The following is a 55357-nucleotide window of genomic DNA, read 5'->3' as shown; positions in this document are numbered from 1 at the left end:
GCAGTGGAGGCCTACCTCCTGCGTGCCGACCTCGTCCTTCCCGGTCCGGGCATCATCGACCCCCAGTACGACGACGCGGCAGGCCCCGCTCCGTCCGCCCGTGAACTCGCTGAGGCACGGGACTGGTACGAGCGTGCGGTCGTGGTCGGCGAACAGGCCCTGCACTTCTTCCGTGGCGCGCTGCTGTGGCGCGAGAAGAACAACCGGCCCTTCCTGAACGCCCTGTACGGACTGGCCCAGGTCCACTTCTTGCGGGGCAGCTGGAACACCAGCGAGCAGATCCTGTTCAACCTGCTCGCCCTCAACCCGCACGACGAGCCGCTGGCAGGCACCCTGCTGGCCAGGGTCCGCAGGGCAGCCGGCCTGCCCGCGCCTGATGGCGGGTGAGCGGATCGCCGCCCCTGTTCGCCTGCCCGTACTGTGCAAGGAGACCCCGCTCGTGATCGCCCTTGACGCCCACGCCCGCCCCGTCGTCATGGTCATCGGTGCCGACCGCCCGCTCGCGGCGCGGGTGTGCCAGGAGTTGGCCGGTGTCCACCACTGCAGGGTCATCGCGACGGCCGCCGACGCGCGGAAAATTCCGAGCGTCGACGCACGGAAGATTCCCCAGCAGCTCAAGGGCCACGGGGTGCAGCGCGGCTCTTCCTCCCTGTCGCCGGATGGTTCACCACGGCGGGGCTGACCGGCAGTCGCGCGTGCGGCGCCGGTGGCATCGGGGAAGAGAGGAAGAGGATCGGCGACCTCCAGCCAGGAGCTGCCGTTGCTCGCGATCCGGCCCCAGGTCGCGCCCCCTGGCCAGTACTACGCCGATGAAGCGCCCCACCGGGACCACCATCTGTCCCTGCCCTCCCTGCGACAGGCGCGGCCGGAGACCGGCACCGGGTGACCCTGGGGACTCGGTGCCACGGAGTGGGGCGGTGCCGCCGGGCGCAGCGAGTGCGCCTCGGCTCAGACTGCCTTGACGTCGTCGAAGCCCGCTGCGGCCTGCTTCCTCCACGCCTGGAGAAATGCCTCCCGCGTCGCTGCGCAGTCGCCGTCACAGGGCAGGGTGAAATACCCGCCAAAAGCGGTCACAAAGACCTGGAGATCGGGGCTGCTTCGCCACGCGTGGAGCTGCTCGTTGAACACCAGCTGGTCCGACACCGGGTCGAAGCCGTAGACCTCGGCCAGCACGGCCTCGATCGTGTCGCGGGCCTCATGGCGTGAGCAGCCGTCGACGAAGATGAACTGTGTAGCGGTCCGGGGATCGACATCCGGGTCACCGGGCGCCGGCGGCTCGGCACTGGGATCCAGGGGAACGACGCCCGGGTGCCAGTGGACCGCCGGAACACTGTCTGCCGCGCTCTCGGCCATGAACTCCTCGTCGGCGGCGCGACCGAGGGGACTGTCCGGAGGTACGGTCAGGCCCAACACTCGCAGCGCGTCGTGCAGGGTGCGAGGAAACTCGGGAGTACCAGTCACGAGCAGCACCCTAGCGACGCCCACAGTCCCAGAGACCCGATACCGGCCACACCGAAGGCCCAGCCCGGGGCCACGGAACTCCGGCGGGGCCGGGTGGGTCGCCCCTCGAGTAGGCGCACCGCGCCCGAACACACGGAGGCCCGGTCATAGGTGGTGACCGGGCCCTCCGTGCGTGAACTTGCCGGGCGGGATACGGCAGTTACCGCGGCCGGCGCGGGCCGGTCACACAGAGCGCAGTCCGGCTCGCGGAGCTCCCAGGCTCACCCGCCACCGGGTCGGCTCGTTCGCTGGTTCCCAGCGCGGCCCGCCGCTGGCCTTCACCGGCTGGGCGCGCTCGGGTCGCTCGCCGGGCATGTCCCATCGGCTGATCACGACGTCCGGGTCGGCGACCGCCTCGACGACGGGCCACACCTGGAACGGAACAGTCTTCCCGAACTCGGCGAGCAGCTCCTCAGAGTCGTCGACGTCGCCCAGACCCGGGACAGTCTGCAGCAGGGTGCCCATGGCACCGTGCGCCAGTTCGCGGCTGGAAGCGAGGAGCGTTGGCCGGTCGAGCAGCACGGGGTGTGGCTCAAGGCCTTCCCAGGTTCCGTCCGTGTCCACCACGATCCGCAGCTCCGGCCGCCCGTTGTTCGCGTCGTGCTCCAGGTGGATGAACACACCCAGCGGCCACCGCAGCGGGCCCGCCTTCGTAGGCCGGTCCGCCTGGGGGAGAGCCACGTACACGCAGTGCTGCGGCAGGGTGTCGAGGAACCGTTCGGCGCCGAGTGTCGGGTCAACGGGCACGTTCGGGGCCTGCCACAGCCGGGAGACGTGGGCGTTCTGGGCGTCCGGCTCGAGCCAGTACACGCCCTTGGTCAGGCGCCATGCCGCCAGCGCTCCGAGTCGGCCCATGTCGGCCGTACGGGAGTCGGTGGCGGTGAGCTGGTTGGAGCCTCCCCCAGAGACCACCGCGTACGACGCGCCCAGCGGGAGCCAGCACCAGTCCGGCCAGTCCGGCATTCCGGGGGCGCCCTTCTGCCGCACCATGCGGTTGAGTTGGGTGAATCCCTCCGGGTACCGCTTGCGCACCTCGGACAGGTACTGCGTGGTGCGCTTCGTGGCCAGGGCGAGCACCGTCTCGGCGTCGTCACCGGCCTGGGGAATCAGGCCGCGGCCTGGCTTACCCATTCCATTCCTCGTCTCTGTAGGTACTGGTGCGGGCGGAGCCGTGTCCCCCGGTTCCGCCCCGCTTACTGTTGCGCACCGCACTGACAACTGCGGCGCCTTCGGCTGGGTGCCGTCACCACGCCCCGTGTACTGCCGATCGTGCGCACCCCCGGGCGTCGGACATGGCGTCGTAGCAATCCGTCAGGGCGTATCCGCCGGGTGCGGTGCGCAGGCATCGTGGCGGAGTCCCTGGACGACCTCAGCAGTCTCGGCGTCCATGGCTCCGGCCGCCGTGGCGGCTTCCGGCTCCGCGCTGGCCTGCCCGGGCGGGTGTTTTTCCCTCGCGTACGCGGGCGTAGTTCTAGCAGAACGCATGCAACTTACCCCATTTAATGGCTAGTTGACACATTTCCGATATTCTGTCATGTTCTGTACGCGACTTCAGGGCGAACGGACGAGCGAGGGGTGGTCTCGCGACGAGGCGACCGGCTGACCACCGCCCGTACCAGAACCCAGCCCCGCCCCCACCGGAAGGACTGCCCGATGGGCCCATCCGCCCGCACCCCCGCAGACAAGCCAGTGGCTTCGTACGAGCGCTGGAGCGACGTCCCCGCCAACCTGGTCACGCAGACGCGGCTGGCCGACGCCGACCCGCCCCGGCGCCCCGGCGGGCCCGCCCGCGCCCGCGTCCGCGACTTCAACTGGCGGGGCAAGCTGGAGACCTTCGCCCTGTATGACGTGGCCGAGTCCGTCCCCACCGCGGCCACCGGCCGCCAGCTGGCCGCCGCGGCGCAGCGGCGGGCCACAGGGCGGGCGTGTGACGGGTGCGGGGTGCCTGGTCCGCAGCCGTTGCTGGAGCATGGGGAGCGGCGGGTGTGCGCGGCGTGCCGGCATGTGGCGCGGCTGGGTGAGATGCAGGAGCTGCTGCGGGTGCGCAGGGGCGAACTCGCGCGGTGGGCTTCGGGGTTGCTGGCGGGGCGGCTGGCGGTGGTGTGGGTGGAGCTCACCGAGGCGCCGCCGACGGAGTCGGGGCGGGCGCGGCCGCCGTTGGCCGGCCGCATCCGAGTCGTGGACGAGGCGGGCCGGGCTCTGGAGGACGTCTTGGTCCGCCTCGCCGGCCCGCGGACCCAGGGCACGCCCGTCGGCGCGGTGAAGGCCGACGTGGGAGCCGCGCGGATCGGGCGCGTGCTGGAGGGGCGTCGACGGCTGGTGTGGGGACCGCTGCGTGCGGTGACCGACCGGCTCGAGACGCTCGGGCACCCCGTGGACCTGGACCCCGCCCAGGCCGTGCCCTCCGGTCACGGCCCGGTCTGGCCCAACGACCCGGCCTCCCTCTACGCCCAGTGGCGCGGTGAACTCGACCCCGCAACGGGCCAGTTGCGCACCCCGTGGCCGCCCGGGAGCGCCGACCGGCTCTGGTACGTCCTCGGGCAGATGGCAGGTGCCGACACCCCGGCAGACGCCCGCGACGGTGATCAAGGCGAGTGCTGAGGACCGAAGATCCTGATGCACGCCCGGGCAAGCGAGCACCGGGCCCGCCCTGCTACCGGCGCGCGGCCTTCGACCGATCGGCCCTTCAGCCGTCCGGAGTTGCTGTGCCGGGCGAAAGAAGCAGACGACGGTCGCGGCGGATGGCGCGCAGCCTGTCCGTTCGGATCCGTGCGGTGATCTGGGCTCGCTGATAGCGGCTGGAGGGCGTCGGCCAGGACTCCGGGGCTTTTGTGCCGTCGTCGCTCTGGTCCGGGTAGAGGGTGGACCAGTCGGCGGTCCAGGTACCCGCCGTGGTGCCTGCCGGGATGCAGTACCGGGACAGTGCCTCCGCCACGATGTCCTCGTCCGTTCCAGGCGTGTGCCGGTGGCCGCGCAGGGTTGCGGCAAGGTAGCGGCGTGCCTCGGCCAGGAGGTGTTGGTGGCAAAAGCCGCCACGCATCATGCCGACGATCGCGGTGATCTCGACGGCCGCCAGGCCGACGTCGACCCGCGGCCGCACCGGCGTACACGTCATCTCAGCAGCGTCCTGGGCCGTTCGAAGCAGACTTTCGGATCCCAGGAGGCCGGCTGCCGACTGGCGCCAGTGGTGGCGCAGCACCGGCAAGGGGAGCGGGGTGTGCTCGTCGGGGCCGGTGTCCTCGGCTGCCCAGCGAGCCAGCGCGTGGCGGGCGTGCTCACCCGGGGGGTGTCCGTGCCTGGCCTCGTACCAGGCAAAGAGTCCCTGGGTGTAGTGGGCGATCTCCTGACGGCGGCTGGACTTCCATGCGATGAGCTCATGCGGGATGCCTGCGATCTCCCACACAGGGCGCGAGCCCGCGGTGACCTCCCGGGGTTCCCAGGTGACCTTGAGCCTCTCGGTGATCTCTTCCATGAGCAGCAGCGAGAAGAGCGTCCCGGCCGCGACCGCGTATCGGAACAGCTCCGCAGTATGAAAGTTTCCCCACTTCCCGTCGGGGCGCTGGACCTTGACGGACACCAGCGCGTGATCGGTGAGCAGCGGTGCGCCCCGGAGGTTGTCGAACCGCCGGAACACCGCCACCACCAGGCCATCCGCTGCGGACCGGTGCCGGCCGCCGTCCCCCCACCGCACCTGCGCCACCGCGTCCTCGATCCAGGCGATCGTCCGGTCACGGGCGAAGGTCTGGGCGTCCTCGACGATGGCACGGGTCTGCTCATCACCGAGGGCCCACAACAGATGGACACTCGGCGAGGCACGGAACTCCAGAGCGACGGCGAGGAGCGGCCGGGCGATATGCGCGACCGGCCGTCCCAGCACCGTCGCCTGCCGGACCGTCTCCGTGTCCTGCCCGGCTTCCGTGAGAGCGGCCTTGATCTCATCCGCGTTCGGATGCATACCCTTGCCCAAGAGCAGCTCCGCCTGCCGCTCAGTCACGGCACTGCCAGGGTGAAGGCCCATGGCGGCGAGCCCCCTGCCCGTCCACAGGCCAGGCGGCACCAGTCCTTCTTCGCGCTCTGCACGATCGAAATACAGGCGCCAGGAGTCCGGCCCTGCCCTCTTGATGTACAGCATGGCGCCCACAAGACACCACCTCACCCGAGGCCCAAGGAGCAGACGCCCGGACATCCCGCGGGACGGGACCGTATCGCCAGATACTTGCCATGCCTCCCGCCAGACGGGCAGGCCCGCTGCGGACTTCGGCGCGGATCCGCCGCCTGCCAGGTGAGGTGCACGGCGGCTGCCGGCAAGGCTGGCCCCATTCCCCGAACCTGGACGGCAGGCTACGGCGACGCCGCCAACGAGCTCAGCTGCGCCGCGCCGTGACCGTCCCGCGCCGCTGTCCGCCGAGCTGCGCGCCTCTCTGGACGACCTGGGCGATGATGCCCGGCATTGACACGACGCCTTCGCCTGACCACTGGGGCGTCGTCACGCCCTCGGGGTTTCGGGGGCCGCCTCGGCTGGCGCTTACGCGGAGTCTCCGTCGGTTGGGCTGCGTGACTCGGCACGCTGCCCGAGGAGGAACGCTGCGGTGTCGTGGTCCATCGTCGAGAGGGCGGCAACCGTGTCAACCGGCTCCCAGCCCGCTTGGCCGGCGAGGGCCAGGGCGCTGTCCACAGCGCCGAGCTGGTCGTTCACGGTCTCTCGGACATACTCCACGGCCCACGGCTCGTCCTGCGTCCAGGCGGCCCGTACGGCGTCGCTGAAGGCCCGCTCGATCACCTCTTCGCTGCCCGTCTCGTGCTCGGCTTGCAGGCGTTCAAGCAGTCCCGCCACGTGCCGGGCCGTGGGCAGGGACAGGTTGCGGCAGCGGGCCTGGATTCGCGTCTTCAGATCATCTGTCATACCTGGGCAACGAGGCGGAGCCGGTCGAGGAGTGTGATTCCCCCGGCGCGCAGGTTACGGGGACGGCTCGTGCCCGTTCCGGGCTCGGCGGATGCTGGCCTCCAGGGCCGCCATCAGGTCCACCGGCGGCACCGGCTCGGGAGGCTCCTCCCAGCCCGCGCCCGCGAGTTTGGCTTCCACGACCTGTTCCAGGGCCGCGCCGTACTCGTCATGCAGGGCACTGATGTCCACGCCGGTCAGGTGGTCGATCAGCGTCTCGGCGAGCTCCAGCTCCCGCGCGGTGGCCGGCACCGCCGCGGCGATGGGCTCGGGCGGGCGGACCTCCTCCGGCCACCGCAGGGCCTGGACCACGAGGACGCCCTGGTGTGGCCGCAGCACCGCCAGGCGCTCCCGGGTGCGCGCGGCGAACTTGGCCACGCCGAGGACCTCTTTGCGGGTCATCGCCTCCACCAGCAGGGCGTACGGGCGCAGAGCCGCCTGTCCGTCGGCAGGTCCGGCGTAGTAGAACCGCTCGTACAGCAGCGGGTCGACGTCCTGCTCGTCGACGAAGCCGACGATCTCCACGGCCTTGCGGGTGGCCAGCGGAAGATGGTCCAGGTCCTCGTCCCGCAACACGACCACCCGGCCGTCCGGGGCCTGCCAGCCCCGGCCGATCTCGGACTCGCCGACCTCGCGGGCCTCGGCCTCGCACACCTGCCGGTGCCGGATGCGGGCTGTGTCCGCGGCGTGCACGCGGTGAAGGTGCGGCCGCGCTTCCTCGATTCCCGTGTAGAGCCGCACCGGCACGCTCACCAGTGCGCAGGTGATATGGCCGGACCACAGCACGCTCATGAGCCCACCCTGTACGACGGGCCCAGGGGTCGCACCGCCACCACGCCGCAGGGAGGCGTGCGGAGAGAAGCAGGAGCCGGTCGGGCGTCGGCCGCGGCGGCGGACCTCCTCCGGCTCGCTACCAGTCGGCCACCGGCCTGAGGGCCAGGGCGTCGGAGGTACGGGCGTACTCCCATGAGTAGAGGTGGTACGCCTCCTTGGGCTCATGGAGCTGGTGGTGCGACCGCAGGGCGCAGACGAGCAGTTCGCTCTCCGCGACCCGCCCCGGCCACTCGTCCGGAGGATGCTGGCCGTCCTCGCCCCGGTGCGGGTTTCTCACCACAAGGCCTGTGACCCACTCTGTAGGCGCGCCGCCGGAATCCGCTTCCTCCAGGTCCAGGTCACTGTGCGAGACGACGTAACCGACGACCTCCAGCGGAACCCGCTGCTCAAGGTGGTGCCGGACGACTGCCGGGCTGCTCAGCGGACGGAAATAGCTGAACTCCCCCGCGTCGAACTGCTCGAACAGATGCCGGATCGGCTGGAAGTCGACGGGCACGCCGGGCAGTTGGAACGACAGGCGGCAGTCGTAGACCACCCGAAAGCGGTGGTTGGCGATGCCCGCGGTGAGGGTGTAGAAGCCTCCGCCCTGGCACGTGTCGAAGTAGGTGACCAGCTCGGTGTGGTGCGCGTCCTCCAGGGTGTCTTCGCGCTTCTTCCAGGCCCGCAGCGCCTCGACGAACTCCCGGGCGCCGACGCCGTGCCAGTTCGCGCCCGACTGCTGGATGTTCCACTGCGGTGCGGCACTGGTCCAGCCCATCGAGTCCAGCCCGTACAGCAACTCCACGATGCCGTCCTCGTTGTACGGCCTGACCGGCACGTCGAGAGAGACGCCGCTGCCGCTGCCGAACGCCCAGTCCACGTCGGGCAGCTCCGGCACGAAGATGAACTCCCCGAACCCGCCCCCGGACGTGACGTAGGGCAGCGGCTGCAGGTCGAGGCCGAGCAGTCGCGCCTCACCGCCCGGCAGGCCGGTGGCCGGCTGGCGCCGACGCCGGGGCTTGGGGACCGCGGCGAGGTGCACGCGGCCGTGGGTGATCAATTCCTCCCGCTTCACCTGCAGGAGGTTGACCAGCGACCTCGGTGTGCTCAGGACCTGCGTCAGCTCGTCTTCACCGAACAGCAGGATCGGCCCCCGGTCCCGGCGCACCCGCAGGTCCTCCACCGCCGAAGCCGTGAAGCCGTTCACGCTGATGATGACGCCGATGACAGCGGACGAGGCGGCCCGCTCCATCCTCGAGCGGACGGAATCGAAGACGTTGATGTCGGCCGGCTCGTTGTGCCACTTGGCCTCGATCAGATACCAGGTCTCCCCGTAGCGGGCCACCAGGTCCGTCTGCCGCGGTTTCGCGACGGACGCGTTGCGGTCGACCCGAAAGTGCGCCCGCCTGAACAACCGCTCCAGCAGCACCTCCAGCTGGTAGCCCCGCTTGTGCGCGGACGGCAGCGCCCCGAGCTGCTTGAAGTCCGCCAGCAGCGAAGACCCTCCCGCCCTGACACGTTTCCCCTCACCGGCAACCATCGGCTCCCTCCCTGTCCCGGTCCTCGATGATGGACTCTCTCAGCTCCACCGCGGGGTCCGGAGCCGCTCCCGACCGGAGAGCAGTGACCCTGTACGGATCAGGGCCCGGAAGCACCTGCTCCGGGCCCTGATGACGTCCGAGGGGTCAGGCAGGCGTGATGTTCTCCGCCTGCGGGCCCTTTTGCCCCTGGGTGATGTCGAAGGTGACCGCCTGGCCTTCCTGCAGCTCACGGAAGCCGGAGGCGTTGATGTTGGAGTAGTGCGCGAAGACGTCCGGCCCGCCGCCATCCTGCTGGATGAAGCCGAAGCCCTTTTCGGCGTTGAACCACTTGACGGTTCCGCTGGCCATGCTGGTGCCTCTCACTAGCTGTCAGGAGCCGCACCGCACGGCCCTGGAGGTGATCGCCCTGGTCCGGCACTGCACAGCAAAGCGCCCGCGCCACAGCGCGGGCAGGTACTGCGAACCACGACATCTGGCAGCGACGCTACACGGCGAAGCTATCCCTCACCAGAGAGCAACAGCCGCGGCCCTCAGCGAGCCGCCGGCACTCGCCGTGTACGCCGGTTCGGAGACCGGTCGGTCGCCCCGTTCTGGGCCTCCGCGCCGGCTTCGTGGCGCAGATGCCGGGGATGTCCTCATACAGGGCGTCCCGGACGACGCTGGTGCCGGAGGCTGATCGGCAGAGTTCGTTGTTCTCCATGCGTTGCGGCGACGCGGGCCCGCCAGGAGGAGGGCGGGATCCTTGTATCGCGGCGCACTGGCAACCGGCCGGGGGCGTCGGGATTCGGCGGGCGGCCAGGGCCTGGGCCGTCCCGTCCAGCACTGTCGTCGGCGTCGGTACTCGGGTGTTCGGTGTCAGTCGCGGGAGATCTTTGTTCCGCCTCTCCTCGCCTGGCGAGGCGTGCCGGAGCGGCGGAGTTGCACCCTGCCCTCCCTGCGCCAGGCGCACCCCGATGCCAGCGGCGCGTGATCCCGGCACACACCGTCACGCGGATGCGTCGCCTTGTGCATACTCGGCGCGCAGGTCGGCCACCAGTTGGGCGCGTTCCTCGGTCAGCGGCACCCGGCGGGCGATGAACGACCCGTGGGTGCTGAGTGACCAGTCGTCGCCGTCGGCTCCGTTGTAGCGAAGAAACCAGGCAGCCTGGGCTTGTTCGTCCACGTGCAGTTCGTCATCGGGCCAGTGCTGGTGCAGCGAGCGCCGTGCGCCGAAGTTGACCTGCACCGTGCCGGACAAGTCGGGCGTGGCGGGGATCTCGCCGTCGTCGCAGAGCTCGAACAGCCTGCGCCGCCGCGCGGCCAGCTGGGCCTGGCGCTGCTGCTTCGCCTCCTCGGCCAGGATGTCGGCGGCCTCCTCGGCGGTGGCCGGGCGCACCAGGATGCGGAAGTACCAGCCGTCCTCGCCGATCAGGTCGGCCGGCTGGTTGCCGTGCTCATCGCGGCAGTATTCCGGGCGGCGTTCGCGGACTGTGGTGACGATCGCGGAGACCTCGCCGTCGCGCACGCGATGGAAACCCGGGGCGTCGGCGGGGAAGGGGTGGCCGTGGTCGTAGAGGGTGCTGCGCAGCACCGTGCCCGCGGGCGTCCAGCGGTCGGGGCGCCTTCGGTAGGGTCCCGGCTCGCCGCGGGTGATCTCCCACAGTTCCTCCTTCGGCAGGCACTTGCCCTCCGGGTGGCGTACCTCCCAGCCGGCGCCCTGGCGGACCAGGAGGCCTGCGCCCGCTGCCACGAGGTGGCCGCACAGCATGCAGTCCTGCTCGCGGCCGTTGACGCGGGGCGGGGCTGCCTTGCGCTCGGCCGGTGGCGGGCAGTCCTGCTGATGCCGTGCCTTGAGCACCGCCTTCCCGTACGGGCCGGGCGCCGCCGGGGCGGCCTCGTAGAGGACCCCTTCGCCCTTCTCCAGCCAGCCGCCGCAGCGGCCGCACTCCTGGGCGAAGTCGTTCTTGAGCGGCGGCGGAGGCGGGCACTGGCCCGGCTGGTGCCGGGCCTCGGTGTAGCCGCGGTGATTGCGCACGAGGATGCCCTCGCGGGCGGCGACCGGCTGGCGGCACAACCCGCAGGTGTCCGCGCGTTCGTTGACGCGCGGCGGGGCGGCGGTGAGCTGCCGCAGGGATCCGGGCCGGGGCGGGTGCTTGTCCACCAGACGCCGCATCGTGCCGCGCACGGAGGTGCCGAAGGCAGTGCGGGCGCCGAGCGTGGAGTCGCGCTCCTCCTTGATCGTGCCGTCCCTCTTCACCCGCCAGATCCGCACCCTCTTCTTGTCTCCGCCGGACAGCGGGTCGCACAGCACGATCAGTGCTCCTGCCGGGAGTTCGTAGGAGGCGCCGGCCTCGAGCCAGTCCCCCAGGCAGCCGAGCGCCCCGTGCTGGGACTCGTCCAGTCCGTGCAGCAGCTTCCGCCAGGGCTTGACTGCCCCCTCGTCCGCTGCGGGGACCGCGACGGCGAACTCCGTGTCCGGCATCTCTGCCACTCCCTCTCCACGACCCTTCGCCGACAGGATGCCCGGCCGCACTGACAACGCCGTCTGGCCAGTGGCGACGCCTGCTCGCGGAGTGCCGGCCGAGGCGCCCTCCCCTGTGGCGGAACGCGGGCCGAGCTTGGCGCCTACCGGCCCGGCACACCGGCCCCCGGCTGGCGGACGAGGACGTCCAGACGCGCTACACCGGAGATCAACTCCCCTGCCGAGTCATGCCATGCGGTGCGCGTCCCAGGGGGCTGACGACAGGAGGCTTCGAGTGATGACGGTCAAGGGAATCCCGGCGTACCTGCAAGTTGCTGGCGCGATCGGCGACAGGATCGCCGCCGGCGAGTTCACGCCGGGTTCACGGCTGCCGACCCGGGTGAGTTTCGCCCGCCACTATGACGTGTCCGAGACGGTGGTGCAGTCCGCGGTGAGCTCCCTTGTGCGGCAGGGGCAGGTGCGGCGCGATCCGCACAGCACGGCCCTTTATGCGTCCGAAGAGGGGTCGGAAGTCGCCGAGGTCGATCTCGCGCAGGCCCTTCGGCGGCTGGATGTCGTCGAGGAACAGCTGGCGCAGATCCTCAGCGAGGCTTCCTCGACCGGTCCGGCGGTCCAGGGGCGGGGTTTCGGTGGCGGGGCGTGGCCGGGGCGTTCCGTGCTGCGCGGTGTGTCCGTGCTGCGTGAGGCGGGCAGCGTCCTGGCGCGGCTGCGTGCGCGCAGCGGCAGGGCCCACGGTCGTACCGCATAGCCGACGGGAGGTGCGGGCCGTGGAGAAGGCGACAGCTGCGGCGGATGCGGTCGGTGAAGCGCCAGGGGCGATCGAACGAGTCCGGCCGGAGGGGAGCGCTCTCGCTCGTAAGCCGCTCGTGTTCGTCTGGGACGAGGCGTGGTCGCTGTGTCGGCACCCCGGCCGTCCTGTTCCCGGCTTGGTGCGCCTGATGCAGCAGGGACGAGGCCTGATGACCCGCTACGCCGCCTTGTAAACGCAGGCTCTCAGGAAGCCGAGGGGCCAAGGCCGCTGTTCACGGGCTCGGCCGTCACGCTGTGGCCTACGATCGACGGGCCTCATGCAGGGGGGAAGCAGCATGGACCACACGGCGCGCATACCGGTGGCCGTCGGCGGCGGGCCGGCCACGCAGCCGTGGCGCCAAAGGATCCGGCGGATTGCGGCGGTGCCCGTCCTGGCTGCGGCTGTACTCGTGGCGGTGGCCGCGACCGCCGACTGGGCGGTGAGCGAGAGCGCCGCCTTCCGGGGGTGGCTGTTCACTCCGTGGGCCGGTCTGGTGGCCGTCGGCGTCGTCCTGCGTGGACACCGCCTTGTCCGGCGCGCGTGCACCGCTGTCAGCGCGCCGCTGCCCGGCCTGTTGCGGCACGGCGCCTGCCCCGAAGCCCTCGCCGCGGCACGGGCTGGGGAAGAGCAGGGCCTGGAAGAGCTGCGCGCCGCTCTGCGCGTCCGCATGTTCGCCATGATCGATCTCTATCCGCGCGAGGCCGCCGACGAGCTCGTCGCCGCGCTGCGCCACGCCCTCAACAGCCCCGAGCCGCTGCCCGACGAGCTGCGCGCCGCTCTGGACGACCTGGACGACGGTGCCCGGCACTGGCACGACACCCTCGCCTGACAGAGGTCTCCAGCGGTTGCGGTACAGGAGCAACCTCACGCCGGGTGTTGCCGGGGCTGTGTCTCGTCCTCGCCTCGGATTTCGACCGACTCCCCACGTCACAGGACGTGTCGGGAGATGATGACTCGATGAACGCACTGCCCGCCCGCTGTTCGTCCGCCCGTGCCCGAGCAGTCGAAGAACTGGCGGACGCCGCAGCGAAGTGGGGCTGTGACGTGCCCGACGACCCAGGGCTCACCGAACTCGCCGACCAACTGGCCCACGTGGCCGGTCATCTCCCGGAAGACTTCACCGCCCGCGCCGAGGCGGCGACCCGCCTGGAGGCGGCCGTCGAGCACCTACGGGCTGCGGCGCGGTTGGGCGGCCTGCTGCCCCTGGTCATCCTCCACCACCTCCGTCTCGCTCTTCAGTGCGAACGCAGCGCGCGTCAGGACCTGGACCGGACCGGTGTTCTGGAAAACTGACGAGAACCCGATGTCCATGCGTATCGGAGCAGGCCAGGGCATCGGCTGGCCCGCGCGGCGCCACCGGCTGCCAGGCTGATCCCCATGGACTTCGTCGATGCCGCCCTGGACAGCGTCTGGCCCGCCGAGCTGCGCACCGACCGGCTGCTCCTGCGACCGGTCATCCCCGAAGACGCGGACCTTGTCCGCGAGTTGCTGACCGACGTGCGGGTCCGGGCCTACTTGGGCGGTCCCGCCTCGCACGAACGCGTCGCCTCCCGGCAGGCTGCGTATCCGGCGACGGCCGGTGCCTGGGCCGTCGTACGCGTCGCCGACGACCAGGCGGTCGGTCTGGCGAGCATCGGCCCCGACCACCGGTGCGAGGGGCGCGCCGAAGTCTCCTTCCAACTGCTTCCCTCCGCCTGGGGCCACGGCCTGGGCCGGGAGGCGGTCAGCGCGATCGTCAGCTGGTGGACGGCGGTTGTGCCCGGCGGCGGCCCGGTGGTCGCTGTCACCCAGGCGGCAAACGTCCGCTCGCGCCGCCTGCTGGAGTCGGTCGGCATGGTGCTCGTCGACGAGCTCGACGAGCACGGCGCCCGGCAGTGCCTGTACACCCGTGGCGGCGACGAGGACGACTCCGACCTGCGCTGGGTCCGCCTGATCGCCTCACGCCGGGACGAGGTGGAGCGACGCCGCGGCGCACAGGCGCGCGCCACCGCGGCGGGTCGGCGCCTCCCGGGGGACCTGACGGTTCTCACCGCCGACGAACTGGCCCAGCTATGCCCTGCCCGCCACGGGGGCTACGGTCGCATCTGCGCCCGCGCGGCAGGCCACACGCCGGACCTCCACCTGGGCCGGGCCCCCGACGGCGCGTGGATCGCGTGGCTGACGAGCCGCGCGCCATGACGCTCCCCCCTGTCCGGCGCGGATGCGCTGAGGGCCTGAGCAAGGGGCAGGTCCCTGCCGCCTTGTGCGCTCTGCCCACCGCAAGTGGTGGAGTGCTCCGGCGGGCATTGTCAGTCGTCGCGGCTGGGCGGCTCGGCGCGGACGGTGGGCGCCTCGGCTGTGTCTGCATGGCCGTGGCGGCGGCCGGTCCGCGGGGGGGCTTTGGCGGCGGAGCTGCTGGTGGCGACGCCGGTCGCGCCACCAGGCCAGCCGGTGTGCGGACTCCTGGGGGAAGACCGACTGGATGACGACGACGATCAGGCTGAGGGCGAGGCAGCCGAAGGTCGCGGCGGTCAGCCACCACGGTGCGCCGCCGAGCGCCAGTGCCGTTCCGCCGAGGCCGGCGGCGATGGACGAGATCAGTGGTCGTCCGGTGTGCATGCGGCATTCCCCTCCGGGTGAGCGCACCCCGGGGGTGCGGTGATTTCAGGGACCGGGCGTACTTTTCGCTCGGCCCTGAGACCAGTTCAGAGCACGGAGGTTCGGCATGTGTATCGGTGGGTGTCACATACGGCGGCCGTACTGGTCGAACGCCCGGTCCCATGCGTCCTGCATCGAGTACTCGAGGGTCAGGGTGGTGTTCCGGCGGGCCCAGGTGGCGAGCCACTGCACGAGGTCGGGGCGGTGGCCGGAGAGGAGCGTGTCGACCACTGATCCGCCCGGCCACTGCCATGTGGCCCGGGTGATGAGGAACTTCGAGCCGATGCGCTTGTCGAACTGCCGGGCGAGGCTGCCGAACTCGCGGGCGTTGCCGCGGGCTTGGCGCAGGAGTTCAAGCCGGTCTTCGTCGCTCTCGTCGTCCTGCCTGAAGGCCTTGATGACGGCCTCCATGGTCCGCTTGGTGAGCGCGCGGGCCTCGGCCATGGTTTCGTGCTGTTCTTCGGCGGTGAGGAAGCCGAACTCGTGGGCCTTGCCGACGGGCAGTTCCAGTGCGATCCGCACGGCGGGTTCGTCCCCGGGCTCGAACTCGTGGGACCAGTCGAGGAGTACGGCTTCGATGAAGCCGCTGATCTGCTCGGGACGCAGGCCTGCGGCGGCTGCGACCACCGGTTCGATGCCGGACACCGGCCTCCAACCGGGGGCCTGTGGCTGCCGTGTGAGCGGCCAGAACGCCTGCCGGTTACGGAAGGGGAAGCGCAGCAGCTTTCCGTCGTCTGCCCACTGTGCGTAGGGCTCCTGCAGGAGGCCGGCGGGGGTGTGGGCCGGGGCGGCGGCGTGCCACGCCCCGGGCAGGCGCAGCATCCATCCGGGCGGGTTCATCTGGCGTTCGGTGACTTCGGTGACGTCATCGGCCGGGCGGAAGACGAGCCAGTCCTCGAAGTCCTGCAGGTCGACCTTGCGACGAGCCCGCCATACGGCGGCTCCGCCGCGCCCGCTGAAATCGTAACTCGTGGTGTCCTGCAGCAGGCGCGTCTTGCGCTCACCGGCGGCATGGAGAGTGTCCTGGTACAGCTCGTGCCAATCCGCTCCCTGCTCGTAGAGCAGGCGTTCGCCGGTCTCGGCGCCGGGGCCGGCCAGCAGGGACCGGGCGAGGTTCGCCGCCACCTTGAACCGCTCGGGAGAGTGCCAGGCCACGTCGTCTTCCAGAGCCTCGGCGACCAGTTGCACGTGCCGGATCCGCGCGGGGTCTGCCTCGCCGGAGTCTTCGGCATCGGCATCGGCATCGGCATCGGCGTCAGGGGCCCATCCGGTGTGCGCCCGTGCTCGCCCTGCCTCGACCAGGACCGCTTTCTCCGGTCCGGTGCTGGTCGCGGCTGTCGCCAGCTGCCACAGGCTGAGCGCGGCGCGGTGCCGCAGCAGGGGGACCAGGCCGTCCAGGAAGTCGTCGGTGAAGGGCTCGGTCACCGCGATTGCGGTCATCACCGCATCGGTGAGGGTGCGGGCCTGGTAGTCGCGGTGGCTGCGCGCGTACTGCCCGGGCAACCGCAGTGAGACGGCGCGGGCCCGCTCCAGCAGACCGTCGGGGACGCGCAGCCGCAGCGGTCGGCCGGCTCGAGGAGTGCGTCGTCCCAGAGGCAGCGGCGGGTAGCGCAGCACCGTCGAGATGTGGGTCAGCCGGTCCTCCGGCTCACGGTCTTCCTGAGCCTGAACGTGCTCCGTCAGCAGCCTGCGGACAGCTTCGTCCCGGGAGGTCCCCCAGCGGGCTGTGACAGTGGCCAAGGCCGTGAGAGCACAAGGCAGAAGACGGACGTTGGTCTCCTGGTAGGCGGGCACCGGGCCAGTATCAGGGCAACGCAGTGTCCGTCGCGGCAATCCGGGGATCGTCGGCTCGCCCGGTGTCCGGCGTCCGGCGCTCATGTCCTGCGCCGCACGGCGGTTTGGGGTCTCCGTACCGGCTCGGGGGATCTCGGCACGGAGACCCGGACCACTATTCTCTGCCCGGGGCCGGATTCTGGATGCTTCCCCACGCCGCGGGCTTGTGTCCCGGCCGCCCGAGGCGTCAGGTTGTCTTCTCGGCCCGCCTCCCGAGGTTGCCGTCAAGGGCTTCATCGTGGCGTTGGCCTCGAGTCACCTCCACACGCGTGGGCCGGACGGCATGAGTGTCATCTACGGGATGTGGGGCGAGCCACCGCACGTGCAAGCCGGCCGATTCGGCTTGGATTTCTTCGTCAGGTCGACCGAGTCCCCGTGTCCCCGTGGGCCGGACCAGAGCCGGTGTCTGCTGTGGGCATGATCAGTGGAGTCACCCGCTACGCAGGCGGCTGGCAGACTGAGGCCATGCCACGCACCCGACTGCCCCTCCCGCCGCATCACCTGTGGACCCTGCGTGCTCTCGCGGTGTTCGCCGTCTGCATGGTGCTGGTCGGCGTGTGGATCGGAGGATGGCTGGGCGTCGCCGTTGCAGCATCGGCCATCGGTGGGGCCCTCGTGGGCGCGTTCACGGTGCTCCCCCTCTCCAACGTCATCTATGTGAGGACGTTGGCCCGCGCCTTGGAAAGGGGCAGCACGCGCCGCACCCGGCGCCGCCGCTGAACTTCACGCGACGTACACCGGCGCCTGTCCAGAGGCATCGGCCGGCGTGGCAAGGGGGTGGGGAACGGGGGCGGCAGGGGCGCTGACGTGCTGGGCCCACCAGAGGCGGAGCCGGTACGGGGGGTGGGTGGATGCCGAGTTCAGGCTGAGCCGCAGGCGCGCGGGCCTCGGGAGTGTGCGCAGCAGGTCGGTGTGGCGTCTCCACAGGGCGATCACGGGGGCGCGGCCGCAGGCGCGGGCCGCGCGGGTGTCGCAGGCGAGTTCGCTGTGCCAGGCCCACCCGATGTACAGCAGCCGTAGTGCCGCTGCCGTCAGGACGGCGACGGGCCAGGGTGCCCACGCGGCCGCCAGGACCGTCAGGAGCACTCCGACGGCCTGGAGGACGGTCGAGCGCTGGTTGTCGCGGCGCAGTATGTGACCGAGCTCGTGCTCGAGAACGACGGGCAGATGAACGGCGTCGTCCGGCCCGAACCAGTTGCTGCCCAGCCACACGTGGGCGCGGCGCCCATCGCGCACCGACGCAGCCTCGTTGCCGTGGCCGTCGTGGTCCCAGCCGTCGACGAACGCGACGGTCAGCCGTTCGAGCCGGTGCTTGCGGGCTACGGCGTGCAGGTGCCTCTCGGTGCTCCGCACCCGCTGCACGAAGGTGCTGTAGAGCGGACTTGGGTCGTGCGGGCGCCTGGATCTCAGGAGGCTGTTCCAGGTGTGGTGCTGAGCCTGGAAGCCTTCGGCGACCTGGGCCCGAAGGTCGCTGGCAGAGTGCAGTGCCCAGGCCCAGCTGGCGATCACGGCCATGGGAAGGGCGTCGAGCCCCAGGTTCGGGCCGCTTCCCGACCGCGTGAGGACCGCGGTCAACACCATCCAGCCGACGAAGATGTGGCTCCAGTAGCGCTTGGGTATCCACCACAGCATCGGCGTCACTGCCCTGCGCGGGCGGGCGGCGCCGTCATGGTCATCGGCGCGTTCATCAAGATCAGCACAGTGTGCGTCATCGGTTCCCTACTTGCTGGTGCCGTCGGCCGGCTCCCGCCGAAGGAGTCGGGGAGCGCGGCGGGGCGTTGGCCGGGAGCGTCCTGCTCGGAACTGGCAGTCTTCGCGTCCGGCCCGCCGGAAAGCGCCGCTCGGACGCGGCGTTCCGCCGTGCGGTCCGGCGCGGGCAAAGCGGGTGCGGAACCGTCCCGCGAGGCGGGACGAGGGGCGTTGTCCCAGATGGCCGGGACAGGGTGTGCCGCAGGCTGCGGGGGCGAGGGGGTTCCTCGTCATCCAGGCTCTTTGGCCATGTGCCCGCAGGAGGTCCACCCGGTGAGCCGCACGATCCCTCTTCTGCTCTCGCTCTTCGCGACGTTGACGCTGCTGGTCGCCACCGCCAGTACGGCACGCGCGTTCCTGCTCGCGCAGTCGTCTTCGTACGAGGCGCGCGAGGCCCGGCAGCGGGCGGTGTCGCACTGGGCGGGCGCGGTGCTCGTCACGGGGGTCGTCCTGGTCGTACGGGCACGGCTGAACGCCACTGGGGCGGGTGCGTCGGGTCATGGCTCGGTGTCGATACCGTGGGCCGCTGTGGGGCTCGTGGCGGCCTGCCTGGCCGCTGCCGCGGTGGTGTTGGGCGTTGTCGCGGTGGGCGTACGGGCGGGTCTGCGCCAGCGCGACCGTGACCGCGCGGCGCAGCGCGTCAGGAGCGCGGTGCGCGAGCGCATCGCGTCGGGTGTGGCTCGCCACGATGCGGTGTTCGAGGAGTACGGGGCGCACCTGGTGGACTTCCTGGCGGCGCTGGAGCGCCCCTCACTGAACGATCCGTCCGTCGCCGAGACTGAGCGGTTCGACCGGGCCCGGATCGCCGCCGACGATGCCCGCCTTGCGGTACGGCTCAGCCCGGAGGAGGCGCAGGTCGCCGCGTACCTTGCGGCGGTGGCCGAGTTGGAGGTCTCCTGGCGGATCGCCCGGGACCACGCCGAGCGGGTCGGCACGTCCTACCTTGAGCCCGCCGTGTCCCGGCGCCTGGCGAAGGCGGCGGATCTGGTGCCTCTGGTGACGGGAGGCGCGAGCGACCACGAGAGGGTGCTGGCCTACTTGCGGGTGCGGCAGCTCGTCGGCCGGTCGGTGCGTGTGTCGCAGCAGGCCGAGCGGGCGATCGAGCGCCTGGCCCGTCCCGCCTTGGACAAGGCGATGGGCGGCCTGCAGCGGCCGATCGACTTCGACCAGTTGGCGCGCGCGGGCCGAGCACTCGGGCCGGTGGTCACGCCCGGGCCCGGTGCCCGGTTCGAACCCCACAGCGTGGAAGACGTCGAATAGTCCGGCGGGCCGAGGCGCGCGGCCGGCTGCGGCCCGCCTGCGCCCGTATTCTGCACGGCCACGCCGTTGCGGAAGCCACTGGGCGTGGCGCCGGCCCCGGGCGACCGCCTCCGGACACTTCGCGCGATCCCGCCCGCGGGTGAACGGTGCTGCGTACGCTGGGTGTTGCCGTCCCGGTGGTCCCCCCGTGCCGCCGGGACGCTGCATTTCAGCGGTCGCGAATCTGGTAGCCCCCCTCGACCAGGTCGGAGCCGGTACGGATCTGCTCGCGCTGCTGCTCGGGCCACCGGGTGGACTCGTCCCAGCGCAGGCCGCCGAGGTAGAGGTGAGTGAGGTCTGCGGAGCTCAGGTCGGCGCCCCGTACGTCGTGGCACGCGCGCTCGAGGAGCTCGTTGGCCTGCGCGAGATCGTCGGCCAGGCGGGTGAGCGTACGGCGGGCCGTGCGGGGTGTGGCGGTGGCCAGTTGCCCGGCGCTACGGCGGGTTTCGTGCACGGCGTCGGCGAGTTGCTGCGCGCCGGAGGGCATGTGGTCGGCGTGGAGCTGGGGTGCGAGGGTGAGGTCGAGGACGTCCGGCAGGCGGGTGTGGGCCTCCTGCGGCTGGTCGAGGGCGGCCTGGGCCGTTGTGCGGGCCTCGCTGATCTGCTGGGCGAGCCACAGCAGGTGCGCGCGGACGGGCAGGCGGACGGCGGCGTCCCAGGAGGCGATCGTGCGGGCGGCCGCTGCGACCGGCCGCCGGCGCCGCCACGGCATCCACCGGTCCCACGGGGCCGCATCCACCCTGTCCCCCTTGTTCGCCGTGCGCGTCTTGGGCTGCACTCTATGCATGCCCGCGCTGGAGGCGGGCGCCCGTTCCGCACGGGCGGGCGCAACGGCGGGAAGGGCCGGGGAACTTCTAGGTGCGGCCGGGGCCCTGGGGACGGTGCTGCTGATGCGCGGCAGCCTGCTCCTGGTCGTGTGTATGTCGCCGTGCGGTGTCGTGTGGAGCCGGTGAGGCCTCGGGGGTGGTGTGTGCCGGTGCGGCTGTCGGGGGTAGGCCGACCCGTCGGCGGCGCGCGGCGGCGGTTGCTGCCTGCTTGCGTGCCAGGCTTTGGGCCTCCATGCGTTCTGCCTGCTCCTGCACTCTCTGGAGAAGGCCAGGGTCGGGGTCTTCGATCGCGGCGATGAGCTCCTCGATCTCCTCGGCGGAGACGACGCCGGCTTCCGCGCTGCCGGTGTGCCACGTTGCCGGTGAGTTGAGCCTGCGGATGAGTTGCTGTTTGCGGGCCTTCAGCTGCTGCAAGTCGTCTTCGTCGCGCTCGGCGGGCGTCTGCGTGCGCATCTCGTAGAAGACCATGCCGTCTTCCGGGGCGGGTGACGCCGTGGGGCTTCCGGGTGTCGGCGGGCGCTGCTGCAGGCTCTCACGGTCGTGGGCTGGCGGCTGGGTGTCTGCCGACGGGTGGAAGGTGTCCGCGACGGGCTCGTAGGGGGTGCTGGTGGCATCCGGCTGCTCGTGGCGGGACGGTTGTGTCTCTGTGGTCTGGGGCGCTGGGAGTTCCGCGTAGAACCGCTGGAGGCGCTGGACGGTTTCCCTGCTTATCCGGTTCTGTCGTGGCGGGGCTTCGTCGGTGAAGGTCTGGGCCCACTCCTCCCAGTCGGCGGCTCGCTCGTAGCGGCGGGGGCTCGGCGGGATCCACGTGAGAGGCACCGCTTCGGCCTGGGCCCTCCAGCGGGCGGCCGCAGCAGCTACCGGACCGGGGCCGCCCGCGGAATCCGGGAGCAGCGGGGCCTGCACGGCGTGGTCGTCCCGGGACGGCCTGGCGCTCGGGGGACCTGGTTCGTACCGGGCCGGGGCGGTGGGGGCGGCCTGTGCCTGAGCGGTGGTCATCGGGTCGGCGATGAGTTGGTGAGCCTGTTCGGTGTGCACGTCGAGGAGTTCGGTGCCGTCGGGGCGCCGTGCGACGAGCAGGTGCCCGGTGTGGCTCGCCTCGCGGGCTGCAGCGAGCAGCGGTTCTTCCACGGTTGGGTCGAGGAGGGCATCGGCGTGGATGGCCAGTACGCCGTGCGGGGTGAAGCCGGTCGGCCAGTGGGCGGCCTCTGCGGGGGAAAGGAAGACGTGATGTGCAACGCCGAGCTGGTCGAGGAGCGTGGTGGTGTCGTCTCGAAGGGTGTCAGCGTCAACGACAGTCAGCGGCAGGTCTGTTGTGACGGCGAGCTGTGCGCCTGCCGCGAGGAGTGCCTCGCGGCCCGCGAGGCCGTGGTCGTACAGGAGCAGTCCGCCTCGGCTGTCGACGAGTGCGTCGACGCACGCCTGGACGGCGCTCTGCTCGAGTTCGGCTGGATTCAGCACAACTGGCCCTCCTGCCACCGGCCTTGGCCGCTTTCCCGGCGGCATGCCGGGACTGCACAGATCGTAGGTGGCCGGACGGGGGGCGAGCCGCGGAGAGTGCGCTCGGTCGCGGCATGCGGGAAGCGTCCAGCGCCGGGAGACCGTCTCGCGGGACGGCGGGCTCTTTGCCGGGCGAGGTCCCCGTCCCGCACGGAACCGGCAGATGCCGGGCGGGGCCGGGCCCCGGTGTGCTGGCCGACGACGGGGCGGCCGGGCCCTCGCGTGGGACAGGGGTCAGCTCGGCTGCCCGGCGGACAGGGGCCGCAGATCGCCGCCGGAGCTCTGCGACGGCTCGGCCCGTCGGTCGGAGCGTGCGGTGAGTACGGTCAGGAGCTTGTCGGCGGCCAGGGCGTAGCCGCGGTCTCCGGGGTGGAATCCGTCGTCGGCCAGCAGAGTGGGGTCGGCGGCGACGGCAGGGCTGACCTCGCGGTGCAGGGCGACGACGCTGCCGCCTGCGCGCTGGACCTGTTCGTGCTGGAGGCGGGCCAGGCGGAGGCCGGCTGCGTGCAGGAGGGTGCGGGCCGGGCGGGGCAGCGCGGTGACCGCTCCGATCGCGGGGCAGGTGGCGACGACGACGTGGGCACCCCGGCGCGTCAGGACGGCTACGGCCTCACCCAGCGTCCGGGCCGCAGCGTTGAGGCGGAAGGGCAGCGGCATGATGTCGTTGGCTCCGGTGGCCACCACAACCAGGTCCGGTGTGGCGCCTGTTGGTTCCAGGACCTTCATCGCCCTCTGGTACTGGCTTCCCAGGTCGCGCGCGCCGCTGCCGACTTGGGAGACGTTGACGACCCAGACCGGGTGGCCGGGGGCGTCGGCGAGGGCCTGCCCCAGCAGGGCTGAGGGGGCGGCTGCGGCGCCGGTGGCGCCGAGGCCGGCGGCGAGGGAGTCGCCCATGATGACCAGGACGCGCGGTTCGAGTTCACCGTCGGGCTGCCTGGCGGGCTGGTAGCGGCCGCTGCGGGCGATGATGCCGCGCCCGCGGCCGCGGTTGATACGCACGATGCGGCGCCCGGCCGCCCAGATCTGGACCGCCACCGTGGTGATGAGCACGGCAGCTGCCACCGCCACGACGGCCGCAGCCAAGAGCAGGGTCAGCATGAGGCCGCCTTCCGGCGGGCGTTGGCCCGCTCGATGACCTCCTGCTCGACGGCGGCGGCCCCTTCGAGCATGGTCAGGTACCCGGCGAGCAGCTCGCGCTCGACCTCGGCGGCCGCGTCCAGGCCGGTGCGCTCGAACACCCGCCAGTGGCTCACCAGCGGCTTGATCACGCGCAGGTGATGGACGTGGAGGTTGTAGATCTGGGCCCTGGCGATGAGTGCGGCGCGGCGCCGGTAGGCGGGCACGGTGTGCTCGCCCGGCATCGAGAAGGTGCGGATCTCGCGGCTGATCGCGGTGACGGCGGCGGACGGGTCGATCTGAAGGGCCGCGTCGACCAGGCCCCGGTAGAACAGCATGTGCCGGTTCTCGTCCTGGGCGATCCGCTTGAGCAGCCGCAGCGCCATCTTGTCGGTGTCGCCGGCGGCGCGCCCGGTGCGGGCGTGGGACTCGCGCGTGGCCAGCTCCTGGATCGTGACGTACACGCACACGTCCAGGACGCTCTTGTGGTTGTCGCGGAAGCCGGCCTGGATGGTGGCCATGGTGTCGGACTGCATCACGGCCGGGTCGGCGCCCCGGGTCGCGCAGAGGAACGCCCACAGGCTGCGGCTGTGCCGGTCCTCCTCCGCGGTCCACCGGCGCACCCACTCGCCCCAGGGGCCGTCCTGCCCGAAGTGGGCGTCGATGCTGGAGCGGTAGGCGGGCAGGTCGTCTTCGGTGGCCAGCGCCATGTGGAGTGCGGCGCGTACCTCGGGGCTGAACGACGACTGGTACGGCTCCCAGGGCTTCTCGATGAAGTCGGCGCCTTCGTCCCAGGGCACGTATTCGGCCGGATTCCAGTCGATGCCAGCGAGGCGGTAGTGGCGGTTGAGGGCGTCGGCGACGACGGGTTCGAGTTCTCGGGCGACATCCAGGTGCACGGGGTAACTCCCAGCAGGGGCATGAGGGGCGGACGATGGGGGGGGTCAGGGGCGGGTCAGCACGAGCAGCGCGTTGTGGCCGCCGAAGCCGAAGCTGGTGGAGAGCACCACGTCCGGATCCTGCTGTCGCGGCCGGCCGTGGACGAGGTCGAGGTCGATGCCGTCGCCGGGTTCGGTGAGGTTGCGGATGGCCGGGACGGTGCCGGTGGTCAGGGTCAGGGCGGCGAAGGCGGCCTCGAGCGCGCCTGCCGCGCCCAGCAGGTGTCCGGTGGAGGCTTTCGTCGCGGTGATGCTCGGCCGGTGCGGCAGCGCCTCGGCCAGCACTCCTGCCTCGACGCCGTCGCCGGCCGGGGTGCCGGTGGCATGCGCGTTGACGTGCTCGATGTCGGCAGGGGCGAGGTGGGCGTCGGCGAGCACCTGCTTGATCGCGCGTACCTGTCCCTCCCGTGCGGGGGTGGTGACGTGGTGGGCGTCGGAGGTGACCGCAGTCCCGGCCAGGACGGCGTAGCGGCGGGCGCGGCGGGCCAGGGCGTCCTCTTCGCGCTCCAGGACCAGCACGGCGGCCCCTTCGCTCATCACAAACCCGTCGCGGTGCCGGTCGAAGGGGCGGCAGGCCTCTTCGGGGACCTCGCCCTGGGACAGGGCGCCGATCCGGGCGAAACCGGCAAGGCTGACCGGGGCGATGCAGGCGTCCGTACCGCCGGCGACGACGACGTCGGCCCGGCGGGAGTTCAGCAGCAGAGAGGCCAGCCACAGCGCCTCGGCGCCCGAGGCGCAGGCACTGGTCGGGGCGTGTGCTCCGGCCCGCGCCTTGAGGTCGAGGCTGACCGCGGCGGCCGACCCGTTGGGCATCAGCCGCGGCACGGTGTAGGGCGAGACCCGGCTCGCCCCCTTGTGGGCCAGCAGGTCATGCTGGTCCACAAGGGTCTGGGCGCCGCCGACGCCGGAGCCGACCGCGACCGCGACCCGCTCGGGCGCCACACCCCCAGCGCCGAGCCCGGCGTCCGCCCACGCCTCGCGCGCGGCCAGCACGGCGAGTTGCTGGGAACGGTCGAGCCTGCGCGCGTGGACGCGGCCGATGGCCGCCTCGATATCGTGCTGGACCACTCCAGCGATCTGGACAGGGGCCCGCGGCGCCCACGGCGTATCGAGCTTGGTGATCCCTGACTCCCCGTCCATCAGGGCATTCCAGGTGGAAGACATGTCGGCCCCGAGCGGTGTCACCGCCCCCAGCCCGGTGACCACGATCCGCGACGGCTTCACAGCGCCCTCCCCGTCAGCGGTGCGGTGACTCTCACGACGCTCATGGGTATTGCCTCCTGAAGTGCGATGCGGCTGTCCGTCGGACAGGGGATGGCTCGGGTTGGGGGGATGTCGAGAAGGCCGAGGAAGCGGTGTTCGGCCCTGTCCAGCGACGTGGACACGTCTGCCAGTCGGCCGCTCTAGGCTCGCCCGACGCCATGGGGACCCTGCTGCTGGTGCGCGGCGGACTGCTCCTGGGAGTGCGCGTGCGGGGCCTGGCGCTGGCGGCCGGGTGCCGGATGCTCCTCGGCCCGCTGCCGCTGCTGGTCTCGCACCTGCTCGATGCGCCGTCCCAGCTCGTCGGGGTCGATGTCCTGCGACAGTCCGGCGACCTCGTCGCCGTCCTGTCGCATTGCAGTTGCCTCGGGCTTGAACTCGTCGATGAACCGCTGCTTGAGCTCCTGCGACGCCGTCCAGCGGGCGGCGATGAGATCACGAAGCCCCGCCGGAAGAACGTCGAGGCGTGGCCCTGGGTTGGGGCGGGGTGCGGGCGGTGGCATCAGGTCGCGGAGTCTGAGCGCGTGTACGGGGGCGGCGAGGTCATCGAGCGTGGCATCGCTGTAGTCATGGCGGGCCACGACGAGGTGGTCGGCGCTGCGCGCCATCGCCAGCAGCGGCTGGCGCACCCGCGGGTCGCGCAGGACGTCGGCGTGCACGGCCAGAACTCCGTCGATGCTGCCGGCCGGCTGCAGTGCCGCCTCGTCGGCGGACAGGACCGCGCTGCTGACCTCCGGCTGCAACTCACGGACCAGGGAGCGGATTTCGGAGTGGAGGACGCGGGATTCCACGATCGTCAGCTGGGCGTTGGTGGCAGCCGCCAGTTGCGCGCTCGCGGCGATGAGGACCTCCCGTCCGCCGCCGCCCGTGTCGTACTCGACGCGGCCTCCCCCCTCGGCCACGATCGCCGCGACAGTCTGCGCGATCAGGGGGTGTTTCAGTATTTTGGTCTCCACGTGAGCCTCCCGGCCGTCCGCGCCGCGATCAGTGGTCGTCGGAGGAGGCGCCGGACGCCATCAGGACCACCAGCGCGACGGCGGGTGCGGCGCCGCAGGTCATGCGCATGCGCGTCGGCTTCATCCGGGTCCTCCTGCGGTTGGCGGGGTGGCCCGGTTCTCGAGGTCGGGATGCCGGGCGGTTCCGAGGCAATCAGGTGGGCTCGGCTCCGAGCGCCTGGCGCCGGTCGTCTTCCCGTCGGCTGGGTCGGCGGTCTGCCCGGCGCTCCCGCGCTGTGGGATCTTCGTCCGGACCGGCCTCGGCGGCAGGGGGCGCGCCGGTGGTCTCCCGGGTCGTCCGCCGGGGGCTGATCTTGCCGACGGCGTCATACCCCGCGGGCTTGCGCCGGGTACTCGCGCCGGTTGTCTCCCGCCGGGCAGGGCCGGGCCGCTACCCTGGGAGTCAGCAGCGGCAGGTGCCGACGATCTTCGAGGCGGTTGTGATCATGGGTAGCGACGACGACTGGACCCCGGACTCCATCGCCCATGCCCTGCCCGACGCCGGCATGCGCATGGAGTTCCTGCGGCAGCTGAACACCACGCCGCTGTCCGGGCTCGCGGCGCTCGGCAAGAAATGGGTCAAGGTCATCACGGACCTGGAAGGCGCCGTCGAACGCGGTCGTGCGCTGCACGCCCACCAGCAGCAGCACGGCGGACAGCTGCCCCCGCAGTACACCGACGTCACCGAGCTGATCGTGGAGAACCGGGCCGCCTGAACCATGCCCATGTACCGGCTCTATATGGACTCCACCCTGCACGCCGTATACCGGGATCTTCCGGACAAGGCGCGCGCCCGGGTCGCCCAGTTCCTCCTCGACTCGGTCAACGATCCCCGGGCCGCCACCAGCCCGTACGGAGATGTCGACGACGGGCTGATGCGGCTGTGGGCCGCGGGCGACCTCGCCGTGGTGCTCCTGATCGGGGACCAGACCCGGACCATCACGGTCCTCAGCATCGCCTACGCCGGGCTGGACTAGTACCGGACTTCCCAGTCCCTGCGCCCTGTCGCGTGGTGCGCGGGATCTTCACGCCGCCGCGCGCGGGGAGCCGCACAACGGGCACCGGCAGGGGTCGCCCTCACAAGGCGCCGTCATCGCCAGACACCGTGCGCAGTCGCAGAGTTCGGGCTCGCCCGGGCGCCGCCGGTAGCCCGCGCCCAGCGGCGCGGCGGACGGCCAGGCGCCGGGCTTGTGACCTGCGGGCCCCGGGAACCTCTGCCACAGCGCCATGACCGCGGCGGGGGGCCTCACCGGGCGGACCCTCAGGCGCATGAACGCCGGCAGGTCGCCCTGCTCACGCATGGCAGCGATGTCGTCGGTCTCGAAGTCATCCACGGCGGTCCCCGCGCGCGCTCGCACCGTCTTCGCCGTCCGGGGGCACGGCCTGCCGGGGAGGTCTGCGCCGGGCGGAGCCACCGGGGAGCTCGGCCAGCGCCGCCGTCTTGCCGGCCGGCTCCGTGGTCCGCACATGCCGCACGATCGCCTGGGCCATGCTCCGGGCATCGACTCCCGAACTCCCGCCGGGCAGCTGGTCCTCGATGATCCGCTCGACGGCCGCCAGCGGCCGGTCCGGCCTCCGCTGTACTCGCTTCGTCACGCCGCGCCCCGTCTCGTTCTCTTCGGGGCATCCGGGGTGGCGGCACTCCCGTGCATGGACACACCGCCACCCCTCTCCCCGATCCGTCCCAGAACAGGAGGTCCCCTCACCCTGCCCTTTGCACAAAGGGGCTGGGGCCGACGCGGGCGCTCCCTCCCAACTCCTGGCACACCCATGTGCGAAGCCGTCCCGCCGGGCGGTTCCGTCGCGGGGCCACGGCCTACGCGCAGAACGGCCAGGATGCGAAGGGGAGTTGTGATGGCGCGGGAGGACGCGGACAGCGATGGCGCGCTGACCGTCGCCGCCGGTGATCCGCGCGCCGTGCTCGCGTCGGCCGCCGAGCCTGGGCGATCGGCCTGCAGGTGCCCGGCGTCGCGTGGGACCCGGTGCCTGCCCGCCGGGACCGGGCGCTGCTGTGGTGCACCGACGGCTCGTGAGCCCCCGTCGCCGTGGACGGCTGGAGCAAGCCGGACGCGGACGCGCAGTGCGGTCCGCGCCGGGTCTGGGACGAGGTGCGCGCGGCCTGGGGCTGGTGGGCCCGGGCCGGGCCGGGCCGGGCACCGGTTCGGCGTGAGCGCCGACCGCAGCGGCGCCTGCCGCCTCTGGCTCGACAGCCCCGCCACTCCCCTGCCCGACCGGGGCGCTGCGGGCCGGGCGGGCGCGGGGTGACGCACTCGGTGGCCGGGGTGACGGGCGGGTGACGCACTCGGTGACGCACTCCGAAAACGCCACGCACCCTCTGACCTGCGAATTCTGTCCGTCTGCGGGGGCGGGTGACGCGGGTGACGCACTTTCCGGGTATCTCTCTACGCCCCTTTCATCCCTTTTTTCTTCCACAGAGAGATAGGGGAAAAGTGCGTCACCCGCGTCACCCCTCCCGTATGGGAGAAGAAAAGCCCAGGTCAGAGCAAGTTTGCGAGGTGGCAAGTGCGTCACCGAGTGCGTCACCCGGTGCGTCACCGATCCCGAAGTGCGTCACCACCTGCGGCGAGGGTTCGTTCGCCCCGGTTTTCCCATGGCGTGCTTCACGGCGTGACGCCGGCGGCCTTCCACACCGCGAGCAGCTGCTCGCACGCGGCGTCGAAGCTGAAGCCCGGTGCGTGGTCCAGGGCGAAGGCGGTGGCGATGTCCCGGACGGCCGGGATGTCGAGGGTGAGGACCATCAGCGCCCGCTCGAGGTCGGCGGCGAAGGCGGCTGCAGTCCGGGAAGGCACAAAGCACTGCCCGAAGCCTTCGACCAGCTCCGCGATCTCAGCGGTGCCCTCCTCGCCGTCTCGTGTACGCCGCAGGACGTTCAGGACCTCCCACAGGGCGTCGAGCTCGAAGGCCTGCACGACGACCAGATGCACCGTGGGGCGCCCGCCCGCCAGGACCTCGTCCTTGATGCGGCCGAGTGTGTTCTCCGCGATGCGGTAGGTGAGGCCGGGCAGGAAGTACCGGTCCGCATCGCCGTTCGCCGTGGCGACCTCGGTGGCCCTGCCGAGCAGACCGAGCGCGTCTTCAAGGTAGGCGGCTTCCTGGATCCAGGAGGGGTCACCGGGCAGAACACACGCGCGGTCAGGCTGCTGTCGCTTCGTCACCTCCGCAGCATGCCCACCCGCAGCCGGAGATACCGGGCGCGCCGGCACCCGCCCTCCTCCGCGGGCTGTGACCGGTCGATCTTCGGGAGCACGGGGCAAACGGCCAAGGACTGCCTTCCTTTGGTCCGTCGTCTTCGGTGAGTGCCCCGATCTGCCGGGCCTGTCCGTCCGTCAGGGCCCCGCGCCGTGGTGCGCGGGACCCTGACGGACGGGGTCAGCCGTTCGCAGTGCCGGGCCCGGTGGAGATCCGCAGGGGGCGGCCGCTCTTGGTGCGCGGCAGCTTGCGGACGTCGACCCCACGGCGGCGCAGCGCGGGGGCTGCGCGTTGCAGACGTGCGGACAGGACGGCCGGGGTCCGGGGCCAGTCCTTCTCCTTGTCGGTGTTGGGCGGTACCTGAAGCTCGGCGAGGAGCTGGGCGGCCTGGCCCTCCCAGGTCCAAGGTGAGAGGCGGCTGGTGGCCCAGTGCAGGACGGAGGTGGCCACCGGGTCGCCTTCGATGACGTCGTCGACGAGGTCTTCCTGCGCACCGGTGTAGGTGTCCAGGGTGTGCCAGCCGGTGACTTCGTCCAGTGCCCAGAGCATCTCGGCCCAGTCGGCCATGCGCGGGCGTTCGGCGAGCTTGTCGGAGGCCTCCGGGATCTTGGCCCACACCAGGGCGGCCAGATCGAGCAGGCCGCCGAGGATCTCCGGGTGGGAGGCGTTGTACGCCTCCCACAGGCGGCGCTCGGTGCGCCGGTTCTTCCCGGTGATGGGCTCGAGTTGGATGGGCAGCATCCGCTCGGCCAGGTCGCCCTGCATGACGCCGATTTCGATACTGGTCAGCAGCACCGGGCGCTGGTAGATCAGGATCACCACGTCGTCGTCGGAGTACAGCTCTCGTTTGGTCAGAGCGTCTCCGGTGACCGTGCGCGAGAGGAAGTCGCTGAGCCAGCCCGGCATGCCCGAGAGATTGTCCAGCGCCAGGCACCACCCGGCCGCCGTGGTCACCGCGAGGTCATCTTCGCTCTTGGGCACGGACCGCAGGTGGGCCTTGGTCCCGTCGACCAGGCGCACCATCATCCGGCACAGGGTCGACTTGCCGGTGCCCTGCTCGCCCAGGATCCCGGCGAGCGGGCGCGGCATGTCCGGGCGCAGCGCGGCCAGGCACCAGGCGACGACCATCGGGTAGGAGTCGGCGCTCACCGGCAGGATACGGCGCAGCAGTTCGACCCCGTGCTGCCAGCCGCCGGAGGTCCGTTCGGGCACGGGCAGCTCGTGCACCAGACGGCTGCGCCGCCACAGCGGGCCCTCGCCGTCCTGGGGGACGAGCACCGCCCAGCTGCCGCGTTCGATGCACACCGAGAGCCCGTCGCTGCGCCCCAGGTCGAGCCAGGTCGTCCACCGGTCCACCTGGTCGGCGGCGACTCGCAGGTGCACGTCCTGGCTCTCGCTGTCCATCGCCATCGCCTCCAGCGCGGCGATCGCGTCGGCGAGCGCCGCCTGGGACGGGGTGCGCCCGGTGCTCAGGACGTACTCGCGGATCAGGCACTGGCGCAGGGACCCGGTGCCCCCGCCGCCGCCCTTGGAACGAATGGGCCGGGCGATGGGACCGGCGCCGATCTGTACCGCGTAGATGGTCTGGTCGCTGCGCACGAAGCGGTAGCCGGTCTCGCCGATCTGGCGCAGGATGTCGGCCTGCCGGGGCCGGGCGCTGTCGCGGTCATCGCGCTGCGGCAGGTGCGCGGTCAGCGCGGCGGCTGCCTGGGCGGCCGCGCTGGGATAGGCGGCGGACCTGGGGCTCTCCTCGCGCTGTTCGGTGCTGGGGGCGGGCACGGTGGACTGTGCGGTTGTCTCGCTCACGTCGCGGCCCCGATCCGTCGGGGTACCCGGGAGCCGGCCTCGAGCGCCCTGCGGATCGTGGACTGCGCCTTGGCCTCGTGCGGGTCGACTCCTGCGGACTGGGCGGCCTCGGTCAGGGCCTGGTGCACGTCGTCGCGGTCCACCAGTCCGGCCCCGACGAACTGCCCCAGGGCGAACGCGCTCTTGTTCAACTGGTCGTTGCGGCCGCTGCGGCACGCGGCGACGGCTTCGAGTTCCGCCCGCACGGCACTGGCGACGTAGCCGCGTCCGGCCGCGAAGTCCGGCAGGACCAGGGGCGAGAGGGGACTGCGCCGGGGAGTGCGGCGTTTGAGTCCGGCCCGCGCGAGGTCGTTGGCGAGCCAGCGCGGCAGCGGCGCGGGCGTACGGCAGGCTCCCAGGGGGGTGTAGAGGCCGTCCCGGGTCACGGTGCCGGGGGCGACCGCGTAGGAGCGGTCGGCGCGGATGTCGATCTGCCAGCCCAGGCGCCCGCGGCTGTCCATGCGCCACTGGCCGCCGTCCTCGACGGCGTACCACAGGTGCAGTCCCCCGCTGGGGGTGCGGACGCTGAAGGTCTGGGGGGACTCGGTGAGCAGCGGCGCGCGGCGCAGGGAGCACAGCAGGGCGAGCGCGTCGAGCCCGGAGCGGATCGCCTGGGGGTCGAGGCCGTCGGGCAGGTCGAGGCCGGGCAGGATCTTCTCCGGCTCCGGGGGTGTCGACTGGTGCAGGTCGAGGTCGACGATCAGCAGGCCGGAGGGGCCGGCGGCGACGCCGATGCCGTACGCCGGGTTCTCGCTCCACCACTGGTCGATGAGAGCGGGGTCGGTGGTGGCGGCCCGCACGCCGTGGCAGTGGCGGCCGGCGGCGATGCACCGGCATTCCTCGACCTTGTGCGGGATGTAATCGGCGTTGGGCTGTCCCGCGATCGTCTCGCGGCAGCGCGGGCAGTTCGCCGGGGGGATCTTCAGGCCCGGGGCGAGCGGGTGAACGTACCAGCCCTGCTCGGCGCACTCGCGGGCAACGCGGTGAGGGGAGGCACGGCCTGGGCCCCCAGTGCGGGGGGATTCGGTTCTGGCCAGCACAGAGTCCTTTTTCCGCCGTGTTGCCCTCTGCTCCACCCTCTCGCCCCGTACGCCGGGATCCCATGGGCGGCGCCTTCCCGTTACAGTGGAAGGCGCGCCCGGGGCGACCCGGGCCGGGGTGATGCGGGCGGAGCGCGGCATCACAGCTTGTTCGGGAAGGGCCCGCGGCACCTTTAGCGAGGGAGAGCGCGAGACCTTCTTGTGGCCCGGGACTACGGTCCCGGGCCGCTTCCATGTCACGCCGCGACCGGCGTTTTGGACCTGGTGGTCGCGGACAGACCCTTGACGGCACGCAGTTGCGCGATCCGCGTGGGGGGCAGGGCGGCAAGGACGTCAGCGGTCCGCCGGGAGAACAGCAGGAAGGCCTCGATACGCCAGTGCCCGGCCAGCCGCCCGAGCTCGGCGACGGACCACGGGGTCACCCCGCGCTGACGCCTGCCGACCACGGCGACCGACAGGTCGAGGACCGTGCCGATATCGGTGAACGTCTCATCCGTCACCGCAAGAACCGCCTTGATGTTGTCGCGGACCCAATCCTCGACCATGGGCGGCTCATGGAGCGCGTCCTCAACTCGATGCATGCCCTCGGGCATTGGCCCCTCCCGGCTGTAGGCCTCAAAACGTCCGGTGGCTATACCTCTGGTATAGCGAGGCTGACCATACATCACAGAAAGCTACTTTTTACGTACCGCACCCTTGCGCGTGTGACCTGGGAATTCACAACGGGCGCCGCCTGGTTGAGGGGCGAGCGCCGCCGAGGGGCAGCCGGGGGGATCGGCCATTTGCGCCGCCGGGCGACCGGTCAGCTGGCGCGCGGCTGTTCCTGCTCGCGGCGGGCGCTCTCCAGGACCTGCCGCCAGGAGACGACGTTCGGTCTGCGGCGCAGCAGAGCACGGCGCTCACGCTCGGTCATACCACCCCAAACGCCCCATTCGACGCGGTTGTCGAGTGCCTCCACCAGGCACTCGGTGCGCACCGTGCAACCCGCGCAGACCGCCTTGGCCCGGTTCTGCCCGGTGCTGTCCGCGAACAACTCGTCCGGGTCGGCGCTGCGGCAGGCCGCGTCCTCGCTCCAGTGGTCCCTCGAACTCGTCATAGCTTCCCTCCCCCGTCGCGGCTCGGCGACAGCACCGAGCCTATTGCGCAGGTCACGGCCGTTGCGGTGCGGGTCACGGCATCCGGGCGGGCTGCCCCTTCCACTGGGAGGCATCTCTTCGGCTCGGCCGCCCGGTTGTCACCACGGTGCCCGTGCGGTCAGCGGCCGGCCGGGGATCGGCAGTGAACGTTCCGCCCGGCGGGGCGGGAGGGTCAGCGGATGATCCCCGGGGGGGGCGCAGCACGGGACCTGGGGAGTCGCGACACGCGGCGTCGCCCGGGCGCCGGCCTGACGGCTGCGCGCTGCTATCGTGCGGGTGGACAGGGCTGTACGGCGGCCCGACCGCCTGCGTCGAGACCCGGCTTTCCGCGACGCGTTTCTCCGGCGGCAAAACCCGGCCACGGCCAGTCCTCACTCTCAGCACACAGGACGACTCCTGCAGGGCTGCGGTGCCGGGACGTACGCCTTGCCGATACGGAGTACGCCGTGGCCACAACCGTCACCCACCGTCGCACGCGCGCCCGCCGCCTCTACACCGGCGAACCGCACGCCACCGCGCTCAACGAAGTACGACGCCACCGCGATGTCCTCCCCGCGGCGTCCGCCCCTGCCCAGCAGGACCTCGAAGCGCGCGTCCTGGCCGTGCTCGTCGGCGAGTTCGGCGTGCACCGCCCCGGCGGCCTGGGCGGACCCTTCGCACTGTCCTGGGTCGGCCCGCGCGAGGACTCGCTGGTCCTGGCCGTCGCCGAGCCGTACCGCGAGCGCGTGCTGCGATGCCTGCTTGAGGCGGGCGGCACGCCCGGTCCGGAACAACGCAGGCCCGCCGGACAGTGGATCACTCTGGTCCATCCGGCCGGTGGCACCCTGCTGCTCCCCCGCGATCACGGCCCGGTCCTGCTCCACGCCGGGCAAGACCCGGCCGCCCGGCCGTTTTCCGGTACGCCCCGGGGCGCACTTCCCGACTGGGCGGCGCAGCCGGGCGGACGGGAGCGTGCGAGCACGGTGCTGCGCCGCATCCGCCTCTTCGAGGGCCACGGCACGGTCGACTTCCACACGGCTCTGCCTGACGATGCCGTGCTCGCCGGACCGCACCCGGAGTTGCTGGTACGCGCCCGGCGGCCGCGCGTCATCGCGGTCGTCAACTCCAAGGGCGGCCACGGGTGCAGCTCGCTCGCCACCGGCCTCGCCCAGGCGCTGGCCGGCCAAGGCCACCGCGTGCTGTATCTGCTGACATCGCGCGGCGTGCAGGACGGGCCGGGCCTGCAGGGGCACCGGTGGCCCGAGGCGGACCCGGGGCTCGCCGCCGTGGCTGAGGACCCCGAGCGTCATGTCCGCCCCCTGCCCGGCCTCGGCTACTCCTTCGTCCGCTGCTCCGCCCCGGGCGCCGACGGGCCCGACCAGGCCCGGCAGTTGGCTCTGCTGCTGCGGCACCCCTCCATCGACCGCGCCTTCAGCCACGTCGTCATCGACGCCTCCCCCACCGGGCTGCCGCGCGCCGCCGCCCACACCGCCGATCTGACGCTCGCGCCCTGGCGGCCCATGCCCCGCCCGCCCGGCCGGCAGGTCACCGAAGTGCACCTCACCCCCCTGGGGGAGGCCTGGGCCTGGATCGAGGCCGCCTACCAGGAGTTTGAGGACTCCGAGCCCGACGAACAGGAGGGCTACGACGCGTACGAGGAGCGCCTCGAGCAGTTCGCCCGGGAGAACGGGCGCACGGAGACGGACGACGAGCTCGACGACGGTCTTGCCCGGCGCCTGTTCCTCCGCGACACCGACGAGGCGGGCCGCCGGCGGTGGGGAGCACGGTGGGAAGCCGCGCGGGACGGTTGGATCGCGCACCTGCGGCACGAAAGCAACCACGGGTGGGACGAGGCCGCGGGCGCACGCGTCCCGCGCACCCTGTCCGACCAGGAGTGGCAGACCGCCCTGCACTCGTGGGTCGCCTGGGCGGCCGACGAGGTGCTGTGGGGCCTGCCGGCCTCCACCGGCAGGCGGCGCCCGTGGCTGGTCCCCACCACCCGGATGCCCGCCGACGTCGTCCGCACCATCGGCGAGGCCTGCACGGCTCAGGGACTTCGGATGTCCTCCACCGTCCTGCCCGACCTCGGCAACCAGGTCCTGCCCGCGTCGCGGGCCCGCTGGGAGGACTGTGTCCGGCAACTTGCCGGCGAAGCCTGCGCGCAACTGCCCCGGTGACATGACCGAGCACCCGATATCTGGCCGGTGATCGTGGAGGCCGGGCCGTGCGCACGGTCTCCGCGGCCCCCGCAAGGGTGGCGATGATACGGGAGAGCAACTGCCGCCCCCTCGCAGTGAGTAGCATCCGGCAGCAACAACCAGGTACAAGGAGCGTGCTGCCGTGGCCGACGAGTCCGAGAAGACCCCCATCCAGAGCGTGTTCGCACAGCAATTCGCCGAAGCCCTCGTGGCCAACCGCACGGAGCAGGAGGACGTCACCGCGCAGATCGCCGGTCTCCAGAAGCGCCTTGAGCAACTCCAGGTGGATGAAGCCTGGTTGACTCAGGCGCAGGACACTTTGCCTGCGGCGCTCGCTCCGAGCGAGCCCGAGGCCGAACCCGCCGCCGCGGTGGCCGAGGCGCCGCCGTCAGCCCCGGCCGAACAGCCCGGGCCCTCCGCACCGGCCGAGGCCGTCACCGATACGCCCCAGACGACCGTTCCCCAGCCGCGCCAGGACCGATCGGCGCAGGCGGAACCGCCCAAGGAGCCCGCCAAGGAGGCTGCTGCCGCCAAGAAGAAGACCACGGCGAAGAAGACCACCGCCAAGAAGACCACGGCGGAGAAGACGACGGCCAAGAAGACGGCAGCGAAGAAGACCACCGCCAAGAAGGCGGCGGCTGAGCAGGCTCCGGCACCGGAGGCCGCCACCGCAGAGGCGCCGGCAGAGAAGGCCGCGGCCGAGGAGAAGCCGGGGCCGCCGCTGTGGGAGCTGATCCAGGGCATCCTCCTCAAGACCCCCGGACAGCCGTGCGTGGCCCGTGAGGTCGCCGACCAGCTCACGAAGGACCATCCCACCCGGGCGACGACCATCCAGACGGTGCGCAACAACCTGGAGACCCTCGTCAAGAAGAACCTCGCCGAGAAGTCGCACCAGCAGGGGAGCGCGATGTACACCGCGTACGCCGACGAGGGTGCGCCCGCTGCGGACGAGCCCGCGGGTGGCGAGGGCGAGCAGGCTCCCGAGACGGCGGACGAGAAGGTTCCGGTCAAGGTCTAGCGGCCGCTGCGGCCCGCCCGGGCACCCGCGACGGTCCAGCGGGCCGAGCGCCGCAGGTGCCCGGGCAACAGTGCGGCGCCGACGAGGAGTTGGAAGGCCGCCAGCTCGTAGCCGAACGGGTAGTCCTCCCCCAGACCCCAGCCCAGGATGCCCGCGACACCCCCCGCTCCCAGCCAGGCGACGGCCGCGCACGGCAGGCCGGCCCGCACCCTGGCCACCCCGTAGGCCGCGACGGCCCCCAGGCCCAGCCCGGCTGTCACGACACTCAGCGCGGCGCGGTCGCCCAGCCAGGCGGCGCCGAGTACGCAGGCAACCGCGCCGACGGTCAGCGCGGTCCACGGGGACATCGCGGGAGCGGATCGGGTCACGGTCTCTCCGGGGCGGGGCGGGGCGCCCGAGCCAATCACGCCCCGGCCCGGCAGTGCAACGGGATCCGCAGGCGGTTGACCCGCGACCGCCTGCGGATCCCGGGGCCGTGGCTCTGCCGGCGCAGAGTGGGTTGAGGGCTCCGGGCCGCCGGGCGGGGCGCGGGGTGCTCCCCGCCCGGCGGAGCGGTCACTGGGTGTCGGATGTGTTCGTGTGGCGTCGGCGGCGGGATCCGGCCCAGACGGCGCCGCCTCCGGCGGCCACCAGGACACCGCCCGCGCCGATGAGCCAGGTGGTGTTGGCCGAGCCGGTGTGGGCGAGCTGCGCGGTGGGCGCGGCTGGGGGCGGTGTGGTGGCGGGCGGAGTGGTGGGGACGGGGGTCTTGGAGTCGGCGAGGGTGACGGTGACCGTGGCGCCGGGGGTGGCGGTGAAGCGCTGGGGTGCGGCATCGGCCTGGTAACCGGCGGGGGCGGTGGTTTCGCTCGCCCAGTAGTGCGTTCCGTTCTTGAGCGTCACGTCGAGCCGGAGCTTGGCGGTGCCGTCCTTGCCGGTGGTCAGCCGGGCGAGCTCCTTGCCGCGGGTGTGCTTGCCCGAGGCGTCGAGGGTGTCGGCGTTGATCGTGATGACCGCTCCGGGCAGGGGCTTCCCGGTGGCCTTGTCCGTCTTCTTCAGCACCAGTTCGCCCTGTTTGAACGGGTCGACGATGGTGATCGGGTTGGCGGCCGCGGTCTTGCCCTCGGTGATGGTGATGTCCTGGTCGGGCACGCGCGCGTGCAGGCGGCTGCCGGAGTCGGTCTCGCGCAGCCGGTAGGTGCCCGGCGTGAGGTCGTCGAATGCCAGGGTGCCGTCGGCGCCGGTGGTGCCTTCGGCGACGACTCGGCCGCTTGTGGGGTCGATCAGCTGGAAGGCGGCGCCGATCATGCGGTCGCCGCCCGGGTCCTTCTTGCGGATGGTCACGCCCCCGGGGGCGGCGGTGACCTTGATGGCGGCGTTGGCTCTCGCGGTGGTGGTGTCACCGGCCAGCAGCATCCGCTGCGCCTTGCTGTCGCGGGGCTCAAGGATCTTCAGCTGGGAGCCGGGCAGGCCCGTGGCGGTGGCGCGGACGGTGGCGGTTCCCTTGGCGTCGGCGGTGAACTCCCAGGCTGCGGTGCCGTCCTGGCCGGTGGTGACCTTCCCGTGCTCGCCGTCCTTGCCGGACTCGGTGAGAGCGACCTTCACCCCGGGCACCTTGGCGCCGGAGAGCTGGGCGGTGACCGAGACAGTGACCGTCACCTTGGTCCCGGCCGGCGTCTCGGTCACCTTCGGGGCGACGGTCAGCCGGTAGGGGCCCGCGTACTTCTTCGCCTCGGCCAGGTATCCCAGCGCCAGGGTCCGGGCGGACGGGGAGACGCCCGGGTAGCTCAGGCGCTGCTTGCCGCGCTCTCCGTCGATGCCGTAGGTGCCGCCGGCCAGCCACTCGTAGACGGCCGCGTCGACCGCGGCGGCCTGGGCCGCATCCCGGGTCTGGCCGTACTTGCCCACGACGTAGGAGGCGTAGGCGAGATGGGCGTCGGGGACGGGGCGGCCGGTGACCGAGGAGGTCCAGTGCTCGACGGTGGCCGGGCCGGTGTAGCCGCCCGCCGCGTCGGGGCCCTTGCGCCCGGGATCGGCGCAGAACGTCTCGTAGGTGCCGTACACCGTCATGCCGGGCGGACCGTACGCACCGATGTGGGACGTGGCGGCGCTCCCGTCGCTGTCCGGGATCGCGTAGCCGGGGCCGTACTTGTCCGCCTGCCCGGAGGCCGCCTGGGCGGGAGACCAGGCGAGAGCGCCGGCCACGGCAGCGGCAGCGGTGACGGCGGCCAGGCGGGACGCCACGCGGACGAGGGGTGCGTTCATGGAAGGCGTGAACTCCTTGGTCAGGGAGCGGACGGTGCGGCCCGGTCGGGCGCTTGGGCAGGAGGTGCGCGTCGTGCCCTCACGAGCACGCCGCGAGCACGGTGAACAACAGCGGGGCGGCCCGTGCTGCGGGTATGGGCGTGGGTGTGTGCCGGAGGTTTCCCGGTTGAGCCGGGAAACCTCCGGCGTGGGCGGGGCGGGAGGGACGTTCCGCCTTCGGCTGTCGACGGCCGCGCCGTCGATGCACCGTCGCCGGGGCAGCCTCACATGCCCGGGAGGCAGCGTGCCGGGTCAGTACTGCATCGGCGTGTTTATGTAGGTCCTGGCCACCCAGCCCCACTTGCCCGCGTGCACGCCGGACTTCACCTTCACGTATCCCCAGGACTTCGCGCTGCCGGTCGAGCCCTTGTTGCAGGACCAGAAGACCTTCGTGCCCTTGGAAAGCTGGCCCTTCGCGAGGTACTTGGTCCCCGGCCCGGTGCGGAACTTCACGGTGGTGGAGACGTCGGTGTTCAGCTTGACCGAGTGGTTGCAGGCACGGCTGCTGACCGTGGCAGTGGCGGCCGACGCGGTGGAGGCGGTGGTCGCCGTCACGCCGGCGACCACCGACAGGGCCAGCATGCTCGAGGCGGCCAGACGCGCAGGGGTTGTTCGCAGCTTCATGAGAGTCCTTCTGTCGGACGAGTGACTTGGGCTGTGCCGGATCGGGTGCCGTCCGGAGTGCGGCCCCGGCCCAACTGCCGGGATGTGGTGGGCGCCGATCGCGGTGCGGGGAGCCCTGCGCCTGGTTGAGTCAGGGGAGCTCGATGCCGCTGACGTGTCCGGACGCGACACGGGGCCGACACCCCGGCGCAGAAAGGCGCGGGCACGGGGTCCCGCGGGGCCGGTCAGTACTGCATGTAGACGCACTGGTCGACGAACTTCTTGTGGACCCAGGCCGTGGTGCCCTTCTTGAGGCCGGACTTGGACCGCTCGTTCAGCCGGAGCTTGACCCACGAGCCCCTGCCGGCGACCTTCGTGCCGTAGTCCCACTTGTAGAGGTAGCCGATCGACCGGTACGCGGTGGACGGCCCGGTGCGGAAGTTGACCCCGTTCTTCATGACGGTCCAGGTGGGGCAGGTGTTCGCGGCGGCGACGCGGGTGGACGCGGCCGTCGGAGCGGCGGCGAAGGCGGACGAGCCCGCCGCGCCAACGGTGAGCGCGGCGGTCGCGGCGAGCGCGACCGTGGGAACGGTGCGGCGGAGCACGGACAGAGCGGGCACAGCAATCTCCCTTGGTTCGGGCGGTTGTGCCTGGGAGCCTGCAAGCCTGCAAAGGTCCGTGACCGGTATGCCGTCGTGGTGTGCCAGGGCCCGCCACGGCGATCGCGGTTGCCGTTCCGGCGGGCGGGAGCGGTGCGGGGGCTCGTGTTCAGCCGGCGGCAGGGGCGCTGGCGGGCGCGGTGCGGGCCGAGAGCAGGAGCGCGCACAGGGCGGCGGCCATCAGCGGGATGGCGAAGTGGCCGCCGAGCGGGCCGGCCAGGGCGGTGCCGCCGGCCAGGCCGAGGCGGATCGCGCTGGACAGCCAGCCGACCGCCTCGGTCGTCGTGCCCGGCGGGGCGAGCGAGGTGGCGGTCAGGCTGGCCACGGTCAGCAGGGGGACGAACAAGGCGCCCGGCAGCATCGCCAGGGCGAGGACCGCCGGGGCCGGGAGCGGTGCGAGCAGGGGGAGCCATCCGGCGGCGAACACGGCGCCCAGCAGCATCAGATGACGCGGCCGTGGGGCGGTCGCGGGCTGGAAGCGGGCGAACAGGACACCGCCGAGCAGCCCCGCCGCGGAGAACACCGCGGGCAGCGCGCCCGCCAGCCAGGGCGAGTTCTGCCGCTCGGCCACGGCGATGGCGGCGACGTCGAGGGCGCCGACCGTGGCGCCGAGGAAGACCAGGGAGATCAGCAGGGGCCGCATGGCGGGCGGGCGCAGCACGCCGAGCCGGTCCCGGTGGCGGGGCGCGGCGCGCCAGGTGCGGGCGGGGCGGGCGGTGGCGAAGGCGACGGAGCCGGCCACGGTGACGGCGGCCGCCAGGGCGAGGGCCGCAGCCGGAGAGAGCCCGGTGGCCACCGCGATGGCCAGGGCGGGACCGGTGACGTAGACGATTTCCTGGGTGGAGGAGTCCAGGGTGTAGGCGGTGCGCACGTGCGCGGCGTCGGGCAGCAGGGTGGGGTACAGCGATCTGAGGCCGCCCTCGAGCGGCGGGCATCCGGCTCCGGCCAGGGCGACGCACAGGGCGGCGAGCGGCAGGTGGGAGGTTCCCGCCAGGGCCAGGGTGCCCAAGCCGGTGGCTACCAGGGCGGCTCCCAGGCAGCATGGCAGGGGCAGGCCGCGCAGGTCGGCCAGCCGCCCCAGCAGCGGCAGGCCGAGCGCCGGTGCGATGCCGTAGAGCGCGGCCAGCACGCTGGCGGTCGTCAGGGAGTGGCCGTCCGACTGCGCCGCCACGATCAGGGCGACGGGCACCATGCCCAGCGACAGGCGCCCGGTCACCGACGCGATCAGCAGGCGGCTGCAGTACCGGTGGCGCAGGACGTCGCGGAAGGTCGGCGGGGTGCGCGGTGGCTCCGCGCCGTCGGCTGGGGCCCGGAGGGGGGATAGCTGTGGTGCGGGGCCGGGCGTCAAGGTGGTGCGGGGGACGTCGCGGACCTGCGCGTGGGCCATCGCCTGCCTGCCTCTGCAAGGGAAGTCGGGGCCGCCCGCACGACGGGCTCGTCAGGGGTGCGCGCCGTGCGGGCGGTGGCAGCGGCACGGGGGAAGGGCCGCTGGTGGCACAGCCCAACAGGGCACCGGGTACCGCTTCAACGCCGTGTCCCCGGCAGCGGTCGCCGCCGGGTGCCAAGTCCCAGCACCTGGTGCGGCATTCCTTTTCGCCGGTCCGCCTCACGGGCCCTTCAGCCAGGCGGTGAAGGCGGCAGACAGCAGATGCCCGGCCCGCTCGCCCACAGCAGTTCGCGACGCCCAACGGCCGGCAGGAGGCACACCCGCAAGCGCTGCTGCGCAGGGGCGAGCGTCGGCCCGGCATGGCACGCGGCGGCATCCCCGAGTGGGGAAGCCGCCGCGGTGATGGTGCGCGGGCGTCACGGTTGTGTCCGCCACGGGCAGGCCGATGGTCCGGCGGAGCGTGGCAGCCGCGGGGGTGGGCGCCTGGTTTCAGGTCTTGGACACGGCGAACCCGTCGCGGACCCAGCCCCATGTTCCGGCGGCGAGACCGCTCTTGGAGCGGTGGGAGAGCTTGGCGTACATCCAGGCCTGGCGGTGTTCGACGGTGCCCTTGAGGACGCCGCAGGAAGCTATGAACGTGTCGCCCTTGTAGAGCAGGCCCTTCGCGGCGTATCCGGTGCCCGGGCCGGTGCGGAAGTTCACGCCACTGGCGGTCACCGTCGACGTGGCCCGGGTGATGTGGTAGCGGCAGGCCGACGAGCCCACAGCTGAGGCGTTCGGCGCGGCCATCGCCGCGGCGCCGACGAGCAGGGTGACGGTGGTGGTCAGGATGGCAAGGCGCTGGCTGACGGTCGATGGCACAAAAGGCTCCTCTTCGTGTGGACACCGGGCTCGCACGTCGTGGAGCACGGCTTGGAACCAGAGGGATTCTGCGGCGTCCCGGTCGCGGCCTGGGGGCGTCCCGTGTGGGTGCCGGTTGCCTCGGAATGTGCTTCGCGGGCGTCCGGTCAGCGCTTTACGGGCCACTCCAGGGGGTCCTTGTAGTAGCCCTGGGTGAGTTCCACGGCGGCGGCCTTCTGCCCCGCCGGGATCAGGAAGGCGGTGCAGATCTGCTCCGACTGCCCCGCCGCGAGCTTCTTGTCGGAGTCGAAGGGCGGGCAGTCGGGCCACTTCGCCTGTCCCAGGAGCACGATGAGGGCACGCGTGCGCTGGCCGCCGCTGGTCTTGACGACCAGGTCGTCGTCCATGTCTCCGAGCCGCATCGCCTTGCCGCTCTTGTGGGTGAGCGTGGACCAGACGTACACCGGGACCTGCGGTCCGTCCTCCGCGTCCTTCTGCAGTCCGGAGTTGTCGACGTCGGCCGCGGTGCCGGTCACCACCTTGGTGGGCGTGAGCGTGTAGGTGGCGCCGGCGGAGTCCTGCGTGCTGCTCTCCTGCACCGGACTGGCCTGGCCGAGACGGTACGTGCTCTGATCCTGTGCCGTGCTCGAGGCGGCGCTCGGGCGCTTGTCTGCCGGGTCCGTCGTCCCGTTGCAGCCGGTCAGAACCACGGCCAGGGCCAGGGCCCCCACCGCCGCCGGAACGGCACGAGTGCTCCTGCGCATGTTTTTCTCGCTTCTTCCTTTGCGGGGTCCGGCCAGCGCGGCTCACCGCGCTCGGCCCGGTTTTCTCCTGGCGGTGTTGATCCCGATGCAGGCTTGCGTGTCCGGCTGTCGCAGGCCCTCGCCCTGAGCGGTGAGACCGGTGGCGGTGTGCCGCTTTCCTCGGGCCGCGGCATCGCGGCACGCACGCCGTGATCGGGATCCTCGGGTCAGCAGCCCTGGGTGCCCTTGGGCACGTCCTTGCGCACATAGACCCAGCTGACCCACCCCGTGGTGCCCTTCGACAGGCCGTTGCGCGACTTGGCCCTGAGCGTGGCCTTGTACCAGGTGCAGTTGCCGAACCCGCCCGGGTTCGTCGCGGTCACCGTGATCTTGTCGCCGGTGGCCAGCAGCCCCTTGGTCGTCGTGTTGTAGCCCGGGGCGGTGCGGAAGCGGACCCCGTTGCTGCCCTCGATGGTGGTGTTGTAGTCGCGGACGTTGTGCACGCTGTACGCCGAGGCGGGGCTCGCCGCCAGGGTGCCGACGGCGAGGGCCGCGGCTATCAGGGTGGTGGCGGCACTGGTGCGCGTCTTCATGCGGTTCTCCGATGCAGGTGTTCATGAGCTCGGCCGTGCGTGCTCACTGCGGTGATTCGCCGGTTGGGGATGCGGCGTTGAGTCGGTCCCGGTGGAGAGCTGGAGAGTCAGGGACGTGGTGTGAGTCCCGTTGACGTGTCCTGCGACGCCAGTCGGCATCTCGGCACGACAGCCGGCACGGGACGCACATCCGGGGTGCGGGGTAGGACCATCAGCCCGCCAGGCTCACCAGGCCGTCTGCGCGGACCCAGCCCCGGGTCCCCTTGGATATTCCGGACTTGGAGCGCTGGGTGAGCTGGCTGTAGTCCCAGTTGCCGCGGCTGCACAGCACCGTGAGCTTGTCGCCTCGGTACAGGTAGCCGCGACTGCTGTAGCCGGTGGACGGGCCGGTGCGCAGGTTCCAGGCGTTCTTGCCCACCGTGGCGCGGAAATTCGACCAGTTCACAGTGCACTTGGCGTTCTCGCCGACGGCGTGGGCGGCCGGGGCGGTGGTGACGGTCAGGGCGGCGGCCGCTGCCACCGCCATGACAGCGGGGACGATGGCCGAGCGGGTCGCGATACGGCGGATCATCAAGGAGCCCTTTCGAAGAGCGTGGCGCGGAAGTGGCCTGGCAGGGTCGATGCTGCGCACCCGGGCGCGTCCGGTGCCGGGCTCGGCCGCCCGGCTCCCAGGGCCTGCAACGCCGACTTGGGCTGCCGGTCCGCAGGGCGGGAGAGCAGCGCGGTCCGATGCCTCCCGCGGCGACGGTGCACAGCGCCCCGAGCCCACCGGAGTTGAGTTCCGGAAGGGTGCCCGGGCCATCGTGCGGAAGCGCGCCCGCCCGGAGCGGCACGTCGAAACGCTGGTCGCAGGGTGCGGCGCTCCCCCGGTGGCGCCGCACCCTGACACGGCTGACGGCTCCCGACCCCGAACACGGGCGGACCCCGACGGGCTACTCCGTCAAGGTCCGCTCTGCGCGGTCGTCCTGCCGGCCAGCGTTCAGTTCCTGACCGGCCACTTCAGCGGGTCCCTGTAGAACCCTCGGGTCAGCTCGGGTCTGGCGGCGGGTCAGGAAGCCGCGGCCCCCGGCGCGTGACCTCGGCGAGTTCGGGCCTCTCCTGCAAGACCAGGCCGGAGCTGTCCACCCGCCACGTCCACGTGTTGCCGTCCAGAACGGGGCGCACGATCAGCGAATGCCCCTCGTCGAGCGCCCGGAGGCGGGCGGCGTCCAGCGCGCGGACCAGTTCGAGGTGGAAGTGCTCCGGCAGTGGTGGCCGCACGGCGTCGCCGTTCACCGTCCCCGAGAACCGGGCGTGCGGCGCCGGGCTGTCGGCCAGGGGCACCCATCCGGAAACCTGACCGCCGGGGACCTGGGCCATCAACTTCGGTCGCTCACCGACGAGTTGCAGGTACCGCAGGTCGTCCGCCCGGATCAGCCTGTATCTCATGCCGTCGTCGACCAGGCTCGTCGCCACCCACACTCCGGCCATGCTCGATTCCCCTCCTGACGGACGCCGCCGGGCGGACCCTGGTCGGGCCCGCCCGGCGGTGACTCACTCGTTGTCGGTACTCGGCGGTGGTCAGGTGGCGCGCGGGTCGGCGCAGGCCAGCTTGACCCATCCCTTCTTGGCGGTCTTGCCGTGGTGCCAAGTGCCGTACCAGTACGAGATGTTGTCGTTCTTGTCGAGCCAGGACTTGGTGATGCGGCCGTAGTCCTTGCCCTTCTCGAACACGTACATGACGTGCTTGCCCTTGCCGTTCGGCTGGGTGCGGACGTCGGCCTTCTTGCAGGTGATCTGCTGGCTGAAGCTGTCGGCCGCCATAGCCGGTGCGGCCGTCGAAACGCCCACACCTGCGGTGAGGGCGAGACCCAGCGCGGTCACGGCCGTGGTACGGCCAAGGAATGTCTTGATCATTTCGTCCTCGCTACTTACCTGCGGTGTTGCTACGGGGCTCGGCGGCTACTTGTCGAACTCGTGCCAGGACCCGCACTTCGTGGGGGCGTGGCCGTCCTTGTACACGCAGACCCGCATCTTGAACCTGACGCCCTTGTAGAGGGTCGGGGTCTTCCAACTGCCGCCGTCGCGGGCCCCCTTGTCCCTGACGTCGACGACGAAGTAGCCGTTTTTGGCGGTGCGGACCTGGGTGATCGCGGCGTAGCCGTCCACTCTGAGGTCGCCCGCGTAGACGCGGCCGTTCATGCTGTTGTAGAAGCCCTCGGCGCGGCCGCCGGGGGAGGTCCACCAGCCGGAGCTGTTCGCGGAGGCCGGCGTGGCGGCCAGACCCGCGATGAGGGCGAACCCCATCCCGGCCACGGCCGTAGCGCGGGCAACAGACGTCTTCATGTGTGCCTTCCTCCGTTCCCGTCCTTACGCGGATCAGGTGACTTGCCGGCCGCCCAGGCCGTACGGCCCTCCGGGGTGCTGGCCATTTCGGCACGTCTGACGCGCTGGCGAACTATCACGCAGGACTCCTTGTTGTGGGAGGAACTCCGGCCGGGCGGCCCTCGCTGCCTGCGGGTCCGCCCGGCCACGGCAGGGGGTGCACACCCTCGTGTCCGGACGCACCGATCCTTCGTGGCCAAAGGCGGTGACGGCGCCTGCCGCTGGCCGCGCTCCCACCTGCTGGCTCCGCGACTTGCCCCGCCCTCCCCGCAGGCGGGATCCGCCAGCCGCCGACCGCCAAAACGGCTGGGCCGCCCGGGAACTGTGCGGTTCGTGAGGCGGGAGGCGCACAGGGGTTGTGCGCCGCATCCTCCCGCCCCACGGCGCGCTCGGCGCCCTGGCGGCCTAAGGCGGCTGCGGGCGGGCGTAGATGGGGTAGCACCTGTTGCCGAGCGACCCGTACGGAGCCGATGACGTGAGCCCTCACACCGCCTCGAACCCGCCCGATGAGGGCTTGGCCATCGGCTTCCAGCCTTCCGATCCCGCGGCCGACACCGGTCAGCTGCACCAGCTGCACCGCTCCCTGCGCCGGGACGAACGGCAGTTCCTGAGCTTCCCCGACCACCTGGATGAGGTGATGCGCGAACTCGCCCCGCTGCTCGGGCTGTTCGTCGACCACCGGCTGGATACGTACGCGAGCAACCCCTTCGACACCGGCATCCAGGAGTACGAGGAGGCAGTGCTCGAGTACTTCGCCGCGCTCGCCGGCGCCTCACCGGACGATGCCCACGGCTATGTGGCGGCCTCGCCGCAGGAGGCGCTCCTGCACGGCCTGGCCATGGCCCGCCGCGGGCTCCCGGAGCCGTCCGTATACGTCTCCGAGCAGGCCAGCTGCAGCGTGACGCGGGCGTGCAAACTGCTGGGGCTGAACCGGGTACCTGTGCAGTCGCTGCCCGACGGCACGATGGACCCCGAGGACCTGCTCCTGCAGACACGGATGCGGCGCGGGGCAGGTGCCGTGGTGGTGGCCACCTGCGGCACCCCGCTACGCGGCGCCATCGACAACGTGGCCGAACTGCGCGACGCCGCAGCCAATTCCGGACCGGTGCACGTCCATGTCGATGCCACTGCGGGCGGACTGGCCGCCGCACACAGCAACCAGGTGCCGCCGTGGTCGCTCGCGCACGGCGCCCACTCCATCACCCTGTCCGGACACGGCCTCCTGGGCCTGCCCGTCCCCGCGGGCATCTCGCTGATGCGGCGCGAGCAGATCCCCGCAACCGCTCCGGGAATCACAGTGCCCGACCGTACGGTGGTCGGCGCGCGCGGCGGACTGCCCGCACTGCTGCTGTGGACGCGGCTGCGGTCCCTGGGACGGGCCGGGGTGGCCGCCATGGTCAACCGCTGCCAGGACGTCGCCGCCTACGCCGTCGACCGGTTCGAGTGTGCCGGAGCCCGTCCGGAGCGCTTCCCCGGCTCCCTGACCGTCACCTTCCAACGGCCGCCCGCCTGGGTCGTCGACAAATGGCGTCTGACGCACGCCGGGGACCTGGCGCAGATCGTCACCACCGGCCCCGTCACCTACACCGCGGTCAACGAACTCGCCATCGAGCTGTCCGCCGCCGGGTGGGAGGCCGTCGCATGACCCCCGCCGTGCCCCTGCCCCGCTCCCTGCTCGCCCTGACCACCGACGTCGGTGACCTGATGGACCACACCCCGGAATCCGCCTACGCGCACCTGCGTGACACGCATCCCGCCTGGTTCGCCACACCGTCCGGGGACGGGACGATCAGCATCATGCGCTGGCCGATGACCGAAGGCCAGGTCATCTACCGCGACCAGTGGTGGATGCTGCTGCAGGACCCGGTCGTCTTCCCCGACGGCCAGCACGGCCGGTACCTGCGCATGCTCGCCCCGCAGCCGGAACCGGGAGTGGCCGTGCTGCCTCTGCTGGGCAGCGACGTGGTCCTCATCGAACACTTCCGGCATGCCACGCGCGCCTGGCACTGGGAGATCCCGCGCGGAGGCGGCACGGCCGGGCTGGCCGACAAGGACAACGCGGCCAAGGAACTGAAGGAGGAGCTCGGCAGCGCGCCGCGGGAGTTCATCGAGCTCGGCACGCTCCATCCCGACACCGGCATCCTGGCCCAGGCGGTCGCCCTGTACGCGGCGCGCATCGACGAGGTCGGCAAGGTCCCGCTCAGTGAAGGCATCCGCCGGGCCCGTGCGTTCACCTTCACCGAGGCCGAACGGATGGCGGGCCAAGGGCTGATCACCGATGCCTTCACCATCGCTGCCCTCTTCAGGGCCCGCCAGGCCGGTCTCGCCGGCTGACGGGCGCGGAGCCCGCGGGCCGGTTCTCTCCCGGGGAGTTCCGCAGCCGATCAGTTCGCCGCACCGGCAGGGAGGAACACCAGGCAGTGGCGGCTACCCGGGGCGGCAGGCACCTCATTCAAGTCAACCGTGGACGCGCTCGGTGCCCTGTTCTACCGGGTGCGGTCTTCGCTTTCCGGCAGTCCCAGGACGCGCAGGGCTTCCTCCCAAACCGGTCCGCCCGCAGGGTAGGGAGAGGACGGCGGGCAGTCGAGGAGGATCGGCGTGTAGTGCGGCAGGACGTGAGGCAGCGTCCCGATGAGGGGAAGGGGGGACGGGTCGACGTCGACGAGGCGGACCCGGTCGTCGGCACGCTGAACCAGGAGTTGGGCCACCTCGAGCGAGATGCTGGTCTTGCCCCGCACCCGACTCCGCGGGGAGAGGCCAGCGCCGCCACGGCGGTTGGCGATGAAGCGCGCGGCCAGCTCGGCGCCGCTGGTCAGCTTGGGCTCGCGGCCCCCTTTTTCGATCGGCACTTCGAGCCTCCAGCCCGCGACGGATCCGGTCGACAGTACGGTACCGGGCTGCGCTGACACCGCTGCCCGGATCCGGCCAACCGCCGCCCCTTTGTACCTACGGGATCCTCGTGGAGTGCTCGTCTCCTCGGCGCCCGGCCGCCGGCCCAGGCAGTCGGCCGCGATAACCAGCGGCAGGAGCAGGACCACCGCCACCAGACCCACGCCGGCGGCCAGGCGCAGCGCCGCCCCCAGAACCCCGAGCACAACGGCAGCCGTTGGCACCGCATGACCCGCCAGCCACACGGCGGGGTAGCCGAGTGCGTGCCCGGCGGCCAGCAGAGCGCCGCACACCAGCGCGGCCATGGACGCCATGGCGAGGTGGGGCAGGCCGCGCCGGATGAGCGGGCCGGCCGCGCGCAGCAGCAGGGAGATGACGGTGCTCAGGACCCAGGTCACCGGTTCACCCCGGGGGTGGTGGAACCGGCGGCCAGGGCCTGGGTGTGAGCCTCGTCGTGGGCGGCGGGCCTGGCCGTGGCGGTCCCGTCCGGGGTGGTGGGGCGGGCCATGGCCTCCTGCGTGCGCGCGCGGATGTGCTCCTCGTCGAGGGGCACTGCGGACGGCGCGATGCGTTGCAGTGCGTCGCGGGCGCTGGTCAGCAGGTCGCTCTCGGCGCCGGTGGTGGTGCGCCGGTGGGCGGGCACCGGCTGCTGGAGCTGGTAGTGGATCTGTCCGTTAAGCGCCTGAGCCGCGCGCTCCGGGGTGCCGAAGGCCTCGATGACGCGACGCTGGGTCTGCGCGGCCGCGATCGGGGCGAGCGCCTCGGGCAGGTCGCGAGGGGCCGGGGCGGGGAAGGCCAGGCGGCCGAGCGCGTCGTGTATGAGGTGCAGTTGGCCCTCGCGCGCGGCCAGGTAGGAGGTCTCGGCGTGCAGCAGTTCCGGGTCGGTGAAGTAGTCGGCGGGGTTCTCGGCCGTGGTCGCGGCGCGCTGTGCGGTCAGGGCCGCGACGGCGTCTTGCGCGGTGGCCGAGTGCTGCCGCCAGGTGGCGGCCGGGCCGCTGGTGGCCAGGGAGCGGGCCGGGACGGGGAAGGAGTCGAGGAGTTGCTGCGCTTCCTGCTCACGCCCCGAGTGGGCGGCGGCGGTGTAGGCGCGGACGGTCTCGCGGGCCTGGGCCAGGTGCGCGGCGCGCGGCGCGTCGAGGGCGGGGACGGTGACGCCCAGCAAGGAGCCGTCGGCTTGCCGGTCGCGCAGGTAGTCGGTGACGTCAGGCTCGAGGACGGCCCGCAGCTGCTGGGCGGGCGCGTCGCGCAGGGCGATCTGGTCGAGCAGCCAGTCGGCCATTGCCGTGAGCGCGGGGACGTCGGCGGCCAGGGGCTGAACGGCGTGCCAGTCCTCGATCAGCTCGGTGCGGGGGCGGTAGACGCGCTCCAGCCGGTCGAGGAGGTCGGCGATCTTCAGTCCGGTGCTGACCACCAAGTCCGCGGTGGCCTCGTCCTGTTCGCCGGCGCGCTCCATGCTCGAAAGGAGTACGGAGGGCGGCGGGAACCTGATGAAGGCGCGCATGTGACAGGTCCAGGCGGCGGCCGCGGCGATCCACCCGAGCTCGAGGCCCTGCGGCGCCTCGGCGTTGCGCCGGTAGAGCCAGCTGGCCAGCAGGTCGGTGAGCCGGGCTTCGTCGTTGTCCGGGTCGCGCATCAGCTCGGCGGCCAGCTCGCCGGGGGTGTGCTCGCGCAGGCCGCCGAGCTCGGCGGTGATGATGGCCAGTTGCCGTGTTCCGTCGTCCAGTTGGAGCCAGCGGCGCAGCGTCTCCTGCCGGCCGCGGGTGACCTCCTGTACCGCGATGCGCGTGAGGTCGGCGCCGGTACGGGCGATCCCGGTCTCTCCCACCCGGGGCGCCTCGGTCTCGGCCCAGCCGGGCGGCTCGCTCCCCGCGGCTACCCACGCCAGGGCGTACGCGTCCTCTCCCCGCTCGGTCAGCCAGGTGCGGAAATCGTCGGGGAGGGGGGTGTGCTGCTCGCTCATCGAGGGGACCTTCTGCTCGGCGGTGGGGCGCCGCGCGGTCCGTGGACGGCGGCTGGCGGCAGCTTGCCCGTGCCGGTGAGGTCCACCGGCCTGCCCGCCGGACCGGTTCCGTCACGCGGGAGCCGGAAGGCAACCATCCCCAGGGGCATCCCGTGGGGCGGGACGAGCCCGGAAGAGGCCCTCGCGTGGTGCAGCCCGGCGGTGACAGCGGGTGCGGCGGCATGGCGGTACGAGGGCTGGTCGGACGGCGGGGTGGCAGGGCCGTTGCCTGCGCGGCGAGTGATCGTTGAACACGGGCGTGACTGCCCTCATGTCCCACCCTGTACACGATGTGTCCGCTGCCGATCCCTTGATGGCGGCTCTGCGGGAGCTCGCCGAGCGCGATCCTCAGCGGGCGTACCAGTTGATCGGAGAGGTGACCTTGCGGCTGGTCGCCGAGCTGCCCGAGGTGACCGGGGCGTGGGGCAGGATCGAACTGCGCGACTACGGGCGGGCACACACCCTGCTGGACGATGCCGGAATTCTGATCAATCAGGCAGCCCGTGTCCTCCTGGGGCTTCCCTCGGCCGGGCCGCGGGCCGAGCGGGAGATGGTAGCCCAGGCCCTTGCCGCGCCGGACGTGGACCCGGCCGACCGCGCCGGACGCGGGCCCACTCACGCCGGCCGGCACCGCCCTGTGCCCCCGGCGGACGACGAGGTGTGGGACCGGGCGGTGTTCCGGTTCCGCCAAGGCCGTCCCGCGCACTGGAGTTAGTCGCGGCCCGCCGGGTTTGGCTGCATAGCTCTCAACGAGTGTCGTTTGTCGATGAGGATGCCCGCCGCCCGCGCGAGGCAGGCGGCGGGGGCTCGACGCCTTGCGGCCCTCCTCGGACGAGAAGGCGATCAAGCCTTGCGTCCGACTCCACCGAACATGGCCACCTCGGCGGGTAGACCGGCCTCGCCGCCGTCCGGACGCCATCGGTTACAGGAGACGACGCCGGGGTCGAGGAGTTCCAGCCCGTCGAAGAACCGAGTGACGGCGGCGGGGGTGCGCTGGGTCAGCTTCGGCGTGCCGTGCTCGTTCCAGAAGGCCACCGCGGCATCGACGTCCGGCATGTCCGGCCGGGTGATGGTGTGCGAGAGGACGAGGTGGCTGCCCGCGGGCAGCGCGTCCAGCAGACGGCGCACGATCCCATACGCTTCCTCGTCGTCCTCGATGAAGATGACAACGCCGAGCAGCATCAGCGCGACGGGCTCACCGAGGTCCAGAGTTTGCGACGCCTGCTCCAGGATGGCATCGACGTTGCGCAGGTCCTCGTCGAGGTAGGCCGTGCGGCCCTGGGGAGTGCTGTAAAGCAGCGCCTCGGCGTGAGCAAGGACGATCGGGTCGTTGTCGACGTAGACGACGCGGGACTCCGGCGCGGTGCGCTGGGCGACCTCGTGCGTGTTGTCGGCGGTGGGCAGGCCGGTGCCGATGTCGAGGAACTGCCGTATCCCGCACTCGCCCGCGAGGTACCGCACGGCACGCCCGAGGAACAACCGGTCGGCGCGGGCGTAGTCGCCGATGCCGGGGTGCAGCTTGCGGATCTGGTCGCCGGCCGCCTGGTCGACCTCGTAGTTGTCCTTGCCGCCCAGCCAGTAGTTCCAGATCCGGGCCGTGTGCGGCTGGTCGGTCTTGATTCGCCTGCGTGTCTCGCTCGACGCCGCGGGAGTATCGGGCACGTGATGTCCTCCAGATCAGGCCGCTGAACGGTCAAGAGGCAACCTAGCGCCAGAAGTTGAGGACAGCGACTTCACCCTCGGCGGCGCCACAGGGCTCGGGCGACAAAAGCAGAGCCCCCGCCAATCGGACGCGGCGGGACGTGGGGCTCAGCGCAGGAACAGCCCGAGGACGGCGACGACCACGGCGGCCAGCGCGCGGACGGCGGAGGACTCCGGGTGGGGCTGCGGTCACGCCGACTCCTTGGCCCCCTGTTCACGCGTGGCGACGTAGCCGCGGACCATCTGATACGAGATCCCCGTCGCCGTGTACTCGTCCAGCAACCGCTCGAAGACCCGCTTCGCGGTGTGCCGCTGCTTCGGCGGCGCGTCCAGATCCCTGCGCAGCACCTCGTCGATCAGTGGCTTGTACGGATCTAGCCTGGTCGGACGCCGGGGCAGTTTCTTCCGCGGCTCGGGCCAGACCAGATCCAGTGCCTTGCGGACCGTCTGCCAGGTCACCCCGTACTTGCGCTCCAGCGCACGCATCGACATCCCGGCGCGGTGGTCCCGGCGGATCGCCGCGTACGGATCGGCCTTGGGTTTCGACAGACGCATCGGTGCCCCCAGCGGGAGAAGCACACCCATCGTCCCACCACAAGGCCCCAAGTGCCTCTAAAACTCGGCAACTTCGCTTTCACCGAGAGGGTGGTGACATCCGTGGTCATCGACAAACGGCATCGCGACTCACAGACAGAGCCACGGGTTCGGGTGTCCTGTCAGATCCGTACGAGGAGTGAGGCCTCGCCGACGCCACGGGCGGCGTTCGACGGCGCACCTCATGCTGGACGTGGCGCGGCAGGCTGACCCGGCCGGAGATGTCCAGTGACTGCGCAGCCGGGACGGTTGGCCGAAGCGGGGCCGCGCCGGGGGCGAGGTCAGGTGCGGCTATGCGGATGGGAGCAGGGCGTGCTGTCGTCCCACATCGACGCATTGCACAGGTGCCACCCGCCGGGGTCAGTCCCGTCGGGGCGCTGCTGCGGGTCGTAGTGGCCGGCCTCGCGGGTGCACACGATGTACTCGCCGGCGGAGTCATCGATCGTGCTCGCGTTGCACAGGTCGTTGGCCTCGCCGATCAGTTCGAGGATGCGGCGCCGGGCCATGGTGTTCGGTGGGGTCTCTGCGACGCAGTTGCGGGCGAACGCGCGCAGCAGGTGTACTTCGGCCGCCTCGCGGTCCAGCCGGTCCTCCTCCACGCGCACGATCCGGTACAACCCCGTGCCGTACAGGCTGCGCCCTCTGCTCGACCGGCGGATCTTGCGTGCCGCCTCCTCCACCGACCCGGCCACGGCGTACAGAGTGACGAACCTGACTCCGAGGTGCGTGTCGTCCACGCGGTGCCCCACGACCCGGTAGCGACGCACTTCCTGGTCGTCACGGCCGGACGCCTCCGCTGACTCCACGGCGGTCATGGCGATACTCCTTGGTCGTGGGTCGGGCGCTGCGTCGCCAGCGCGGTCCTCCGGAAAAGATCACGGAGCGAATCCCCCAGTGGCGGCAGCAACGTACCGCGCAGCAGACCGGACAGGCGAGCTGGACCGGCGGTGGCGAAAGCACAGCAGGGCAGGCGGGGCACTGGCCCCGGCGGCATCGCGTCGTGGTTCACCAACCTGCACACCTGCGAGCAACCGACGAACACGTGCAGAAGAGGCCCGGGGAGGTGTCCGCCGAGTCGCGGCGGGGCGGCGGTTGGTGGACGGGCCGCGGCTCGTGCGCTGTCAGCGTCCCTGCCCGGAACTCCGACTGCGGGAGCGTGGTGATGCGCGGCGAGAGCGTCGTACGGGGTCCGGGTCGCCTTCGGCGGGGGCCGAGGAGAAGCCGCCTGCGATGCCCGGCCGGGCGGGGGCCGTCACCTGTGCGGCGGGCGTGGCGGGCCGCTTGGTGGTGCGGTTCGGCCGCGCGGCGCGGGCCAGGACGGTGGCGTTCGGGATGAGCGGGGCGCAGGTCTCGCAGACCTCTTCGAGGCTCCACACCCGGCGCACGATCGGGTCATGTCGCAGGATCATCACCACTCCGCCTGCGCAGGACGTCTTGGTGTCGGGGTGGGCGCCGCATCGCTGGGAGCCGCAGTGGCAGTAGGCGTTGGGGTTGATGGTGGCGACCTTCGCGTGTGCGGCGGCGTGCGCGGCGGCGAAGGTGCGCAGCGCGGTGAGGTCCTCGGAGCGGGGCGGCATCCGGCACGCTGCGGTGCTGCAGGTGACCGAGGCGGCGCGGCCGCCGTGGCCGGTGATGCGGACCGTCCAGGCCCGTCCGGGGATGCGCTCGGTGGAGGATTCGCTGTAGGCGGTCGTCACGGCCGTCCGTTTCTGGTTGCTCGGTTGATCGGTGATGCTGGTCCACTATGTGCTACCCGCGGCGGCGTTGGGCAGCAGGTTTCGGCCCGGGGCGGTGCGGGTTCCAGGCTGTGAGTCGGCCACCTTCACCGGTGTCCCATCGGACGGCCGCCTCCGGCCGGCGATCAGATGCGGCCCACGGATGCCGGGCAACTGGTGGTCTGCGGGCGGGTCCTGTGGTGCAGTGTCCCGATCGCAACGAACCCGGAGATGGCCTGGATGGAAGCGGTCCGGCTGCTGACGCAGGACGGCGAGTCGACGCGGCAGGGCGCGCTCACCGTGATGGGCAGGCTCTGCGGGCAGGACCCCACGCTGGCCGAGGCCACCGCTCATGTCGTG

General features: G+C 71.9%; 59 protein-coding genes (2 of these 59 only partly in view). 18 read left to right on the top strand and 41 right to left on the bottom strand.

The features are described from left to right. The 3 genes from ACIBEI_RS23635 to ACIBEI_RS23625 all read left to right on the top strand — a co-directional run. Nucleotides 1–387, top strand: the 3' portion of a protein-coding gene (locus tag ACIBEI_RS23635; RefSeq protein WP_398891914.1) for a hypothetical protein. The gene continues 558 nt to the left of window position 1, outside the view; only the last 387 of its 945 coding nucleotides appear in the window; the start codon falls outside the window, past its left edge; its stop codon occupies nucleotides 385–387. 52 nt (nucleotides 388–439) lie between these two features. After that, a complete protein-coding gene (locus ACIBEI_RS23630; protein ID WP_398891912.1) occupies nucleotides 440–682 on the top strand; it encodes a hypothetical protein in 243 nt (80 codons plus the stop codon). Nucleotides 683–760: 78 nt separating this feature from the next. After that, a complete protein-coding gene (locus tag ACIBEI_RS23625) occupies nucleotides 761–886 on the top strand; it encodes a hypothetical protein (protein WP_398891910.1) in 126 nt (41 codons plus the stop codon). A gap of 62 nt (nucleotides 887–948) precedes the next feature. On the opposite strand, the gene ACIBEI_RS23620 is transcribed toward ACIBEI_RS23625, so the two are convergent. Beyond that, nucleotides 949–1461, bottom strand: coding sequence for a hypothetical protein (locus ACIBEI_RS23620; protein WP_398891908.1), 513 nt, complete (start codon nucleotides 1459–1461; stop codon nucleotides 949–951). Between the two features lie 222 nt (nucleotides 1462–1683). After that, a complete protein-coding gene (locus ACIBEI_RS23615) occupies nucleotides 1684–2631 on the bottom strand; it encodes a hypothetical protein (RefSeq protein WP_398891906.1) in 948 nt (315 codons plus the stop codon). A 522-nt stretch (nucleotides 2632–3153) separates the two neighbouring features. On the opposite strand from ACIBEI_RS23615, the gene ACIBEI_RS23610 reads away from it, so the two are divergent. After that, nucleotides 3154–4101 carry a hypothetical protein gene (locus ACIBEI_RS23610; protein ID WP_398891904.1) on the top strand — a complete coding sequence of 316 codons (948 nt, stop codon included), beginning with the start codon at nucleotides 3154–3156 and terminating at the stop codon, nucleotides 4099–4101. Nucleotides 4102–4186: 85 nt separating this feature from the next. Here ACIBEI_RS23610 and mobF read toward each other — a convergent pair whose 3' ends face one another. From mobF to ACIBEI_RS23580, 6 genes are all read right to left on the bottom strand, one after another. Next, complete coding sequence (gene mobF / locus ACIBEI_RS23605) at nucleotides 4187–5632, bottom strand: MobF family relaxase (RefSeq protein WP_398891902.1); 1446 nt, start codon at nucleotides 5630–5632, stop codon at nucleotides 4187–4189. 393 nt (nucleotides 5633–6025) lie between these two features. Continuing rightward, complete coding sequence (locus ACIBEI_RS23600; RefSeq protein WP_398891899.1) at nucleotides 6026–6403, bottom strand: hypothetical protein; 378 nt, start codon at nucleotides 6401–6403, stop codon at nucleotides 6026–6028. Nucleotides 6404–6457: 54 nt separating this feature from the next. Next, nucleotides 6458–7234, bottom strand: a complete 777-nt coding sequence (locus ACIBEI_RS23595) for a Ku protein (RefSeq protein WP_398891897.1) — start codon at nucleotides 7232–7234, stop codon at nucleotides 6458–6460. 118 nt (nucleotides 7235–7352) lie between these two features. Next, nucleotides 7353–8795: a restriction endonuclease gene (locus ACIBEI_RS23590; protein WP_398891895.1), complete on the bottom strand. Its 1443-nt coding sequence runs from the start codon at nucleotides 8793–8795 to the stop codon at nucleotides 7353–7355. Nucleotides 8796–8940: 145 nt separating this feature from the next. Then, complete coding sequence (locus ACIBEI_RS23585; protein ID WP_069934205.1) at nucleotides 8941–9144, bottom strand: cold-shock protein; 204 nt, start codon at nucleotides 9142–9144, stop codon at nucleotides 8941–8943. A 637-nt stretch (nucleotides 9145–9781) separates the two neighbouring features. Next, a complete protein-coding gene (locus ACIBEI_RS23580; protein ID WP_398891893.1) occupies nucleotides 9782–11257 on the bottom strand; it encodes a hypothetical protein in 1476 nt (491 codons plus the stop codon). A 277-nt stretch (nucleotides 11258–11534) separates the two neighbouring features. Between ACIBEI_RS23580 and ACIBEI_RS23575 the strand changes: the two genes are divergently transcribed. From ACIBEI_RS23575 to ACIBEI_RS23560, 4 genes are all read left to right on the top strand, one after another. Further along, nucleotides 11535–12005: a GntR family transcriptional regulator gene (locus tag ACIBEI_RS23575; RefSeq protein WP_398891891.1), complete on the top strand. Its 471-nt coding sequence runs from the start codon at nucleotides 11535–11537 to the stop codon at nucleotides 12003–12005. A 337-nt stretch (nucleotides 12006–12342) separates the two neighbouring features. Continuing rightward, nucleotides 12343–12876: a hypothetical protein gene (locus tag ACIBEI_RS23570; protein ID WP_398891889.1), complete on the top strand. Its 534-nt coding sequence runs from the start codon at nucleotides 12343–12345 to the stop codon at nucleotides 12874–12876. 128 nt (nucleotides 12877–13004) lie between these two features. Then, nucleotides 13005–13340 carry a hypothetical protein gene (locus ACIBEI_RS23565; RefSeq protein WP_398891887.1) on the top strand — a complete coding sequence of 112 codons (336 nt, stop codon included), beginning with the start codon at nucleotides 13005–13007 and terminating at the stop codon, nucleotides 13338–13340. An 84-nt stretch (nucleotides 13341–13424) separates the two neighbouring features. After that, a complete protein-coding gene (locus ACIBEI_RS23560; protein WP_398891885.1) occupies nucleotides 13425–14225 on the top strand; it encodes a GNAT family N-acetyltransferase in 801 nt (266 codons plus the stop codon). Nucleotides 14226–14768: 543 nt separating this feature from the next. Here ACIBEI_RS23560 and ACIBEI_RS23555 read toward each other — a convergent pair. After that, on the bottom strand, nucleotides 14769–16424 hold the full coding sequence (locus ACIBEI_RS23555; RefSeq protein WP_398891883.1) for a hypothetical protein: 1656 nt from the start codon (nucleotides 16422–16424) through the stop codon (nucleotides 14769–14771). A 558-nt stretch (nucleotides 16425–16982) separates the two neighbouring features. On the opposite strand from ACIBEI_RS23555, the gene ACIBEI_RS23550 reads away from it, so the two are divergent. Next, nucleotides 16983–17237: a hypothetical protein gene (locus ACIBEI_RS23550; protein ID WP_398891881.1), complete on the top strand. Its 255-nt coding sequence runs from the start codon at nucleotides 16983–16985 to the stop codon at nucleotides 17235–17237. A 3-nt stretch (nucleotides 17238–17240) separates the two neighbouring features. Here the strand turns inward: ACIBEI_RS23550 and ACIBEI_RS23545 are convergent, their stop codons facing one another. Next, nucleotides 17241–18149 (bottom strand): M48 family metalloprotease, encoded by a 909-nt coding sequence (locus ACIBEI_RS23545; protein ID WP_398891879.1) that lies wholly within the window; start codon nucleotides 18147–18149, stop codon nucleotides 17241–17243. Between the two features lie 390 nt (nucleotides 18150–18539). Here ACIBEI_RS23545 and ACIBEI_RS23540 point away from each other — a divergent pair, with 390 nt between their 5' ends. After that, nucleotides 18540–19526, top strand: coding sequence for a hypothetical protein (locus ACIBEI_RS23540; protein WP_398891877.1), 987 nt, complete (start codon nucleotides 18540–18542; stop codon nucleotides 19524–19526). Between the two features lie 208 nt (nucleotides 19527–19734). Here ACIBEI_RS23540 and ACIBEI_RS23535 read toward each other — a convergent pair whose 3' ends face one another. The 6 genes from ACIBEI_RS23535 to ACIBEI_RS23510 form a co-directional block, all read right to left on the bottom strand. After that, the gene (locus tag ACIBEI_RS23535) at nucleotides 19735–20304 is read right to left on the bottom strand and encodes a hypothetical protein (protein ID WP_398891875.1); all 570 of its coding nucleotides are present in this window, start codon (nucleotides 20302–20304) and stop codon (nucleotides 19735–19737) included. A 115-nt stretch (nucleotides 20305–20419) separates the two neighbouring features. Continuing rightward, on the bottom strand, nucleotides 20420–21853 hold the full coding sequence (locus tag ACIBEI_RS23530; protein ID WP_398891873.1) for a hypothetical protein: 1434 nt from the start codon (nucleotides 21851–21853) through the stop codon (nucleotides 20420–20422). 273 nt (nucleotides 21854–22126) lie between these two features. After that, nucleotides 22127–22990, bottom strand: a complete 864-nt coding sequence (locus tag ACIBEI_RS23525; RefSeq protein WP_398891871.1) for a GDSL-type esterase/lipase family protein — start codon at nucleotides 22988–22990, stop codon at nucleotides 22127–22129. Further along, a complete protein-coding gene (locus ACIBEI_RS23520; protein ID WP_398891869.1) occupies nucleotides 22984–23907 on the bottom strand; it encodes an acyl-ACP desaturase in 924 nt (307 codons plus the stop codon). Before ACIBEI_RS23520 ends, ACIBEI_RS23525 begins: the two co-directional genes overlap by 7 nt. Before the next feature lie 45 nt (nucleotides 23908–23952). After that, nucleotides 23953–25170 carry a beta-ketoacyl-[acyl-carrier-protein] synthase family protein gene (locus ACIBEI_RS23515; RefSeq protein WP_398891867.1) on the bottom strand — a complete coding sequence of 406 codons (1218 nt, stop codon included), beginning with the start codon at nucleotides 25168–25170 and terminating at the stop codon, nucleotides 23953–23955. Between the two features lie 179 nt (nucleotides 25171–25349). Beyond that, the gene (locus tag ACIBEI_RS23510; protein ID WP_398891865.1) at nucleotides 25350–26162 is read right to left on the bottom strand and encodes a hypothetical protein; all 813 of its coding nucleotides are present in this window, start codon (nucleotides 26160–26162) and stop codon (nucleotides 25350–25352) included. Between the two features lie 455 nt (nucleotides 26163–26617). Between ACIBEI_RS23510 and ACIBEI_RS23505 the strand changes: the two genes are divergently transcribed. Both ACIBEI_RS23505 and ACIBEI_RS23500 read left to right on the top strand, forming a co-directional pair. Further along, nucleotides 26618–26917 carry a hypothetical protein gene (locus ACIBEI_RS23505; protein ID WP_398891863.1) on the top strand — a complete coding sequence of 100 codons (300 nt, stop codon included), beginning with the start codon at nucleotides 26618–26620 and terminating at the stop codon, nucleotides 26915–26917. 9 nt (nucleotides 26918–26926) lie between these two features. Then, a complete protein-coding gene (locus tag ACIBEI_RS23500) occupies nucleotides 26927–27178 on the top strand; it encodes a type II toxin-antitoxin system RelE/ParE family toxin (protein ID WP_398891861.1) in 252 nt (83 codons plus the stop codon). Nucleotides 27179–27226: 48 nt separating this feature from the next. On the opposite strand, the gene ACIBEI_RS23495 is transcribed toward ACIBEI_RS23500, so the two are convergent. The 7 genes from ACIBEI_RS23495 to ACIBEI_RS23465 form a co-directional block, all read right to left on the bottom strand. Next, entirely contained in the window at nucleotides 27227–27535 is a 309-nt protein-coding gene (locus ACIBEI_RS23495) for a hypothetical protein (protein WP_398891859.1), read from the bottom strand. Beyond that, nucleotides 27528–27797 (bottom strand): hypothetical protein, encoded by a 270-nt coding sequence (locus ACIBEI_RS23490; RefSeq protein ID WP_398891857.1) that lies wholly within the window; start codon nucleotides 27795–27797, stop codon nucleotides 27528–27530. The genes ACIBEI_RS23495 and ACIBEI_RS23490 overlap by 8 nt, the downstream gene beginning before the upstream one ends. 1025 nt (nucleotides 27798–28822) lie before the next feature. Next, a complete protein-coding gene (locus ACIBEI_RS23485) occupies nucleotides 28823–29377 on the bottom strand; it encodes a hypothetical protein (protein WP_398891855.1) in 555 nt (184 codons plus the stop codon). A 214-nt stretch (nucleotides 29378–29591) separates the two neighbouring features. Further along, nucleotides 29592–31217, bottom strand: coding sequence for a hypothetical protein (locus ACIBEI_RS23480; RefSeq protein ID WP_398891853.1), 1626 nt, complete (start codon nucleotides 31215–31217; stop codon nucleotides 29592–29594). Beyond that, nucleotides 31214–32296, bottom strand: a complete 1083-nt coding sequence (locus ACIBEI_RS23475; RefSeq protein ID WP_398891851.1) for a bifunctional DNA primase/polymerase — start codon at nucleotides 32294–32296, stop codon at nucleotides 31214–31216. Before ACIBEI_RS23475 ends, ACIBEI_RS23480 begins: the two co-directional genes overlap by 4 nt. Before the next feature lie 236 nt (nucleotides 32297–32532). Further along, nucleotides 32533–32877 carry a helix-turn-helix domain-containing protein gene (locus ACIBEI_RS23470; RefSeq protein WP_398891849.1) on the bottom strand — a complete coding sequence of 115 codons (345 nt, stop codon included), beginning with the start codon at nucleotides 32875–32877 and terminating at the stop codon, nucleotides 32533–32535. 221 nt (nucleotides 32878–33098) lie between these two features. Then, nucleotides 33099–33392: a WhiB family transcriptional regulator gene (locus ACIBEI_RS23465; RefSeq protein WP_398891847.1), complete on the bottom strand. Its 294-nt coding sequence runs from the start codon at nucleotides 33390–33392 to the stop codon at nucleotides 33099–33101. Nucleotides 33393–33878: 486 nt separating this feature from the next. Between ACIBEI_RS23465 and ACIBEI_RS23460 the strand changes: the two genes are divergently transcribed. Further along, complete coding sequence (locus tag ACIBEI_RS23460) at nucleotides 33879–35588, top strand: hypothetical protein (protein WP_398891845.1); 1710 nt, start codon at nucleotides 33879–33881, stop codon at nucleotides 35586–35588. 163 nt (nucleotides 35589–35751) lie between these two features. Beyond that, the gene (locus ACIBEI_RS23455) at nucleotides 35752–36627 is read left to right on the top strand and encodes a hypothetical protein (RefSeq protein ID WP_398891843.1); all 876 of its coding nucleotides are present in this window, start codon (nucleotides 35752–35754) and stop codon (nucleotides 36625–36627) included. Here the strand turns inward: ACIBEI_RS23455 and ACIBEI_RS23450 are convergent. The 12 genes from ACIBEI_RS23450 to ACIBEI_RS23395 form a co-directional block, all read right to left on the bottom strand. Then, on the bottom strand, nucleotides 36624–36995 hold the full coding sequence (locus ACIBEI_RS23450) for a hypothetical protein (protein WP_398891841.1): 372 nt from the start codon (nucleotides 36993–36995) through the stop codon (nucleotides 36624–36626). The two genes, ACIBEI_RS23455 and ACIBEI_RS23450, sit on opposite strands and share 4 nt — an antisense overlap. Nucleotides 36996–37182: 187 nt before the next feature. Continuing rightward, nucleotides 37183–38871, bottom strand: coding sequence for a collagen binding domain-containing protein (locus ACIBEI_RS23445; RefSeq protein WP_398891839.1), 1689 nt, complete (start codon nucleotides 38869–38871; stop codon nucleotides 37183–37185). A gap of 291 nt (nucleotides 38872–39162) precedes the next feature. Then, nucleotides 39163–39534: a hypothetical protein gene (locus tag ACIBEI_RS23440; protein WP_398891837.1), complete on the bottom strand. Its 372-nt coding sequence runs from the start codon at nucleotides 39532–39534 to the stop codon at nucleotides 39163–39165. A 224-nt stretch (nucleotides 39535–39758) separates the two neighbouring features. Then, on the bottom strand, nucleotides 39759–40133 hold the full coding sequence (locus ACIBEI_RS23435) for a cell wall hydrolase (protein WP_398891835.1): 375 nt from the start codon (nucleotides 40131–40133) through the stop codon (nucleotides 39759–39761). 148 nt (nucleotides 40134–40281) lie between these two features. Beyond that, on the bottom strand, nucleotides 40282–41559 hold the full coding sequence (locus ACIBEI_RS23430; protein ID WP_398891833.1) for an MFS transporter: 1278 nt from the start codon (nucleotides 41557–41559) through the stop codon (nucleotides 40282–40284). Between the two features lie 489 nt (nucleotides 41560–42048). Next, complete coding sequence (locus tag ACIBEI_RS23425) at nucleotides 42049–42420, bottom strand: hypothetical protein (protein WP_398891831.1); 372 nt, start codon at nucleotides 42418–42420, stop codon at nucleotides 42049–42051. Nucleotides 42421–42566: 146 nt separating this feature from the next. Further along, complete coding sequence (locus ACIBEI_RS23420; protein WP_398891829.1) at nucleotides 42567–43163, bottom strand: hypothetical protein; 597 nt, start codon at nucleotides 43161–43163, stop codon at nucleotides 42567–42569. 206 nt (nucleotides 43164–43369) lie between these two features. Further along, the gene (locus tag ACIBEI_RS23415) at nucleotides 43370–43735 is read right to left on the bottom strand and encodes an SH3 domain-containing protein (RefSeq protein WP_398891827.1); all 366 of its coding nucleotides are present in this window, start codon (nucleotides 43733–43735) and stop codon (nucleotides 43370–43372) included. A 211-nt stretch (nucleotides 43736–43946) separates the two neighbouring features. Next, a complete protein-coding gene (locus ACIBEI_RS23410) occupies nucleotides 43947–44306 on the bottom strand; it encodes an SH3 domain-containing protein (protein ID WP_398891825.1) in 360 nt (119 codons plus the stop codon). Between the two features lie 455 nt (nucleotides 44307–44761). Further along, entirely contained in the window at nucleotides 44762–45205 is a 444-nt protein-coding gene (locus tag ACIBEI_RS23405; protein WP_398891823.1) for a hypothetical protein, read from the bottom strand. A gap of 90 nt (nucleotides 45206–45295) precedes the next feature. Further along, the gene (locus tag ACIBEI_RS23400) at nucleotides 45296–45631 is read right to left on the bottom strand and encodes a hypothetical protein (protein ID WP_398891821.1); all 336 of its coding nucleotides are present in this window, start codon (nucleotides 45629–45631) and stop codon (nucleotides 45296–45298) included. A 45-nt stretch (nucleotides 45632–45676) separates the two neighbouring features. Beyond that, nucleotides 45677–46060: a hypothetical protein gene (locus ACIBEI_RS23395; protein WP_398891819.1), complete on the bottom strand. Its 384-nt coding sequence runs from the start codon at nucleotides 46058–46060 to the stop codon at nucleotides 45677–45679. 514 nt (nucleotides 46061–46574) lie between these two features. Here ACIBEI_RS23395 and ACIBEI_RS23390 point away from each other — a divergent pair. Beyond that, nucleotides 46575–47744 (top strand): pyridoxal-dependent decarboxylase, encoded by a 1170-nt coding sequence (locus ACIBEI_RS23390; protein ID WP_398891817.1) that lies wholly within the window; start codon nucleotides 46575–46577, stop codon nucleotides 47742–47744. Next, entirely contained in the window at nucleotides 47741–48433 is a 693-nt protein-coding gene (locus ACIBEI_RS23385) for an NUDIX hydrolase (RefSeq protein WP_398891815.1), read from the top strand. The genes ACIBEI_RS23390 and ACIBEI_RS23385 overlap by 4 nt, the downstream gene beginning before the upstream one ends. Before the next feature lie 152 nt (nucleotides 48434–48585). Here ACIBEI_RS23385 and ACIBEI_RS23380 read toward each other — a convergent pair whose 3' ends face one another. Further along, nucleotides 48586–49386, bottom strand: a complete 801-nt coding sequence (locus ACIBEI_RS23380; protein WP_398891813.1) for a hypothetical protein — start codon at nucleotides 49384–49386, stop codon at nucleotides 48586–48588. Beyond that, entirely contained in the window at nucleotides 49383–50948 is a 1566-nt protein-coding gene (locus tag ACIBEI_RS23375) for a hypothetical protein (RefSeq protein ID WP_398891811.1), read from the bottom strand. Before ACIBEI_RS23375 ends, ACIBEI_RS23380 begins: the two co-directional genes overlap by 4 nt. Nucleotides 50949–51258: 310 nt before the next feature. On the opposite strand from ACIBEI_RS23375, the gene ACIBEI_RS23370 reads away from it, so the two are divergent. After that, complete coding sequence (locus tag ACIBEI_RS23370) at nucleotides 51259–51702, top strand: hypothetical protein (protein ID WP_398891809.1); 444 nt, start codon at nucleotides 51259–51261, stop codon at nucleotides 51700–51702. Nucleotides 51703–51830: 128 nt separating this feature from the next. Here ACIBEI_RS23370 and ACIBEI_RS23365 read toward each other — a convergent pair whose 3' ends face one another. From ACIBEI_RS23365 to ACIBEI_RS23350, 4 genes are all read right to left on the bottom strand, one after another. Beyond that, nucleotides 51831–52649, bottom strand: coding sequence for an SAM-dependent methyltransferase (locus ACIBEI_RS23365; protein WP_398891807.1), 819 nt, complete (start codon nucleotides 52647–52649; stop codon nucleotides 51831–51833). 228 nt (nucleotides 52650–52877) lie between these two features. Then, nucleotides 52878–53243: a hypothetical protein gene (locus ACIBEI_RS23360; RefSeq protein ID WP_398891805.1), complete on the bottom strand. Its 366-nt coding sequence runs from the start codon at nucleotides 53241–53243 to the stop codon at nucleotides 52878–52880. A gap of 320 nt (nucleotides 53244–53563) precedes the next feature. Next, on the bottom strand, nucleotides 53564–54097 hold the full coding sequence (locus tag ACIBEI_RS23355; protein WP_398891803.1) for a hypothetical protein: 534 nt from the start codon (nucleotides 54095–54097) through the stop codon (nucleotides 53564–53566). 306 nt (nucleotides 54098–54403) lie between these two features. Continuing rightward, on the bottom strand, nucleotides 54404–54979 hold the full coding sequence (locus tag ACIBEI_RS23350; RefSeq protein WP_398891801.1) for a hypothetical protein: 576 nt from the start codon (nucleotides 54977–54979) through the stop codon (nucleotides 54404–54406). A gap of 249 nt (nucleotides 54980–55228) precedes the next feature. Between ACIBEI_RS23350 and ACIBEI_RS23345 the strand changes: the two genes are divergently transcribed. After that, on the top strand, nucleotides 55229–55357 hold the 5' portion of the coding sequence (locus ACIBEI_RS23345; RefSeq protein WP_398891799.1) for a hypothetical protein. 117 nt of this gene lie beyond the right edge of the window; 129 of the gene's 246 nt are visible here — the first part of the coding sequence; the start codon lies at nucleotides 55229–55231; its stop codon lies off the right edge, out of view.

Origin of the sequence: Streptomyces sp. NPDC050988 (assembly GCF_044456225.1) — a bacterium.
Taxonomy (GTDB): Bacteria; Actinomycetota; Actinomycetes; order Streptomycetales; family Streptomycetaceae; genus Streptomyces.
The sequence above is the reverse complement of the archived record's forward strand: the minus strand, read 5'-3'. Positions and strand labels throughout refer to the sequence as shown.

What these genes read in the sequence shown, in the direction of transcription:
- ACIBEI_RS23615 (WP_398891906.1), bottom strand. Translation starts at nt 2,631, where the DNA reads ATGGGTAAGCCAGGCCGCGGCCTGATTCCCCAGGCCGGTGACGACGCC.
- ACIBEI_RS23610 (WP_398891904.1), top strand. Translation starts at nt 3,154, where the DNA reads ATGGGCCCATCCGCCCGCACCCCCGCAGACAAGCCAGTGGCTTCGTAC.
- mobF (WP_398891902.1), bottom strand. Translation starts at nt 5,632, where the DNA reads ATGCTGTACATCAAGAGGGCAGGGCCGGACTCCTGGCGCCTGTATTTC.
- ACIBEI_RS23600 (WP_398891899.1), bottom strand. Translation starts at nt 6,403, where the DNA reads ATGACAGATGATCTGAAGACGCGAATCCAGGCCCGCTGCCGCAACCTG.
- ACIBEI_RS23595 (WP_398891897.1), bottom strand. Translation starts at nt 7,234, where the DNA reads ATGAGCGTGCTGTGGTCCGGCCATATCACCTGCGCACTGGTGAGCGTG.
- ACIBEI_RS23590 (WP_398891895.1), bottom strand. Translation starts at nt 8,795, where the DNA reads ATGGTTGCCGGTGAGGGGAAACGTGTCAGGGCGGGAGGGTCTTCGCTG.
- ACIBEI_RS23585 (WP_069934205.1), bottom strand. Translation starts at nt 9,144, where the DNA reads ATGGCCAGCGGAACCGTCAAGTGGTTCAACGCCGAAAAGGGCTTCGGC.
- ACIBEI_RS23580 (WP_398891893.1), bottom strand. Translation starts at nt 11,257, where the DNA reads ATGCCGGACACGGAGTTCGCCGTCGCGGTCCCCGCAGCGGACGAGGGG.
- ACIBEI_RS23575 (WP_398891891.1), top strand. Translation starts at nt 11,535, where the DNA reads ATGACGGTCAAGGGAATCCCGGCGTACCTGCAAGTTGCTGGCGCGATC.
- ACIBEI_RS23570 (WP_398891889.1), top strand. Translation starts at nt 12,343, where the DNA reads ATGGACCACACGGCGCGCATACCGGTGGCCGTCGGCGGCGGGCCGGCC.
- ACIBEI_RS23565 (WP_398891887.1), top strand. Translation starts at nt 13,005, where the DNA reads ATGAACGCACTGCCCGCCCGCTGTTCGTCCGCCCGTGCCCGAGCAGTC.
- ACIBEI_RS23560 (WP_398891885.1), top strand. Translation starts at nt 13,425, where the DNA reads ATGGACTTCGTCGATGCCGCCCTGGACAGCGTCTGGCCCGCCGAGCTG.
- ACIBEI_RS23550 (WP_398891881.1), top strand. Translation starts at nt 16,983, where the DNA reads ATGCCACGCACCCGACTGCCCCTCCCGCCGCATCACCTGTGGACCCTG.
- ACIBEI_RS23545 (WP_398891879.1), bottom strand. Translation starts at nt 18,149, where the DNA reads ATGCTGTGGTGGATACCCAAGCGCTACTGGAGCCACATCTTCGTCGGC.
- ACIBEI_RS23525 (WP_398891871.1), bottom strand. Translation starts at nt 22,990, where the DNA reads ATGCTGACCCTGCTCTTGGCTGCGGCCGTCGTGGCGGTGGCAGCTGCC.
- ACIBEI_RS23500 (WP_398891861.1), top strand. Translation starts at nt 26,927, where the DNA reads ATGTACCGGCTCTATATGGACTCCACCCTGCACGCCGTATACCGGGAT.
- ACIBEI_RS23470 (WP_398891849.1), bottom strand. Translation starts at nt 32,877, where the DNA reads ATGCATCGAGTTGAGGACGCGCTCCATGAGCCGCCCATGGTCGAGGAT.
- ACIBEI_RS23465 (WP_398891847.1), bottom strand. Translation starts at nt 33,392, where the DNA reads ATGACGAGTTCGAGGGACCACTGGAGCGAGGACGCGGCCTGCCGCAGC.
- ACIBEI_RS23445 (WP_398891839.1), bottom strand. Translation starts at nt 38,871, where the DNA reads ATGAACGCACCCCTCGTCCGCGTGGCGTCCCGCCTGGCCGCCGTCACC.
- ACIBEI_RS23440 (WP_398891837.1), bottom strand. Translation starts at nt 39,534, where the DNA reads ATGAAGCTGCGAACAACCCCTGCGCGTCTGGCCGCCTCGAGCATGCTG.
- ACIBEI_RS23430 (WP_398891833.1), bottom strand. Translation starts at nt 41,559, where the DNA reads ATGGCCCACGCGCAGGTCCGCGACGTCCCCCGCACCACCTTGACGCCC.
- ACIBEI_RS23420 (WP_398891829.1), bottom strand. Translation starts at nt 43,163, where the DNA reads ATGCGCAGGAGCACTCGTGCCGTTCCGGCGGCGGTGGGGGCCCTGGCC.
- ACIBEI_RS23415 (WP_398891827.1), bottom strand. Translation starts at nt 43,735, where the DNA reads ATGAAGACGCGCACCAGTGCCGCCACCACCCTGATAGCCGCGGCCCTC.
- ACIBEI_RS23410 (WP_398891825.1), bottom strand. Translation starts at nt 44,306, where the DNA reads ATGATCCGCCGTATCGCGACCCGCTCGGCCATCGTCCCCGCTGTCATG.
- ACIBEI_RS23405 (WP_398891823.1), bottom strand. Translation starts at nt 45,205, where the DNA reads ATGGCCGGAGTGTGGGTGGCGACGAGCCTGGTCGACGACGGCATGAGA.
- ACIBEI_RS23400 (WP_398891821.1), bottom strand. Translation starts at nt 45,631, where the DNA reads ATGATCAAGACATTCCTTGGCCGTACCACGGCCGTGACCGCGCTGGGT.
- ACIBEI_RS23395 (WP_398891819.1), bottom strand. Translation starts at nt 46,060, where the DNA reads ATGAAGACGTCTGTTGCCCGCGCTACGGCCGTGGCCGGGATGGGGTTC.
- ACIBEI_RS23385 (WP_398891815.1), top strand. Translation starts at nt 47,741, where the DNA reads ATGACCCCCGCCGTGCCCCTGCCCCGCTCCCTGCTCGCCCTGACCACC.
- ACIBEI_RS23375 (WP_398891811.1), bottom strand. Translation starts at nt 50,948, where the DNA reads ATGAGCGAGCAGCACACCCCCCTCCCCGACGATTTCCGCACCTGGCTG.
- ACIBEI_RS23370 (WP_398891809.1), top strand. Translation starts at nt 51,259, where the DNA reads ATGTCCCACCCTGTACACGATGTGTCCGCTGCCGATCCCTTGATGGCG.
- ACIBEI_RS23360 (WP_398891805.1), bottom strand. Translation starts at nt 53,243, where the DNA reads ATGCGTCTGTCGAAACCCAAGGCCGATCCGTACGCGGCGATCCGCCGG.
- ACIBEI_RS23355 (WP_398891803.1), bottom strand. Translation starts at nt 54,097, where the DNA reads ATGACCGCCGTGGAGTCAGCGGAGGCGTCCGGCCGTGACGACCAGGAA.